Source organism: Tenacibaculum jejuense (assembly GCF_900198195.1).
In the GTDB taxonomy this organism is placed as follows: Bacteria; Bacteroidota; Bacteroidia; order Flavobacteriales; family Flavobacteriaceae; genus Polaribacter; species Polaribacter jejuensis.
This window is the reverse complement of sequence record NZ_LT899436.1, coordinates 57672-115342: the sequence shown is the minus strand read 5'-3', so window position 1 is coordinate 115342 and position 57671 is coordinate 57672. Positions and strand designations below refer to the sequence as shown.

The following is a 57671-nucleotide window of genomic DNA, read 5'->3' as shown; positions in this document are numbered from 1 at the left end:
TATTCGTAAGCAACTTGGTTATTTCCATCTTCTGCAATCTCTTCTAAACCACTAGATGCTTTTGCTTGCTCTCCTTGAACAAACCAAGGATCTTTAGTTGTACTAAATGCATATAAAACCGCTGGAGAAAATACTGTATACGAAGAAGACAAACGTAATGGAGCTCCTTGAGAACCTGTTGCGTTAAACCATTGGTATAATGGCATTGGATTACCTGCTTCTGCAATTTCTTTTAATCCATATCCTCTATCTGGTTGTCCAACTGTAAATAAAGGTGCGTTTTGTGCATGTAATACAGCTAAACCTGGCGTAAGTACAATTGGTGTACTTCCTGAAGCTCCTACTAAATTAGTTAATGTTAAAGTGAAATATCTTGTTGAACTATCGTATGCTAATTCTGTTCTTAAATAGGGTGTCACATCATTTTTCACCACACGAACTGTGTTATCATCATCTGGACTTCCAGTTGTTCCTCCGTTAGGTTCAGTTGCTATTGTAGCTGGATCTTCTTCTTCTGTTCCCGCATCCCATAAATAAATCTGATTACTAATATCTCCTGTCACAGCACTTCCGCTTGCATCAAAAAGATCTATTCCTGTCATTCTTGGAGCAAAAAACCAATCGTTTGTAGCAGCAGACATTGAAGCGAAACTCAATTTTGTTCCAGGTACTGCTTTAAATTTTACAGAATAACTTCCATTCACATCAGTTACTGGACCTGGGTTTGAAGCTCCTGTTGGTGTATTAAAAACGTGTGTTCCTAAATAATTAATCTTATTTGTAATTGTTACAGTAAATCTTGTTTTTGCAGCTTCAGCAGCATTTCCTCTACCAAAAGTTGGATTTACAGCTTCTTTCCAATCTGAAATCGCATCTCCTTCTCCATCGTAAGCTAAACTATAACTCTCTAATCTTACTTGAGGAACAAATTCACCTGCTGTCCAAATTCCTGCAGCAACTGCCACATTTTCTCTTGCACTACCTGAAGCTCCCCATTGAACAAAGTCTAAAATTGCATCTGGATTCGTAAATGCGTTTGAAGCATAAAAACCTAATCCTGCACTTTCACTTAACTGATCCCAGCTTACTACTAAAAACTCACTTGGATTTAACTGTGCAGATCCACTAACAACCGTAGCGTTCTTTACTTGTAAATACTGACCTGGTCCTAAACATAACCAATAATCACTAACGTCTACAGCTACATCTCCGTTGTTCCATAATTCGATTAATTTATCTTTTCCGTAATTAACTTCATTAATTACAACAGAACGAACATCATCTTGTGGTGGCATAACAATATTTTGTGCTCCAAAAGTTACTTCTGTAGTTTCTGCCCAATTCATAACTCCATTACCTTCTCCATCATAAACGATACTATTGTCTTCGCTTTTTACAACAGGAACAAAATCACCTGCTGTCCAAATTCCTGCAGAAGCAGCAATATTTTCTCTAGCAGAACCAGAATCACCATACTGAACGAAATCTATAATTGCATCTGGATTCGTAAATTCATTTGTTGAGTATAATCCTAATCCACCTTTTTCGTCTGGTAAATTGTAGCTTATTACTAAATATCCATCAGCTGGAATAGTTGTATTTCCTGATTCTGGAGTTAAATCTCCTATTTTTTGATACGCTCCAGGACCTAAACAAAGCCAATATTCACTAATATCTGCGGCTTCAGTTCCTCTATTATAAATTTCTATAAGGTCTTTACTTCCTTGATATTTAATTTCATTAAATACTACATCTTTGTTTGCTGTAGTCGGAGGATTTCCATTATCTGGTTGGCTAACTTCTTCGTCATCGTTACATGACACGACTAACAATAACATTGCTAGTATAAAATAATTAATTGTTTTCATGTTAAATAATACTTTTACTGGTTTACACCACAAAAGTATTTTAAGACACTGGTAGCAAAATCATTAAATAGAGTTAGAGGGAAATAAAATGGGTTAAAAAGGAAAAAAATCCTTTGAAAGGAACTAGAAAACTCAATAAAATGGGCGATTTATAAGTTTAGAAGAAAAAGAAACTTATTAAAAAACAATAACACAACCTATTTCTAGATTGTGTTATCTTAACTCTTAAATCTTGTTAGTCATTAAATAAAAACATTTGTCCCCCAACTTAGCTTTTAGCGACTATAGATTCAATGATGATACAAAGGTATATTAAAGTTATAGATGAAACTTTCAAAAATGTTACATCTAGTATAAATGGGCTAAAAAACCTTAATTCCTGCAATTTTCGAACTATAAGAGGATAATTATGTAACAATTTTAATCATAAAAAAAGTCTCAATATTAATGATATTGAGACTTTTGAGGTGTCGAGCGGATTCGAACCGCTGTAGATGGTGTTGCAGACCACTGCCTAGCCACTCGGCCACGACACCTTTTGTGAGAGTGCAAATTTAAACTTTTTCTTTTTAGTGGCAAGTATTTTTTAACTTTTACGCACTTCTGATAGCATAATTGTTACTTCTCCCACATTTCCGCCTATTGGTGGATTTATTTTTGACACACTAATTTCTGCTTCGTCTACTAAAGGTATTTCATCAAAAATTCGATCTAACATCCTCTGAGCCACCTGTTCTAATAATTTAGAACGTTTATTCATTTCTTCTTTGGCTATTTTATTTAAGTGTACATAATCGATCGTATCACTTAATTCATCCGTTTTTGCAGAAAGTGTTAAATTTCCCTTAACTTCTATATCAACTCTGTATTCTGACCCAATTTTTGCCTCTTCTTCTAAGCATCCGTGGTTTGTGAAGATCTTTATATTGGTTACTTTTATTACTCCCATTTATTTAATTTCAAATGTTTTTGTTGCTTTACCCATTTTTACCTTGTACTTTCCTTTAGGTAAATATGTTTTTCCGTTTTTTACTGTACTTAATACAGCTTCTTTATTTATTTTCTTATAATTTTTTAATCCTGCTTTACTAAAACTTACATCAAATTCAGCTTCATTAAACCCTTTTGAAGTTTTAACTTTAAACGAATTTACAACAACATCTCCACTATAAATTGTAAAAAATGCATCTTTATTCGTGTTTGAAAAATATGGAATTGTTACAGTCGGTGTGTAAGGCTGTAACCATTTACTCCATGAACTACCCCATATTCCACTTTTTCTGATATTATTTATACTAAATATTTTATCATTTATGTCTGAAATCGCTTCAGAATACTCTTGTAATGGTTTAATATTTGCCTTGTATAAACTTCTTCCGTGTGTACCTACTATCAAATGTTTTGCTTTAGGTTGAATTACCAAATCGTGTACAGCAACGTTAGGTAAGTTTTTGCTAAAAATTTCCCAAGATTTTCCTGAATCAAAAGAAATATATAAACCATTATCTGTTCCTAAGTATAATAAGTTCTCGTAGTCTGGATCTTCTTTTATTACATTTACTGGTGATGCTGGGATATTATTTGCAATGCTTTTCCAAGATTTTCCATAGTCATCAGAAACATAAACATAAGTTGTAAAATCATCCCAACGATATCCGTTTAATGTTACATATACTCGCTCTTTTTTATGTTTAGAAGCAATAACTCTACTTACCCATAAATCTTTAGGAAGCGTGCTAGAAATATTCTCCCAACTTCCTCCTCCATTTTTAGTAATTTGGACCAAACCATCATCTGAACCAACGTAAATTAATCCAAATTGAAATGGACTTTCACTAATTGTAGTTAGTGTTCCGTAAGCAACGTTTCCTTTTTTTCCACCTTGAGTTAAATCTCCAGAAATCGTTTCCCAATCGTCTCCTTGATTTAAAGAGCGGTGTAATTTGTTTCCTCCTAGATATAAAATATCTTGATTATGTTTAGATAATAATATTGGTGTTTGCCAATTAAAACGATATGGATTCTCACCTAAAGTATGTTTCGGTTGAATGTATTTTCTGCCTCCGTTTTCTCTATTTAATCGGAAATAATTTCCAAACTGAAATCCTGTGTATACAATATCTGGATTTCGGTCATCTACTTGAACTTGCATTCCGTCTCCACCCATAATTGATTCGTATGGATTTTTTCCTGATTGATGCCAAGCCTTGTTGATTTTAGCGTTATGATTAGCTACCCAAACACCGTTATCTTGTAATCCACCATAAACATTGTACGATTTCTGGTTATCTGCATAAATCGCATAAAACTGTCCAACTGGTGGTGTATTTAATTTTAACCAACTTTCACCATCGTCATAAGAGATATTTAAGCCTCCATCGTTTCCATCAATTAAATGACCTTGAATTTTTGAATTTACCCAAAGTGCTTGATGATCTGAATGTACATTTTCTCTCGTGATCGATACAAATGTTTTTCCTCCATCTTTTGACTTTAAAATTGGAACACCTAAAATATAAATCCCATTTTTATCTTGCGGATCTACTCTAATTTCACCAAAATAATACCCGTATGAAAAATAGATATCATCTAAATATCCTTCATGTGTTTTCTTCCATGATTTCCCACCATTTGTTGTTTTAAAAACTTCAGCTCCAATAACAGGTGTATCAAATAATAAAGAATTTGCATTCTCTAAATACTTCGCTAAATCAATCGGTTTAACAGATCCAGATCGCACCATTTGCTTTACATTGTCTGCTCTATATTTCTCTTGAAATCCGTTTGTCTTTAGATAACTGTTTAATTTTTTATCTGATAACTTTAAGAATTCATCTGTAGACATTTTCTTAAAATCTTCTTTTGCTAAAGCATTCGAATCACTTTTTTGTTTTCCATCCTTCTTTCTTCTAAATTGATTATCATGAAAAGCATACACCGTGTTTTCATCATAAACTGCCAAACCTATTCTTCCTACACCATTTCCATTTGGAAATCCATTGTTTTCAGAAATTTTACTCCAAGTATTACCGCCATCAGTAGACTTATAAATTGCAGAGTTTTTACCATCACCATCAAAATTCCAAGCTTTACGTTCTCTTTCCCAAGAAGCAGCATATAACGTATTAAAATTATTCGGTGCTTGCTGCACATCGATAATTCCTGTATCGTCATTCACAAATAAAGTTCTATTCCAAGTTTTTCCTCCGTCGGTGGTTTTATAAATCCCTCTTTCATTATTTGAAGAATACAAATGACCTAAAACTCCAACAACCACTTCATTTGGATTATTTGGATTAATTAATATTCTACCAATGTGATGTGAATCGTGTAAACCTACGTTTGACCATGTTTTACCTTTATCTGTAGATTTTAAAATTCCAATTCCAGCATAAGAAGAACGCGATGAATTATTTTCTCCCGTTCCTACCCAAATTGTTCCGTTTTTCCAATCCACAGCAATATCACCAATGTTTTGAGTTGGTGCATTATCTAAAACTGGTGTAAATGTATTTCCATTATTATTCGTATACCATAAACCTCCGGAAGCATATCCTACGTAAAATTCAACTGTATTGTCTGGGTTTACGTCTATGTCTACAACTCTACCACTCATTACAGTCGGACCAATATTTTCAAAAGGAATATTCTTTACTAATGAATTTTCAGTCATTATTGCTTTTTGTTGAAGTGCATCTTGAACAATACTAGCTTTTGTCGGATTTTGTTGTGAAAACACTGTCATTCCTACAAACAGGAATACGAAAAGGATTTGTTTCATTTGGTTTGGATTTATAAAGTAGTATCAAAAATAAAAAATACTTTCCATTTTAATTTTGATTAGATTTGTGTAAAAAGCATCTACATGAATATTTTTATTTTATCGGTTGGTCAAAATATATATTCTACAAAACGAATATATGACGAAGCTGTTAAACGTGGACATGATGTTAGTGTGATTAATCACAACAAATGTTCTATAAAACTTAGCGGTGGTAAAAGAGAAATTATTTATGAAGGAGAAAACATTATTGACGAGCCTGATGTAATTATTCCGAGAATTGGCGCCTCTGTAACTCGACATGGAGCTGCTATTGTTAAAGAATTTGAGATGAATGGTATTTACAGTACAGCAAGATCTTTAGGTATACTCAGAGCTCAAAATAAAGTAAGAACTCTTCAAATTATGAACAGAAAAGGAATTCCAATTCCTGATACTGTTTTTTCTGTAAATCCTGAAAACATCAAAGAACAAATAGAATTACTTGGTGGTGCACCAGTAATTATTAAAATGCAAGAAGGAACTCAAGGAATGGGTGTGATGTTAGCAGAAAGTAAAAAATCTGCAAAGTCTATTATTGATACTTTTTACAGAATGAATATGAGTATTTTGCTTCAAGAATTCATTAAAGAAAGTAATAGCGAAGATATTCGTGTATTTGTAGTTGGTGACAAAATTGTTTCTTCTATGAAAAGAAAAGGTTTAGATGATGATTTTAGATCGAATATTCATAGAGGCGGAACAGCTACAAAAGCTGATTTAACAAATCAAGAACGAATTATGGCGATAAAAGCGGCTGGTTACTTAGGTTTACCTATCGCTGGCGTAGATTTAATCCGTTCGAAACGCGGTCCATTATTGATAGAGGTAAATTCAACTCCTGGATTACAAGGAATTGAAGCCTATACAAAAGTTAATGTCGCTGAAGAAATTATAAAATATTTAGAGAAAAAATGTTCGACAAAGAATTCAAGAATGAGGAGATAGTTATTCGTGGAGAACGAATTTCTTTAGGAGAATCAAAGTTGATAAAAATCCCTGTAGATAGATTACCTACAGGAACTTTAATAGAAATTCCGGTATATATTTTTAACGGAAAGAAACCTGGTCCGACTATTTTATTACAAGGTGGATTGCATGGCGACGAGACCAACAGTATCGAATTGGTAAGGCGAATGTTAATTGACAAGTCGTATAAAATTCATAGAGGTTGTGTAATCGTTGTTCCATTATTGAACATATTTGGCTTTTTAGATTTTTCTAGAGAATTACACGGAAAAGATGTAAATAGAAGTTTTCCAGGTTCTACAAAAGGATCTTTAGCAAGTAGATTAGCATATTATCTTATGAAAGAGATTACTAAAAATGTTGATTTTGCTATCGATTATCATACTGGTGGAGCGCAACGTAGTAATTACGCGCAAATTCGATATACACCACAAGACGAAAGAGGAAAAGCTTTAGCTGATATTTTTAATGCTCCATTCAAATTTGGTTCTAAACTTATTCCTAAATCTTTCAGAAATGAATGTTTTAAACACGAAATTCCTGTAATAGTTTATGAAGGTGGCGAATCTTTACGATTGAATGAATTTGCAATTAACCAAGGAATTTATGGAACACTAAGAATTTTACGTCATTTTAATATGATTGATGAAGCTATAGAAATTCCTTTACAAAACGATGCTATAGAAATTATTAAAAAGAGTTGGTTACGTGCTCGAGCAGCTGGTATTTTTAATCCGAAAGTAAAAAATGGAGCATCCGTGAAAAAAGGTGAAATTGTGGGCTTTATTATGGATACATATGGTGAAACAAAATTCTCTGTAAAATCACCTAAAGATGGTTATATCATAGCCAAAAACAACTTTCCTGTTGTAAATCTTGGTGATCCTTTGTTCCATATAGGTTATGTATAAATTTTATATTGATATTTTTTTACTAATTAAAAACACCTGCAATACTTAGTATTTATGATACAGTAACTAAACTGAATAGAAAAAATCAATCTCTTTTATTTGTGTGAACAACTATAACCGTACCTTTACACCTTACTTAGAAATAAAAACTAATTTATTTCTTTATCTATATTTATGACATTTGAATCACTAGGGTTAAAGAAAGAGCTTTTAAAAGCAATTGAAGAAAAAGGATATGTAAACCCATCCCCAATACAAGAAAAAGCAATACCAGTAATTTTAAAAGGTAATGATGTACTAGCATCTGCACAAACAGGAACAGGAAAAACCGCTGGTTTTACATTACCAATATTGCAAATAATAACAGATACTAAAAATCCAAAATTTAGACCAATACGTGCACTAATACTAACTCCTACCAGAGAATTAGCTGCTCAGATTTACGATAATGTTCGAGATTATAGCAAACATCTTAATATTAAGTCGACTGTAATTTTTGGAGGTGTAAAACCTAAAAAACAAATTGCAACGATAAGAAACGGTATAGATGTACTAGTTGCCACACCAGGTAGGTTATTAGATTTACATGACCAAAAAGCATTATCACTAAAAAGAATTGACATTCTGATTCTAGACGAAGCAGATAGAATGTTAGATATGGGCTTTGTTAGAGATATTAAAAAAATTATAGCTCTACTTCCTGAAAAACGCCAAAACTTACTTTTTTCTGCTACTTTTTCTAAAGAAATAAAAGCCTTAGCTAAAGGGATTTTAACAGATCCTGTTCTAGTTGAAGCTGCTCCTGAGAATACAACTGCGGAAATGGTTAAGCAAAAGATATATCGTGTTCCAAAAAGTAGAAAAGCAGCCATGGTGACGCAATTAATTTCTGACGGTAATTGGAATCAAGTACTTATTTTTACACGAACTAAACACGGAGCAAATAGACTAGCTGAAAAACTACAAAAAAGAGATATTTCTTCTGCTGCAATCCATGGAAATAAAAGTCAAAGTGCAAGAGTAAAAGCTTTAAAAGGATTTAAAGAAAATACTGTTCGTGTTTTAGTAGCTACTGATATTGCTGCTCGAGGATTAGATATTCCTTTATTACCTCATGTGATTAACTATGAATTACCTAATATTCCTGAAGATTATGTGCATAGAATTGGTAGAACTGGTAGAGCTGGTGCAAGCGGAGAAGCTATATCTTTAGTTGCTGACGAAGAATTAGAGTATGTTAAAAACATTGAGAAATTATTAAAGCAAAAGCTAAAAATTGTTGAATTAGAAGGTTTTGATCTTACGCCAACCGAACAACCTCAACAGAAGAAAACTTCCAAAGAAAACAACAACAACTCAAAGCCAAGTAAAAAGAATCAAACAAGACGAAATTTTCGATCTAAAAAGAAATCTGAAAATAGTAAGGAAAGTAATTCCAATACTCCTCGAAAAAACAGAAGTAACTTTAAAAGAAAACCGAAAAATAATAACAGAAAAAAATCTTAAAAAACCTGTTTTTAAATTCGTTAATTATTGATCAAATAGTATTTTTAAACCAAAATGTTTAGCATCAGCATAATCAGAAAAATAGAATGAGTTTAAAAATCTATTTAAAAGAAATTATAAACGACGAATCACTTGATATTCATATCAATGAAATCGTAGATGCTTTCGAAGAAAAAACTCTTTCTAAAAACGAACTGTTTGTTAAAGAAGGAGCTATTTGTGATTATTTCTGTTTTATTGAAAGTGGAATTCTTCAACATTACATAACTATTGATGGTGAAGAAAAAACAACATATTTAGCCTTAAAAAATACTTGTACATCAGCTTTAAAAAGTTTTTTACATCAAAAACCTTCACGAAAAAACATCAAAACTTTAAGTGAAGTGAAGTTACAAGTGCTTTCTATTCAGCAATTCAATCAGCTTTTAAAAAACAATAAAGCTTTCTTTTTATTCTATTATAAACTAATTGAAAATCAAATATTTTTAATCGACGATTATAGAATCAATCTTCTGACACTTTCTCCAGAAGATCGTTATCAAAAATTATTAGCTAACGATCCTGAATTACTTAAAAATATTCCCCTACATTATTTAGCTTCCTTTTTAGGAATATCGAAAAGACACATGAGTAGAATTCGTAAAAAAGTAAAATAGCGCCATTTGGCTTTAGCATATCGTTTTTTCTTTGGTTATTTTTGGGAATATTAACGTATAAACACTAAATCTAAATGAAATATCTTCCTATAAATAAAGACCTATTTATAAAGAATAGAAAAAACTTTATGGCTCAAATGAAGCCAAACAGTTTAGCTGTTTTTAATTCTAATGATATTTATCCTGTAAGCGCAGATTCTACTTTACCTTTTGAACAACACAGAGATATTTTCTTTTTAAGTGGTGTAGACCAAGAAGAAAGTATTTTAATTGTTTATCCAGATTGTCCTAAAGAAAGCTTACGAGAAGTTTTATTCTTAAGGGAAACGAACGAACATATTGCTGTTTGGGAAGGTGAAAAGCTCAACAAAGAAAGAGCTTTTGAAACAAGCGGCGTTAAAACTGTTTTTTGGTTACAAGATTTAGAAAAAGTATTAGCCGAAATGATGGCGTATGCAGACACTGTTTATATTAACACCAACGAACACTACAGAGCTAAAATAGAAACTGAAACTCGTGAAGCTCGTTTTACAAAATGGTTATTAGCAAAATATCCAGCACACAGTGTTGCTAAGAGTAATCCTCTTTTACAACGTTTACGTTCTGTAAAAGATCAAATTGAAATCGATTTAATTCAGAAAGCATGTAATATTACTGAAAAAGGTTTCCGTAGAATTTTAGGTTTTGTAAAACCAGGTGTTTGGGAATATGAAATTGAAGCTGAGTTTGCTCATGAATTTTTAAGAAATCGTTCTAAAGGATTTGCTTACACTCCAATTATTGCTAGCGGAAGTAACGCAAATGTATTACACTACATTGAAAACAACCAACAATGTAAAGATGGTGATTTAATTCTTTTTGATGTTGCTGCAGAATATGCAAATTATGCGAGTGATATGAGTAGAACAATTCCTATTTCTGGTCGTTATACAGATCGTCAAAAAGATGTGTACAATGCTGTAAACAGAGTTAAAAATGAAGCTACAAAAATGTTAGTACCTGGAGCAATTTGGGCAGACTACCATGTTGAAGTTGGTAAATTAATGACTTCTGAATTATTAGGTTTAGGATTATTAGACAAAGCTGATGTTCAGAACGAAAATCCAGATTGGCCAGCTTATAAAAAATATTTCATGCATGGAACTTCTCATCATATGGGATTAGATACGCATGATTACGGTTTATTACACGAACCAATCCAAGCAAACATGGTATTTACTGTTGAACCAGGAATTTATCTTCCAGATGAAGGTTTCGGAATTCGTTTAGAAGATGACGTAGTTGTTCAAGAATCTGGAGAACCATTCAACTTAATGCGAAACATTCCAATCGAAGTAGAAGAAATCGAAGATTTAATGAATCAATAAAAAATAGTTGTCAAGTCGAGCGCAGTCGAGACTTTAAAACCCACATGTTACTTTACTAAAAACGTCTCGACTGTGCTCGAAGTGACATTTTCATTTTTTTTCATACTTTTACCAAAATTGCACACTGAAAATCAAATTGCTATATATTCATGTTACAACACGTAAACCTGAAAAATATCTTGTTTTTAGATATTGAAACGGTTCCTCAATATGAACATTGGAATGATGTTCCTGAGGAAACACAAGAATTGTACGGGTTAAAAACTCGTTACCAAAGAAAAGAAGAAATTACTGCTGAACAATTTTACCACAGAGCCGGTATTTGGGCCGAATTTGGTAGAATTATCTGTATTTCTGTCGGCTATTTTATCGAAAAGAATAAAAAATTACAGCTTCGTATTACTTCTTTCAAAAATGAAAGTGAGTATGCATTACTCAAAAACTTTAAAAATCTGCTTGATAATCATTTCAAACAAGAAAAACATATTCTCTGTGCACACAACGGAAAAGAATTTGACTTTCCATACATTGCCAGAAGAATGATTATTAACAATATTAAGCTTCCCAAAAAACTAAATTTAGTGGGTAAAAAACCTTGGGAAGTTCCGCATTTAGATACTTTAGAGTTATGGAAGTTTGGCGATTATAAACATTATACATCTTTAAAACTTTTAACACATATTCTTGGCGTTCCATCACCTAAAGAAGACATTGATGGTTCCGAAGTTTATCAGGTATATTATCAAGAAAATGATTTAAATCGAATTGTTCGTTATTGTGAAAATGACACTGTGGCTGTTGCACAACTCGTGTTACGTTTTTTGAATTTACCTATTTTAGAACATCAAAATATTATTAGTGTATAAATGAAAACTAAAGAACCTATACTTTTAATTTTAGATTTAGATGAAACCTTAATTCATGCTACAGAAAAGAAATTGGCTATTCCACATGATTTTAAATATGCTGATTATTTCGTGTATAAGCGTCCATTTTTAAATGAGTTTTTAGATTTCGTAAATCAACATTTCAAACTAGCTGTTTGGTCTTCTGCAGACGACAAATATGTGAATGATATAGTTGAAACTATTCGCCCTGAAACTATAAACTTCGAGTTTGTTTGGGCAAGAACTCGTTGTACGGTCCGAAGAGATTACGACTTAGATCGATATGTTCGCGAAAAAAGATTAAAGAAAATTAAAAAACAAGGTTTTACTTTAGAACGTGCTTTAATTGTTGATGATTCTCCTGAAAAAACCAAAGACAACTTTGGAAATGCGATTTATATCAATCCATTTGAAGGAAATTTAGCTGATGACGAACTAAAAAAACTAACTGAATTTCTTATAAAAATAAAAAATGTAGAAAATGTAAGAACATTTGAAAAAAGAGGCTGGAGGAATACAATTGACACGCAATAATTGCGCGATATTTTATTCTTTAAAAGTACTTTTTTCTATGTCTTTTCTGAAAATTGTTAAAATACATATTCAATCTTGTTAAATTAAAAACAACCGAGTTGCGTTAAAAAATTTTGTCTTTTATATTTGCTCTATTTCAAATAATCATTTCACTAAAAATTTAATCATGAATAAACTACCAGTTACCGTATTAAGTGGTTTTCTTGGGGCAGGAAAAACAACATTATTAAATCATATTTTACACAATAAAGAAGGATTAAAAGTAGCAGTAATTGTTAACGACATGAGTGAAGTTAACGTTGATGCTCAATTTATTGAAAACGAAAACACACTTTCTAGAACGGAAGAAAAACTCGTTGAAATGTCTAACGGTTGTATCTGTTGTACATTGCGAGAAGATTTAATGGTTGAAGTAGAAAAACTTGCCGCTCAAAAAAAATTCGACTACTTAATTATTGAAAGTACAGGTATTAGTGAGCCAATTCCTGTTGCTCAAACTTTTTCTTTCGAAAGTGAAGATGGCACAATCGATTTAAGCAGATTTAGTTACATCGATACTATGGTAACCGTGGTAGATGCCTTTAACTTTTTGAAAGATTTTTCTAGTTCTGATTATTTAGTAACTAGAGAACTTACTAATATTGACGGTGACGATAGAACTATTGTAAACCTTTTAACTGATCAAATAGAGTTTGCTAATATTATTTTGATCAATAAAACTGATTTAGTTTCAAAAGAAAGTTTAGAGGAACTAAAAGCCATTATTCATAGTTTAAATCCTGAAGCAAAAATCATAACAACTAGTCAATCAAAAGTAGACTTAAACGAGGTTATTAACACCAACTTATTCGATTATGAAAAAGCTGAAGCTTCTGCTGGTTGGATTAAAGAATTAGAAAACGAACATGTTCCTGAAACTGAAGAATACGGAATTGGTTCTTTTGTATTTAGAAGTACAAAACCATTTCATCCACAGCGTTTTCTAGAATATTTAAATTTGAAATTCCCACAAAATGTTATCCGAAGTAAAGGATTGTTTTGGTTGGCTTCAAGAAGAAATCAGGCTTTAATTTGGAGTTCTGCTGGAGGTTCTTGTAAAGCAGATAGTGCTGGCGTTTGGTGGGCAAGTATGCCATTTGCTGAAAGAATTAATTATGCTACTTTTACCGAAAATAGAGTTCAAATAGAAAAAAACTGGGATGCTGATTTTGGAGATAGAAAAACTGAACTTGTTTTTATTGGACAGAAATTACAAAAAGATGAAATGATTGCTGATTTACAAGATTGTTTACTTACAGATCAAGAGATCGAATTATGGAAAAATCAGTTATTTAATCAAGAAGATCAATGGCCAATACAATATCTTCAATAGATTTAAAGCTAAAACATGATTAAAACTGAAAATCTAACTTTTCAATATCAAAAAGAAAATAAATTATTTAGCTTTCCTGATATCAACTTAAAAGCTCAAGAAAACTTATTAATTCTTGGGAAATCTGGTATTGGAAAAACTACATTTTTACATTTGTTAGCAGGTTTATTACAACCAATACAAGGAAATGTAACCGTAGCAGAATCTAACATTAATAAACTATCTAACAACAAACTAGATCAGTTTAGAGGTAAAAACATTGGTCTTGTTTTTCAAAAAAAACATGCTATAACCTCTTTAAGTGTTTTAAAAAACATAAAAGCTCGTCTCTTTTTTAGTAAAACAAAAGTTAAAGACAGTGATATTGATACAATTCTAAATCAATTAGAAATAAAAACATTAAAGCACAGAAAAGTAAATGAGCTTAGTGAAGGTCAATTACAAAGATTAAGTATAGCTATGGCGGTTATTCATAAGCCAAAAATCATTTTAGCAGATGAACCTACATCTAGTTTAGATGATGACAGTTGTAAAATTGTTATCAAATTACTGAAAGAACAAGCAAAACAAGCTCAAGCAAACTTAATTGTAATTACACATGATGAAAGGATAAAACATCATTTTCAAAATCAAATTACGTTATCATGAATGTTTGGAAGATTAGTTTACAAAACATAAAGTCTAAACCTTTATATACATTTTTAAGTGTTTTTACTTTGGCTTTAAGTGTCGCATTACTATTGGGTATTCAACAATTAAAATCATCTTTTGAGCATCAAATAGAAAATAATTTAGCTGGTATAGATTTGGTTGTCGGAGCTAAAGGAAGTCCTTTACAATTGGTTTTAGCTTCTGTATTACATATTGATAATCCTACTGGAAATATATCATACAAGGAAGCCAAAAAAATTGGAAAAAATCCAATGATAAAAACAGCAGTTCCAATTTCTTACGGAGATAATTATAACGGATACAAAATCGTTGGTACAACTGATGAATTTTTTAAATTATATAACGCCGAATTAGAAAAAGGCACTACTACAAAAAAGAGTTTAGAAGTAGTTATTGGCGCTACAATTGCTGAAAAACTAAAACTTTCAATTGGTGATACTTTCTTAAGTTCACATGGTTTGGTTGAAAATGAAATTGATGTTCACGATGATAAATTTACCGTAGTAGGAATATTAAAACCTACATATCAAGTAATAGATCGATTAATTATAACGAATCTAGAAAGTATTTGGGATGTTCATGATCATGACGATCATGAAGAAGGTGAACATAACGACCATAAAAAACACACCAATTTTGTTGAAATTTCTGCATCCAATAATATAGAAAATCATGATGGTCATCATCATCATAATGAGGAAACACATGCTGATGAAAATCATGAGAAGCATACAAACTTTGTAGAAGTTTCTCATACAGATCACCAAGAAGAAGATCATGACGAACATCATGAAACTGAACACGAAGATCATAAACATGAATCTTCCGAAGAAGATAAAGAGATAACATCTTTATTAATTTCATTTAAAAATCCTGTTGCACTTTTAACAATGCCAAGAAAAATTAATGAGAGTACTAATATGCAGGCAGCTTTACCTAAATATGAACTTGATAAGCTTTATAATTACACAGGAATAGGTTTTAAAACCATTAACTGGATTGCTTATTTAATTTTAATCATTTCTGGGATGATTATTTTTGTAAGTCTTTACAAAATGGTAAAAGAAAGATCATTCGATTTAGCTCTTTTAAGAACTTATGGAGCTAGTAATTTTCAATTAGTTAAAATGATGATCTATGAAGGTTTTTTAGTTGTTATTTCTGCTTTTATTATTGGGGTGCTACTTGTGAAAATAGTCTTAAAATTTGTATTCAATCTCGATCAATCTGGTTATCAAGGTATTTTAAAAACATTATCTTTTGGTGATATTTTCTCAATAGGAATAGTTATTGTTAGTTTTGTACTTGTTGCAATTGGCTTATCTATATATCCTATTGTTACCATGAATGTTTCTAAAATTTTATCAAATGAGAAATAGTATTGTTTTATTTGCCTTTCTTTTTACCAGTATATTTTCATTCAGTCAACAAAAAGTAACTTGGGATGATTTATCAAAAGTGACTTTTACCGAAAAATACTACCCAAAGTATGATGATAACTTTTTACATCCTAAGTTTTCAGAATCTGTTAAAAATCTAGAAGGTAAAGTAATAACAATAACAGGCTACTTCTTAAGTTTAGATCCGAACGCAAAAATTTATATTTTATCTAAAGGTCCAATGTCTTCTTGCTTTTTTTGTGGTGTTGGCGGACCAGAAACAGCTGTAGAATTACAATTCGACACAAAACAGAAATATAAAACAGATACGATTGTAACTGTTACAGGAACATTAAGTTTAAATGATTCTGATGTAGAACATTTTAATTATATACTTAGTGATTGTACTGTTAAAATTGAAGAATAAATTTAATCAACTAAATAATATCAGCATGAAATTATTCTATGCGTTTTGTTTCTTACTCATGTTTACATCATGTAAACAAAATGAGCAACACCTAACAAAAATAACAGCTAAAAATATTGTACTTGATAGTACGATTCAAAATGCAAAGCAAATCAATGATGCTGTTTCTCCTTACAAAGAGAAACTTGTCAAAGAAATGCAACAAATTCTTAGCTATACTCCTAAAGACTTGGTAAAAAACGATGGAGAAATGCAAAGTTCTTTAGGAAATATAATGGCGGATCTTAGCATTGAATTAAGCAAACCTATGTACAAAGAAAAAACAGGAAAAAACATTGATTTTGCCATGTTAAACAATGGTGGAATTCGTTCTATTATTTCTGCTGGAAATATTACAAAAGAAGATGCTTTTAAATTAATGCCTTTTGAAAATGAACTTGTAGCTGTGGAGCTTTCAGGAGACAAGATTACAGCGCTAGTAGAGTATTTTATTGAAAATAAAAAAGCACACCCTTTGTCAAAAAACATAGCTTTAACCATTAAAGGAAATGATTATGATCTGAAAATAAATGGTGAAACATTCGATAAAAATAAAACATACACTGTAGTTACTTCAGATTATTTGCAAAGTGGAGGAGATAAAATGACTTTCTTTAAAAACCCTAAAAGATTAACCAAATTAGGGTATAAATTAAGAACTGCAATAATGGATTATTTTAAAAAGGTAGATACCATTCATGCTACTATTGATAACCGTGTAATTATTAAATAATGAAAAGAAGAAATTTTATTAAACAAGTAGGAGGAGCTTCTGCATTAGCTATGGTTGGCGGATTAACTTTACCTTCATTTACAGAAAAAAAGCAACGTCATATCACAATTTTACACACTAATGACACGCATAGTCATATAGAACCTTTTAAACCAAGTCATAGAAGACATGCTAATAAAGGTGGCGTAGCAAGAAGAGCAACATTAGTAGAACAAGTTCGAAAAGAAAATCCAAACACATTACTCTTAGATGCTGGAGACATTTTTCAAGGAACACCATACTTTAATTACTTTGGAGGTGAACTTGAATTCAAATTAATGAGTATGCTAAAATATGATGTGGCAACTTTGGGTAATCACGATTTCGACAATTCTATTGATGGGTTTTACAAACAATTACCTAATGCAAAATTTGATTTTGTTTGTGCTAATTATGATTTTAAAAATACCGTTTTAGATACTCATGTTAAACCTTATAAAATCATAATTAAAGACGGTATTAAGATTGGAATTTTCGGACTAGGAATTGAGTTAAATGGACTTGTTGATAAGCGTTTATACAAAGAAACATTATATCTAAATCCTACAGAAATTGCTCAAGACATTACCAATGAATTAAAAGAAAAACAAAAATGTGATTTAGTCATATGTTTATCGCATTTGGGTTATTATTACAAAAGAGAACCTAATAAAATATCTGATTTGAACTTAGCTAAAGCTACTAAAAACATAGATTTAATTATTGGTGGACACACACATACGTTTTTACCGAAACCTACAATTGTTAAGAATAGTGATGATAAAAATATGCTTATAAATCAGGTTGGAGCTTATGGTATTAATGTAGGAAGAGTAGATTTTTACTTCGATGAGAATAAAAATAAAACATCAAAAGGAACTACTATTCTGGTGTAAATCATATCGTTTTTTCTTTTAATGCAACACTGTTGCTTTTAGGATGTTTTTTTCTATCTTTGGAAATAATAGTTATAAACTATTTTAAGGTCAAATCATGAAAAAGGCATCTTCTGTATTTTTAATCGTTTTATTTATCATTTCTTGTAATAAAATAAAACCCGAAACAAGAACTATATCAAAAACTGATAAAGACTCTCTGTTGGTTGTTGCTGTTCCTAAAGCGGGTTGTCAAAATTGTCAAAAAGTTATTGAAGGTGGTTTAGTTGATCTTAAAGGTGTAAAACAAACTATATTGAACTTACATACCAAAGAAGTATCAATTGTTTACAATCCTGAAATTACAAATTCTAATACACTAGAAAATACAGTCAAACACTTGGCCCATAAAATACCTTGTAAATAATAATAGAATGAAACGAAAATTATACATCGGCTTTCTTCTTGTTGGGATTCTTTTTACTTTCTCTTCGTTTACACATGCTCTTAAAATAACCTCTTCACTTATCGAGTATAATGCCAATGAGAAAAAATTAAGAGTAGAATGTAAAGTCTTTATCGATGATTTTCTTAGGAGTTTAGGAAAAGTGATTAACGTTAATAATCTTAAAGAAAGAGATATATCTGATATTGAAAATTACTTTAAAGAGTTTTACGTAGTTGAAATAAACGGTAAAAGATTTCCTTTTAATTATGAAAGTTCACAAGTACATAAAGTATTTAATGTATTAACAATAAAATTTTCTAAGACTAATTTCAATGTAAAAAAGGGAGATCAACTAAAGTTAAAAAACACACTTCTTTTTAATGTGTTTGGTTTTGTTCAATCCAATAGAATGGAACTTAGATTTCCTCCTTACTTCAAATCACTTTACTTTGAAACCACGAAAATAGAAGATTCTTACGATCATACTTTCTAATATTTTATTACATGGACAATTTTCTTACTTTTTTTACTAATGGCTGGCATCATATTGTAGATATTAAAGCTTACGATCATTTACTTTTTGTCGTTACATTATGTGCTGCTTTTAAGCTAAAACAATGGAAACAGATACTAATAATTGTAACCGCTTTCACCATAGGTCATAGTTTAACTTTAATTATTAGTTCTTTAGATTATGTGCCAAGTAATCCTGAAATTGTCGAACTACTTATACCAATTACAATCATGTTTACAGCCATGAGTAATGTTATAAATTATAAGAAAGAAGGAAAATTTTCTAATAAAAATATCAAATACGCTATTGCATTAATATTTGGTTTGATACACGGGTTAGCTTTTGCATCTGGATTTAAGATAATGATGTTTAATAGTGATATTATTATTCCTCTTTTTGCTTTTAACCTTGGTATTGAAGTTGGTCAATTATTTATAGTCGCTATTTTTACTATAATTTTATTCTTATACAGTAGAATTTTAAATGGAGAACATTCAAAGTGGAACACTTTTATTTCAGGTGCTGGGTTTGGTATAGCTGCTACAATACTTATTGGAATGCTCACTTAAAAAAATAATTCATAGCATAAATTAAAAACAATAAAATTAACTTTTTGTTGTTTTTCTTTTTTGTAAGGTTTTCCTTTACAAAATTGCTTATAAATTATGATACTATGAAAAACCTAACTGTTATACTTTTGTTTTCTATGTTCTTTTTCAGTTGTCAGAAAAAGACCCCGTCTTTTAATATTAGTGATTATGTACAATTAAAAATTGAAAACTTTGAATACGAAGGAAAAAATCTTCAATTTGTTAATACAGAATTAGTTAAAACTGGTGACAGTATTAGTGCTAAAATTAACAGAACACCTAGAAGATATGAGTATTTACTGACTAACAAAATTTCAATAGATTCTGTCTCAAAAGTATTACCAGACAACACTAAAGCTAATGCAATTTTTGCAGCTCAATTGGAGAATAAAAAATTCAAAAGCTATTTTTATAAAACATTCTACAACAAAAACGAGAAGAAAACTTTCACTAAAAAAGAATTAATGAAAGTTGCTTCTAAATTCTTCTTGTCTGAAAAAAAGGGAAATATTTATAACACTAAAATTTGTGTTGGAATTAATGGTTTAAAAGATATTGAATTACAACACAAAGATTTCACTTTATTAGAAGCTATCGTTTATGAAGCCATTTTCGAACGTTTAATGAATGAAAACATAAAAGAGACTCCTGAGTTTATGAATAGTTTAGAAAAGCATCGTAGCGAAGCTATAAGATCGATAAATGCAACCACCAAAGATTCTCTACTTCATGTAAAAAATTTAGTATTTAATGCTATGGAAAAAGATAAAGCACTAGAAGAACATCTTTTAAATTACATAAAAGACAATCAACATAATTTAGCAATAGTTATTGAATAAATCTTCTCACACAAATTTGTTTGGATAGAAAATTAAATCAAGATTTTTCATGCTCAAATCTTAATCGACCATGATTAAAAATCAACCTTTTATGGCTTTTTAACTCAATTAAACACGTGTTTTTAAGAACTTTAAATATCATTAATAACCAAAACACGTATGGAAACTCAAACGCAAAAAACTGTAGTAGTTCCAATTGGAACACATGAACACGCCCCTGTAGTTGCTAAATTAAAGCAAATTCTTTCTGAAGATGTAAGAATGACCGCTGCTTTAGAAGCTTCTTTACTCGTTGCCTCAACTGAAGCTAAAGAAAAATTAAACTCAGATTTATATCATGCAATAGATAATGTTTTTCAAGGAAATGGATGGCCAACAACTGTTGAAGCTTATTTAGATTATTTAGATTTATATGTTCGTTTAGTTCCTAACGAAAGTAATGATCCAAACTATCCGAATGCTTGGAAAAGTAACGATCAAAAAAATGGATACAATCAGAAAGTATATGATTTATTGTGCCAATCTTATTGGTTAATTGATCAAAAAGTTCCTGGAACAGAATTAACAATGCAAAGCTTTGAAAAATTTGCAAATTGGTTGGTAGATTTTGCACAAGCTTGGGGTAATTTCTTAGATACAGAAGCTTCTTTAACTAAAGAAAGTTTACAATCGTTTAAATACGATACTATGTATAATTTCCCATTATATGCTAAAAACGAAAAAACTTGGAAAACATTCAACGAATTCTTTTATAGAGAGTTTAATGATGCAGATCCAGAAACAGGAATAAGTCCTTTACGTCCAATTACAGCTCCAAACGATAATACTGTAATTACATCACCTGCAGACTGTACTTACAAACAATTTTATCCAATCGATAACAACGGAAATGTTTTAGATGAGAAAGGTGTTGAAACCAAAGTTTCTTTAAAAGGAACTCATACTATTGGAACTGTTGATCAACTTTTAGAATTTAGTAAATATAGTGATGATTTTTATGGAGGAACATTCGTGCATTATTTCTTAAGTCCTTTCGATTATCACCGTTTTCACACACCTGTAAGTGGAGAAATCTTAGAAATTATTCCTGTACAAGGACAGGTATTTTTAAATGTTGAATTACAAGAAAACGGACAATGGGATGCTCCAGATGGTGCAGAAGATGGTTACGAATTTAACCAAGCCAGAGGTATTGTAATTATGGATGCAGGGCCAGAAGTTGGTAAAGTAGCTATTTTACCTATTGGAATGTGTCAAGTTTCTGGTGTAGATATGTACACAGAATTACAGGGGAAAACTGTTGTTAAAGGACAAGAATTTGGAAAATTCAGATTTGGTGGTTCAGATATTATTATGTTATTCCAAAAACCACCAGCAGATATTTATATGTATAAAAACGACCCCGGACATAACCCTATCCATTTTCAATACGGACAAGCTTCTGTATTGTTTAATAAATAATACTTACGTTTTACATGAATTGAAAAGAAGGTCTTTAGACCTTCTTTTTTGTTTTTTGTACTCTCAAAACCTTTTTTGATAGTGTTTTCAAGGGTTTTGTAAGTAACTAAATAAAGATTTCTACTGTCTTTTGCTAAAACAATTCAAACGATAGACATATGAAATCAATAGTTAAAAAATGGATATTAGGTATTTTTTCAATCATCTTACTCGTCGATTTTGGTTTATACTTTCACTTTCAATCAGAAATAAATCATGTTTTAGGTGCACACACTGAAATTGTAGACACTTCACAATTCAAAACTATTTCAGGAAAATTAGCTATAACAAATGTGAATATTCTCAGTACTAATTCAGAAGTTATGATTCCTAATCAAACGGTTTTAGTAGAAGACAAAAAAATCATTGCTATTCATTCAGATAGCATTCCTGTAGCTAACGAGTTTCATAAAATTAATGGAGACAACAAATACTTAATTCCTGGATTAATTGATTCTCATGTGCATTTAAAGAAAAGTAAAAACGACTTACTACTTTATATCGCCAATGGGATTACTCATTTGGGAGAAATGACAGGAATGAAAGAGCATTTTGAATATCAAAAAGAAATTGATAACGGAGCTATCGGACCAAATATTTATATCGCTTCACCCAAACTTAGTAGCCAAAAAGGCATGAAAGCTAACTTTAGAAGTTGGATGGAAAGACGTCATCAAAATTATACCACTCCCAAAGCAGCAAGAAAAGCGGTTCATTATTATAAAAACAAAGGTTATAAAGCCATTAAGTTAAGCTCCGATCTTAATAAAACGAATTATTATGCAGTTATAGATGAAGCTAAAAAAATAAACATTCCTGTTATTGGACATTTACCTATTCCTATTACTCTTGAGGAACTTTATACTTCTGGTCAATCACAATTATCACATGTAGAATCCATTACCTATGCTTCTATGTTAAGCTACGGACGAATTACTTCTAAAAATGCAGATGATTTTCTTAAACATTTAGAAGGAAAAGCAGATCATATTGCTGTAAAATTACAAGAGAATAATATTACAATATCCACTACAGTTTCTACAAATAAAAGTGTGGCTAAACAAGCTTTTCATTTAGCAGATTACCTTAAAACTATTGCTTTAGAATATCAAAATCCGGGTTGGGTTGAAGGTTCATCTATTTCGAAAGGATGGCTTCCTGGAAACAATTCATATGAATACTCTGGTGATCTTACAGAAAAACAAAAAACTGAAGTTAGCGCCTATCTAAAAACGTTTGCAAAAGCTCTAGATATCGTTACAAAAGCATTAGTACGAAATAATGTAATAATTACAGCCGGTACAGATGCAAATGGAGCAGCTGGAGCTGTTCCTGGTTTTTCATTACACGAAGAACTGCTTACACTTAGTGAAATTGGTTTAACAAATGCAGAAATATTAAAAGCTACAACTTCCGCAACGGCTGACTGGATGAATGAAACTACTGGAAAAATTGAAGTTAATTATCGCGCAGATTTAGTACTTCTAAATAAAAATCCGCTAGAAAATATAAGAAATTCACAAAGTATAGAAGCTGTAATTACCAATGGAAAATATCTAAATCGATTGGCATTAAACAACATTTTAAAAGCTGTGAAAAACGCTAACAATAGAAGTAGAAAAATAAAAATTGACAAGTATTTAAAATAGACATATGAGAACTAAAAAAATTATCAAAAGAACACTTTTAAGCATTCTTTTACTACTAATCGTATTTTTCGTTTATTTAGTAGTTCCAAGAGTTAGTAATCCAAATCCAAAATATCAAACAAGATTAACTTATGGAAAACCTCTTCCTCAAGAAATTCGAAATGTATTAACACCTAAAACAAAACCTTCAAGAACACGCTCTATAGTTATTCTGAAAAATGAAAAGATTATTTACGAATATGGTCATACAGATAAAATCATGAATACAGCATCTATTCGAAAATCCATTTTAGGCTTATTATATGGAATTGCAGTTGACAAAGGTTTGATTGATATTCATAAAACATTAAATGAGCTTAAAATCGATGAAATTGTCCCTCTAACAAAGCAAGAAAAAACAGCTACAATACAAGATCTTTTAATGTTTAAATCTGGTATATTTTTACCTTCACAAGGAGAACATGATTCACAAATAACAGATAGACCCAAAAGAGAAAGTCATGCTCCTGGAACTTATTTTTTCTCCAATAATTTCGATGCAAATGCTTTAGGAACCATTTTTACACAAGAAACCAAAATGTCTATTGGAAGTTTTATGGAAAAATATTTAGCAAAACCTATAGGTTTACAAGATTTTTCTGAAAACAATGTGATTGTTGGCGCTCCTTGGTTTTTACCCAAAAAACCATCAAAACATAAACAATATTATCTGTTTTTAAGCACAAGAGATTTAGCTAGAATTGGTGCAATGGTTGCTAATGAAGGTGTTTGGAACGGGAAACAAATTGTATCTGAAACATGGATTAGAAAAAGTATAACCTCACACAGTAACTTAAAAGAAAACCATATTAATTATGGTCGTTATGATGGATTTGGATATCAATGGTGGATTGATTCTAATACAGAAACAGTATGGTCTGATGGTTATGGAGAACGTTTCTTAATGATAAACCCAAAACAAAACTTAGTACTTACCGAACAAAATTTTACAGGTAATTCATTGTTATCAACTGGACTTTGGTTAAAAAACAGAAATATGGACTCTGGTATAAAAAACTTAATAAAAGCTCACGAAATGATTGTACAACAAAAGTAAAGTGCATGCATTTTCTAAAAAAATGAAATAATTTATTCTACGCAAAAAGAATGCGCAATAAACCTGTAATCTTGTACTGTAATTAAAAATCATCGATGATGAATACGATAAAAGATTTACATAAAACACTAATACAGAGAAAACGTCCAGAAGATGTAGCTCAAATGATTCAAGAGCTTTTAGGAGATCAATTATCTCCTGAAGAGAAAATCATTTTAAAAAAAGCATCTAAAGGTTCTCTTAAAAATGTATTCTTTGGTTATACATCTATGATGCAAGAATTTGCCACTGCTATTGGAGCAGAAAAACAAATTAAAAAAGCAATTGAAATTTTTGACTTAAATATCAAAAGAAAAATAGATTACAACGATATCGATCAAATTGAACTATTTATTAAAGACATATCTCCTTTGATTAATAAAGAATTTGGTGCAAATAATTTTCTTGGCGATCGTTTAAATAAACATCAGAGAAAAGAAAAAGGGCTAGATATAAGTAAAAGACGGTATAATAAAAAATGGAGACTTTTAAAGCGTTTAGAAAAGAAGTTACTTGCTTATAGCAAAGAGATTAAAAAAATTGAATTTCAAAAGATTGGTAAACACGGTTTATCACATACATTAAGTTTTGAAGAATTCAAAAAAGACATCAATACAGCATGTTTTATTGCTTACTATAATACACGTTGCAATTTACGTAGTGTATTTACAAATACTAGTCAAGAAAGATCATTCGATGAAATATCGAACATGCTATTAAACCGTTGTAAAGAAATTGATTCAGAAACTAATGTTTTCAACAGATTTAAAAAACAAGTAATAAGTAAAACTAAGAATCAAACTAATTGGTGGGCAATTTCTCATATCTATACAAGTAAAGAAGTTTTACAACATCTTTCAGACAAAGAAAAAGGAAAATTATTAGGTAAATGGACTTCTATTCTTCAAGAAATTGCTGAGTTTTTAGAAAAGATTTGGATAAAAAGTGATATAAATCGTGAAACTATGATTGTTAGTAGAGGAAACGACTCTACTACATGGAACAATACAGCTAATGCATGGAATAAAGCCAGAGACAATTGGATGAATATTATTTACGCCTTAGGAATGGATGATATTTTAAATGAAGTTTGCTTCGGAAAAGTACTACGTTTAATGGCTGCAGATGTTGCTGCGTGGCATTTTAGTTCCGGAGGAAATCTAGATCCAAACACAGAAGTTTGGAACAAAATTCCTTTACCTTGGGAAGTATTTCAAGGAAAAGAAAAATGTAATAAAGAATTAGTTGTTAAGTATTGTAAAAAAGCAGGATTAGATCCTAATAAATCTGGTTGGATTGCACCGAAAACACACAAAATTGTTAAGTTTAAACCTACTCCAGAATTAGTTCATGGTGTTGTCGTTTCTAATCCATATTTGGCAACAATGCTTAAAAAGCAAAAATATTTCTCAGGTAAAAAAGTACATTTTTTATCAAGATAAAAAATAAGGTAGGTTAGTTCAGTGGTAGAACGTTCGGCTCTCACCCGAATGGACGCAGGTTCAAGCCCTGCACCTATCTTTTCTGATATAGCTCAGTGGTAGAGCACCCGGCTCTTGGACCGGGTGGACGCAGGTTCGAGCCCTGCTATCAGATCTAATTAAAACCAATAAATACGAGATGTTTATTGGTTTTTTAGCTTCTTCTATTTTCACTGAAAACAGGGGGAAATATCTCAGCTTTAAAAAAGATCTTTGTTTGTTAAAATGTGATGAAAAATGATAATACAAGCAAACATTTTAAATACAGATTATAACAGAGATTGGATACATTTTATACAATGGTATCAAAATCTATTATTTAGTATACAAGAAGATACTATTTTAGATATTTGGGATACTAACTTCAAAAAAATAGCCTCAATAGAACTAGGTGGGCGATTTTACGAACCTAATTTTCAATTTGTAGATCAAAAATTAGTATTAATAGCCAAAAGAGGAAGTAGAATCGCAATTATAGATTTTGAGAATCTTGAAAATCCAACTGTAGTACTACAAAAAACAGAAAATGGATTTATAAAAGGAGCTTGTATTGCTCAACATAAATTATACACTCAAATATCAGAGACGCATAAAGATAAAATTCATTTCAATTTTCGAGTCTCAGATATTCCAACTTTAGAAAATCCAAATCCAGAAATTAACTATGTAATTCCTGTAACCGAAGACGATGTTTACAATGGTGCATTCTACAATCAGATTGTAAAAGACACAATATACTGGATTAATCAAAATTCAATTTTTGTTATGGATATTACAAATCCGGATGATCCACAAAAAATAGCAGCTAAAAAGATTGTAGATAATGGTATTGGATATCCTGTATTACTTACCGATAACCGAATGCTAGTTTTAGAAATTGGAGGCGATGCTTGGATTGCTGTAAATCATTTTGACATTTCTAATAACAATATCAAAAAAATATCAAAAGGAATATTAAAAAACCACTGTATTAGAGGTTGGGAATTAATAGACCAAACACTTTACATTATTCATTTAGATTTCAAAAGAATCAATAAAGAAAGGAAATACAAAACGTATATCAGTAGTATTGATGTAAGCGGAAATCCAACCATAAATTACACCAAGGAATTACCAATTATAGAAGTATATGGTGAAGATAGTTCAACTATTTATGGTTGCTATCGTACTGGTGAGAGTTTAATTCTAATTCAAGGGAATGGAGAAATCCATGAAGTTTCAATAAAAAATTAAGAGAGCATATGAAAGAACAATTAACAACAGCAATTATTAATGGTGATGTAAACTTTTTACAAGACTACTTTACTCAAGGAGGTAAACTCGATAAATTAAGACTAACAGCTCCTAATGGTTATGGAGTAAGCCCTGTTGAATTAGTAGCTACGTCTCACATTCATCATCAAGGTAATGCTCAAATAGTTTCTTTAATTGTTAAAAATTCTTCAGAAGATGTATTAGCTGAATCATTTATTCGCTTTTCTAGTGAAGATGATAATACAGCAGAAGTTAAAAGTCTTTTAGAAGCTGGAGTTCCAGTAGATATTATGCATCAAAATCGAACTGCACTTCAAAGAGCTACAGGAAATAGAAATTTAAAAATGGTACATCTATTACTTACTTATGGAGCAGATCCAAATAAAGAAGGTGAATACGGAACTGCTTTAAAAGAAGCTAAAAGTATTCGTTATGAACCTGCTTATCTTGGCATGATGGAATCTTTTTTAGAAGGGAATCCAAAATCTCCTTTCGACTTTGTAAATACAGACGCTATAAAATCACAACTTACAGATTGGTTAACTGCTATCCATAATTTTGGAAAATCCAATAAAGACCAAAAGTTTTATATCATAGCTATTGATGGAGGCAGACTATCTGCGAACTCTGAAGAAGCGTTTGAAGCTACTCTAAAAAAATATAGAGAAGATTTCACTGATTCCTATCGCGAGGAAAATGAAGTACAGAGATTAAAATTTAGTGCTGGTGATTTTTCATACCATAACATACATGAAATGAAAGAAACTACTCTTGACACTAATAATTTAGATTACTCATTCTTAGAACCTTTGCCTAATGACGCAAGAACTAAAAAAGAGTTACTTACCGAAGGACTGCTTTTAAATAAAGAATTATTTAAGAAAGAGTTGAATACTACAGACGATTTTAAAGTTCAAATATTTAATCATACTTATTAAAACAAACACAAAGACTATGAATACAAGCGAATTAATAGATAGATCTTTATTTTATTCCCTAAGAAAACAATGGGAAAAAGCATTAGATTTTGCAAAGCAAGCATTAGCTAAAGATCCAAAAAGTTTCTTGGCACATAAAAGATTAAGCTTATGTCTTTGGTATACTGATAAAAAAGAAGAAGCTATAGCTAGTATGCACAAATCGCTAGAGTTTTATCCAGAGTTTGCCAGCGCACATTATAATCTCGCTTGTTTTTATGCACAGCAAGAAGACAAGGATAAAATGTTGCATCACTTAAATCAAGCCATCGCTTTAGAAGAGTATACAGATTATCATCAAATGGCTAAAGATGATGGAGATTTTCGTGAATATAGAAAAGATGATGATTTTTTAGCTATTGTAAATGCTAATAACGAGAAAGAAAATCTTTTGATTGCTACTTTATCTGGAGAAGACTACGAAGCTATTTCCAATCTATTACTAAAAATAGAACGTGAAATTCCTGTAACAATAATAGAATGGGAAGATTATTACGGTGATGATGAGACAACGCTTCCTTATTTATTAGCATCCAAATGGGATAAAATTAGCCAAGAGGCTTTGTTGCATGTATTTAAAATCGTCACTCAAAACTTAGATGCTGAATATTTTACAGGACTTATACCTTTATGTCACGCAATAAAGAATCAAATTCCTGCCGACTACAATCACTTTATTATTGAAGCATGGAAAAATAAGTATAGCGATATGGATGCTAAACATCTAAGTAGTTTAGATAGAAATTTTTTAACCTTAATTGCTGAGCTTCCTGTAGAAATAATTGCGGATGTTATAGTATGGGCGTTGAATTCCCATGGAAAAGATGCTTTAGAAGATTATGAAGAACTTTGTGCCATCGCACTACAAGATTTACCTGAAAATCATGAGGTTCACGATACTCTAATCAATAGTATTGACACTCTAATGCATGACAATCAATATCAAGATGAAAACATAAGCGATAAAAAACAACGACTTGTTTTAAGTATAGCTCCTCCTCCATTAAAATATCCTGAAGGTATTGAGGATTTTAGAGATCAATTTCAATTTCAATTTAAACAAGACCATCCATATCACATCATTAATGGAGCAGCTGGATTAGCAAGACACTACGATTTTATTCATTTAGTAAAACCTAGATTAGCTGAAATAGCAAATCTTGCTAACTTAAATATATTGTCTCTTGAATTAAGGTTAGAGGCTATTTCCGAAGTTTTAGCCAAAATAGGAAGCAAAGAAGAGATTGCTTTATTGTCTCCTTGTTTACAAGATAAATCGTATCAACTTTTAAAAACTGTTGGTCAACTTTTTCATGAACATGAAATCGTAGCAGAAGAAGCTTCTGAAGCAGTCGATTATTTGATTGCAAGTACTCAAATTGAAGATATAGATGCCTACGAACTTCATGATATTATTGTTGCTTTGCGTTGGTTTAAAGACGAACGTATTACAGATATACTTTTAAACTTTTTAGATTACGAAAGAGAGCTTGTAGCAAGAGAGGCTTTAAAAGGTTTAGGAACACAAAAAGCAGAAAAGGCTATTCCTAAAATTATCAATCAGTTTAAAAGTGGGTATCCGCAGTGCGTTTCTGCTGCTGCACAAGCATTGAATGACATAGGAGGAATTGCACATTTAGAACTAGAAAAAAGAAGCAACTTTGATATCGTTTTGGCTAGAGCACAAAAAAGTCCGCGTTGGGCAACTAGAGCACTCTCCTACTTCCGTGTAGATGGAATGGATATTGATTTGGTAGCGCTTCTAAAAACAAACAAAGAAAATGAAGCTTACGCACACATTACCCAAGCGATTGCTAAACGAGGAACCCAAACTATATTTCCTGACTTACTTGCTATTGGTTTAGATACGTTTACTTCTAGAGATATTGGAGGAAGAAATTTCGTTTTAATGTTTAATACTATCATCAGAAATACATCGGATAATATTAATGAAGAAGTCATAAATCAATGTAAAGAAGTACTTGTAAATACAGATACAGAAGATATTACGGCATTCATAAACATTCTTGAAAGAGATCGAGATTATGCTCGTTTAAAATATCCTAATGAAGAGGAACAAACGATTATTGATGCCTTTACAAAACAATATGCTGAGACTTTAGAAAATAGTGATTTAATCAACGTTTTATTTACCGCTAAATATTATTCTTAATGAACTATTACGTACTATTCGCCGATTTAAGGGTTAAAGGATTAGCTACGGTTATGTCTGTTCCTAAAGGAATTGAGATAATGAATACCATGACTGGAGAAGAACAACCTAATTACAGTAAAAAAGAAATTCAACTAGAATTGTCTTTAGGTAGCGGTAGTTTTCGTGGTCACATGATGGGAGGAATTCTTCCATTATTCAGGGATGAACTATTAGATGCGTTTGATGAATTTGGGGTAGAAAATTATCAGTATCAACCCACAAAAATGTTAGATCCAGCAACGAATCAAATAGAATACGGCTATCATTTAACAAATATTATTGGATTAAAAGCTTGTGTTGAGGGGTATAATTGGAATGCAAAACCATGGGATAGACCTGCAAGAATTGAATATTTCCAAATTGACTCAACTAAAACAGATAATCTAGCTATATTCAGATTAAAAGAACAACCTAATTTAATCATTATCAATCAAAAATTAAGAGATTTTCTAATTGAAAAAGAAATGGTTGCAATACGAATGATTCCTACTGAAGAATTTAATTCCTTAATGTAAAAATACCATGAAGCATGATGAAACGACTGTTTATACCTTTAATTTTTATTTTTAGTCTCTCAAACTTTGCTCAAAAAAATAAAATGACTTTGAATAAAGATCAACTTATTATTCAAGCGAATACAATTTTGGCTACTAAATATCCAAACTTTCGTTTCAATGCTTCATTGTATGAAATTTCTGCATGGAGAAATTCTCTAAAGGTGGTTGTTTACTATAAACGAATCATCAAATTTGTTCCTCTTGGTAACAAAGAACAAGACTTAACATATGACTTTGAAGTAAATCTAACTTCTAAAAGTGTTGCTCCTTTTGACTTTTTTGGTGCAGAAAAATTATATCATCCAAACACAGAAGATCAAAAGAAAATTGATTTTGTGGTAAAAGCTTTCAATTTACCACACTCTGGATTTGACACTAAAATTGTAGAAAAACCAACTATGTATGCTATTTATTTAGATAATGAAGTAGCTTTTGGTCAATATTACATTGATAAAACTACTGGTAAAGAGTGTTTAGCATCTATTGAAGGAAGCTATGCACCAATACCAAATGATATAGAATTACTAGATAAAGATCCTTTAATTGAAATCAAAGAATAACAGTCTTTTTATAACTTAGAAACACTTTAAATTAGCTTTTATATTTTGTAATTTAGCTTAGCAATACTTCTAAATAAAAATTAAGTCTTAGATGAAAAGTAGTAGGCTAAAAAAAATATCTTCTTGGTATAAGAAGTTTAAAATTAGTAAATCACCTCAAATGAATTTAGTTTGGGGATTCTTTTTATACACTATTATTGGTTTTATTTTACTGTCTATCCCTATATTTCATAAAGAAGATATTCATATACTTGACCATCTTTTTATTTCAACTTCTGCAATTTCTACCACTGGTTTGGTAACTATAAATGTTTTTGAATCATATAATTTCTTTGGTCAGTTTATTATTATGGGACTAATACAAATTGGTGGTATTGGTTATATGACTCTTACAACGTATTACTTAATTTTTACGACAAAAAAAATAACACATTGGCATAGCAAAATAATTGGTACAGAATTTACATTACCTAAAACAATAAAAATTAAAGACTTTATTAAAAGTGTTATTGTATTTACATTTATAATGGAAATTATAGGTGCTATTCTTTTTTATTTTGCTTTTACAGCTAATGGTATGGGGAACTTAAAAGCCTTTTGGTTTTCTATTTTTCATAGCATCTCAACATTTTGTACAGCAGGATTTGCTTTATTTTCTAATGGTTTTGAAGGATTTCAAAACAATACTTTCATTAATATAATTGTGGCTATACTTGCAATAGCAGGTTCTTTAGGTTTTATTGTTATTACAGATGTTTGGTATCGTATTAAAGGAAAATCAAAAGAAATTTCATTTACTACTAAAGTTATTTTGTATGGCTTTATATTACTTCTTTTAGGTGGTACTACACTTATTTATTTTACAGAATCTTCTTCTACACTCGGATCAGAAAGTAGTTTTATGACAGCTTTCTTTCAAACCATGTCTGCAATGACTACAGTAGGATTTAATACCATACCTCTAAATAACTTATCCTTACCAATTCTATTATTAATCACTTTCTTAATGTATATAGGTGCTTCTCCTTCCGGAACAGCAGGAGGTATGAAAATCACAACATTAACTGCTATGATATCCATTCTAAAAAGTAGATTAGTAGGACAACAAAAAATTACATTTTTAAAAAGAATAATTCCTTTTGAACGAATTTATGTCGCAACCTCAACATTTATGTTATATACAAGCTTAATATTTTTGTTTTCCTTCTTACTTTCTTACACTGAAAATTTTCCTTTTGAAAGAATTTTATTTGAAGTAGCCTCAGCATTGGGTACAGTTGGTTTAAGTACAGGTATTACTGGAGATTTATCAAGTATTGGGAAAATATGTATCATCATTTTAATGTTTATTGGGCGTGTAGGTGTTTTAACTTTTGGATTTGCTTTATTACAGCAAAAAAACCAAGATATACAACATACAATAAAAGATGATTTAGCTGTTTAACACACTATCATTCTGATGGTAATTATTAAATTGATTATTTTTAACAAAAAACTAATGAAATAGACTTACTATCTTCTTAGATTTCATGTCTAATTGCTACTTAAAATCACAACATGACAAACATAAAACACGTCCGATTACTACTTCTAATTTTAAGAATTATTGCCGCAGGTGTAGCTATAGAGTTTAGTCAAAAAGAAATAACTTTCATTGGAGATAAAAAGTAAAACCTTTGTTTTTTACTAAAACATACTTTTTTCTTACCAAATTTTTACTGTATTCTCATCTTAACTTTGTATGGTAATTTAAAATAAAGGCTTACCTCAACAATTTTAAAATAAACGCTGTGAGTCTTTGGATACTTCAAAATATCCTAAAAACAAATTTAATAGTAAGAAAAAATGATAAATAACAATGCACTCGCACAAGCTCGTGCGCTCACTTTACCTTCACGTGAAGCTATGCTAAAACGTGATGCATCTGTTTCAGAATTTTGGAATAACAACAGGAAGTTACTTGAAGATGCTTGGGTAGCATGGGAAATCGAAAATAAAGATAATCTATTAGTCCCTGACGAAACATTACTTGACCCTAAATTAAGAAAAGCAATTAATGATGCTTGGAAAAACCCAGAAAAGGAAAATGCAGTTGCCGATTTATGGGAAGAAATTATTCCTGGAGTTTATACCGTTCAGTTTTTTGATGTTGAGCGTTTAGCAGAATTTCGTAATTATTTAGAAGCAGTTGTGAATTCACAAATTCCTGCGCGTCCTCCATACGGAATTCAATTAAATCGTTATGGAATTATGCTTGATCAGCGTTCAGAAGGTCATCTTGCTGCTGCTAATTTTCAAGCGTTTTATAATGAGATTATGGATCGTTATATGCGTCCGATTGCTCGTTTGTTATTAGGAACTTATGGATATGACAACCAAACATTTGGTTTTTCAATTCAATATAATCCTGATAAGGATAAAGATTTACATCCGCATACTGATGCTTCTGCTGCAACATTAAATATCAATATTAATTTACCAGAGGAAAAATTCACAGGTTCACAAGTAGATTTTCATGATAAATCTACAGGAAAAGTTGTACGTACAGTTTTCGAACCTGGTAAAGCCATAATTCATCGTGGTAATGTTCCACATGCTACACATCCAATCACAAGCGGACAACGTAATAATTTAGTGGTATGGTTGTATGGCGATCGTATGCAAATTCCAAGAGGAAATGCAAGTAGCTACGGTAATTTTGGAAATTCAGTATCAACTGATAATACACCAGAAAACATAACTGCTCAACAACGTTGGAGTTTACCAGAAACACCAAAAGATTCTTTTGCTCCTTTTTAAATAGAAAATTTAATACTACAAAAGCGGGTTAATTATTTAAAATTAATTGATACTCTTAAAAATCAAATACTTTTAATCCGCTTACTTTTACTGATTATTCTAATTAATACACAAATACAATAAAATTACATCAAAAAATACCCATTTTTAAGTATTGACTGTTATTCACAGCTATAATAGTTTTACATATTAAAACTTAATGATATGAGAAATCTATTGTACTTTATTTTAATTTGTTTAACTCTTTCTGCCTGTTCAAAAGACGACGACGGATCAGTAACTTTTAATTTCACTTATACTTTTAGTCCAAATTCAGCAGACGATTCAGAATCTATTTCTGCTGTTTTAGTTTACGATAAAGATGGAAATGATATTGGTGGATCTGAATTAGCTCTTCTCACAGGAATAAAATCTGGTGAAACTAAAAGTGTAGATGTAACAGTTGATCGCGGTGGAATTTTACAATTCTCTGGAGCAACAAAAGATGGTTTTAAGAGAGTTTTCACAGATACTGAAGTTACCGACGGTGCCAGTGTAAATTGGAATTCTGCTGAAAATGTTGCTCGTGTAAATTCTGATGCAGGAAGCGATGGTGATAGTGGAGATACAGACAATTGTAGTCCTTGGGTTGAAGAAACTGGAGCTTGTTTATCTGCAACTAGTAGCGGAGGAAATTCATTACCTGGTGTTCGTAAACGTTGGTGTAAAGAAGATTTAGGAAATGGTAGTTTTAAATATACTGTGATTTTTGAACCTATTAACGGAGGAATTGATGAAGGTTTTGCATTTTATCAACGTGTAAGAATTGTAACAGAATGGGAAACATTCGAATTAACTCCTGCTCAGTTTAATAATCAAGGTGGATTTACATCTTCTCACAATTCTAATGTAGATGCAGACTCTTTAACGTTTTTTATTGAGTGTGTACAATAATTTGATCTTTACCTATGAACATAATATTAAGTGTAAAACATTAAGTTTTGCACTTTTTTTATATTCGTTTTTAATATGAGTCGTCCTAAAATAGGTTTACAGTTTAAAAAAATATATTTAAAGTCAATTTAGATTCAGACTCTTTTGTTAATTTCGAAAGGCTAAAAACCGAATTTAAAGGATTAACGAGTTTCGTTATTAAAAAGTCACTCAAACCGATTTGGTACAAAATAAATGTAATTGAACAAGCAATAAATGAATATGTTGGAATTGAATTATTGAATAATGGAAAAAACTTGGTTGGACTTTATTATCAAATATCTAAAAAATGACCGAGATGAACAAAGCGGAGATACAACTTTAGTGGTATTTGACTTGAAATTTGAATGGTGTATTTTTATTTTACATTGAGTAAAGATAATTCGAATTTAATAATAGAACAATATTAAAAAACTGCACATAACAATGGCTATAAGTAATAGCTTTTTCTTGCCTTCAATATAAACTAAGGAAGTATTTAAATAAAATCTAATCGCAATGAATATATACAAATTAACATTCTTATTTTTTATTTCTAATTCATTATTTGCTTGTAAAATAAAAGACAACCTGTCTTACATAGAGTTTACAACCAATTCTACAATACTTGAAGAATTAGTGTTTTATATAAAAACTAAAGAAAAAAGTATATGGGTAGATGCTAATAATAATTTAACAAAAGACGAAAGTGAGGTTATAGAAATTAATGCCCCTGACAAAAGAACTGCAATTAGAGTCAAAGTAAAAGATAGAGTTTTTCGTGTTTATGGAAAAATATTTTTTTTAGCATGTCCTCGTTATATGGAATTGGAAAATTTAGATGTTTCGCATAATACAAATTTATCATATCTATATCTTGATTCACATGACCAATTGCGAAATTTAGATGTCTCGGAAAATACAGAATTAGAGTTTTTATATTGTTCGAGGAATGGTATACAAAATTTAGATGTTTCACATAATTTAAAATTAAAAACATTAATTTGTAGTTCTAATAACCTAGACAGCTTAAATATTTCAGAGAATATGGGTTTAATAAAATTAGAATGCAATAATAACTTTATCGATAATTTAGATGTTTCTAATAATATAAATATGAGACATTTAAATTGTAGTGAGACAGGTATAAGCAGTTTAGATCTAACTAAAAATAAGAATTTAGAGTATTTATATTGTGAAAATATAAATTTAACAAAGTTAGATGTTTCACTACTTAGTAAATTAAGCGTGTTAAGATGTGGAGGAAATAAATTGACTACTTTAGATGTATCAAAAAACACCAAGCTATTTGATTTAGAATGTTATGTAAACAAATTATCAAACTTAGATATTTCAAAAAACACATTAGTAAAACACTTAGATTGTGCATTTAATGAACTGACTTCTTTAGATTTGTCTAATAATAAAAATTTAGAAGAAATAGATTGTTCAAATAATCAATTAACTACTTTAGATGTATCGTTAAATACAAAATTAGAGGTTGAATTAAAATGTGCACATAATCAATTAGAAGAATTAGATCTCTCGCAAAACCCTAAAATTTCAGAATTGGATTGTTCATATAACAACTTAAAAAGCTTGGATGTATCAGTAATGGTAGATTTATTTACATCTAATTTTATTGGAAATAAAAACATGTCTTGTATAAAAATAAATAAAAAACAAAAAAAAGATTTGGAAAATGATGAAAACGACTGGATTAAAAATGATAAAGCATTTTATAGCCTGAATTGTAAATAATATCAAAAATAAATATTGACAGGTAACAAGTTGCTTATACAATTAGTATAATAATATTTATTCAAACTATGAAAAAAGGTTGTTTAATAATTTTTTTTACACTAACTATTCTTATAGTTTCTATTACAGGCTACATTATATTATTTCCTGAGAAACCTGCTTCAGAAAAAACAAAAAAAGAAATTCTTTTAGCTGAATTCAATCAAATCGAAGACACAGAAAAATTAAATAAAAAGATAGAAGTTCTTTTTTTTCTAGAAAAAAACAAACATATTATCCTAGATTCATTAAGGGATGTTCTCAATAGAAAAGAGACTTATTTTAATCTAGATACTTTTAGTAAAAGGGAACCTCGTTTACCAATAAAACTACTTAATGAGTTATCAAAGATTAGTTCTAATGACAGAATCGACTACCAATTAAGAATAACCGAAAATGAAAAATTCTCATTAACAAGTACAATTACGGACTACAAAAACTATCTGTACATAATTCGGGACTTTAGCAGAATAGATTCTTTAAACATTGACGACAAAATAGAGAAGTTGAGTAAAACAATATTAATTAAAGATAATGTTCAATATAAATTAACAATAAAAGATGCTTTTAATGATATTGACCCAAATAATTTTGCTCCCAATTAAACAAATAAAAGCATACAACAACGTGTATAGCTCGTTACTGCGGAATTCATTACAATTTTACTTTCTTTTGGTTACGGCGGAAAATCATAGCTGATTTCCCACAACGAGCCATACACAAGACCGTTGGTTTTAATGTAAAAAACAAACCTTACATTCAATAAACTGATTAAAGTATTGATGAGAAATTTCATTTTAATGAAAAGCAATACTCATTAATTGAAAATTAAATCTATAAATTATAATGAATCCTAAAATAAACCTATATTTCAGAATTTTAATATTAATATTTCCTTTTATTCCACTAATCTTAGCTGTAAATGAAAGAAAGGATTTAGAAAGTTTTGTCCCTCCTATATTTGAATTAACAGCATTGGGTTTATTTATTTTCTCAAATTTATATTTATTAATTGAGTTGTTTATAATGAAATCGAAAACATTAAATATAAAAATAAAGTATAATATTATTTTCATTTTATTGAGTAATATTGTTTTTATATTGATAGTCTATTTATTTGACTTGTGGAAATAAACCTTTTTTTGATATCTATGTAATTTACCCAAAAAATGCTTTCAATGGGATATTAAAATTTCAAATAAAAAGACTAAAATTTTGATTCTAATGAAGAAAGAAAATTATGAGTGATACAAATAGAAATTTCATAAAATTAAATCTTAGTAAATATTTAGTAACTCTCATATTCTTCATTTACTATATTACTTGTGTAGGACAAGAAGTATCCTTGAATAAAATAAAAGAGTTTATACCTAAACATGTATCAGAAACTAGTGTATATAAAGGTAATTTGAATTATGATGAATTTGAAGATATAGTATTACGATTTAAAATAGTAAATGAATCTGAGGAAAGAGAACATTTTCATCTATTACTGGGTCAAAAAAATGGAATGTATAAACTGAGCTCTAAAAATGATTTCTTCACCGAAGATAATGTAGATGGAACATCTTTCTATCGAGTCATAATAAAGAATGGATATTTTTCAATTGAATATACAGGAGGAGGTAACACTTCTGGAAGTTATAAGGCAATTACATTCAAATACTCTAAAGAGAAAGAAAATTGGCTTTTACATAAAGTAGTTTCTGTATTAGTTCATCGTTACTCAGATACAGAACCAATTGAAGATATAAATACACAAAAAGATTTTGGAAAAATTACTTTTAAAGATTATGGAATTGATAGCAATACCAAAGTAGAAATAGACTTTTATTTAACGGATAGAAAAGAGATAATTCTAGCTATTAAAAACAACTTATATGAACCAATTATTATAAATAGTTTTATTTTCGGTATTCCTTCACTTACATTAACAATTAAAGATAAAAATAATAATATAATCGGTATGCCACCTCCACCAATACTTCCTGAAAATTTAAAATTTCACGAAAAAATTATAAAAGGAAGGGGAAATTTAAAAATACCTATTGGAGCAATAAATGAAATAGTAAGCAAAGTACCAGAAGAAGATATAGAAATTCGTGCTACAGGATATTACAAAACTTTAGAAACATACGAATTAAATAAAATTATATCAGAATGGGTAATTATTGAAAAACATAATTTCGTATACAAACACGAAAAAAATAACTAAAACCAGCATCATTTAAAACCAACTTACTGATTGTCATTAAAAAAAAACAGGTTTTCTGTTCAGTTTGTATTTGAACCATGCAACTAAAACATACACAAAACCACCATAAACATTAAAAAACTATCATAAATGAAATATATATTAACTTTTTTATTTCTGTTAATTTCATTTTTTATAACTGCTCAAAGAGAAGTTAATAAAACAGATATTTTAAGGTTTAATAAAGAAATTGATGATGAAATTATTACACTGAAAGATTCTTTAGCTAACTCAAAAAATTATGTATCTCAAATTGATTTAGAGTTTAAACTTGATGTTTATAGAATTGAGAAGTTCGCCAGCAAAAAAATTAATGTTGATAATACAACAATGGGAATGACTAAAGCTATATTTGAATTAGAAAAAGAGTACGATAAATTATTAAATAAATATTATCAAATTCTTTTAAAAAAACTTAAGCCTGAGGATTACGAAAAACTTAAAATGTCTCAAAGAAACTGGATATCATTTAGAGATAGTGAAAGGGCTTTGATAGGAATTGTTTCTCAAGAAAAATATTCTGGAGGAGGAACTATTCAAAAAAATATTAGAGCAAGTCGAATATGTGAAATTACAAGAAAAAGAGTTTATGAAATTAAAGAACATATTGACCAGTTTTCTGAATAAAAAAACGTGATATAACAACGAATATAATAACAATGAACCACTTGATTGAAAACGGAAAAAGAAGAACAATATCAATATCTATTAGTATACTATTAATTTCATTACACACAATATATTTTTATCATTCTGTCAGACCTGAAATTGACTACGATAAATTAATTCAACAATTAATTAGATTAGGTTTAACTATCGGACTTTTAGCTATGGTTTATAAAGGTAAAAATTGGGCTAGAATTATATCAATTATATTGTTTTCCCTAGCAATTCTAGGAGCTATTATTGGATTCTTCTCTATTAACAGTTCTTTGATTAACAAGAGTCCTTTAATTGTAATGATTTTCGTTTACTCAATAGCTATTTATCACTTTACTTTTGCAGAAAGCTTTAAGGAATTTTTTAATTATCAAAATAACTATAAAAAAGACTAAAGTGGCTAAAAAACTATAATAACACGCCAAGCACAAGCAATAAACTCAAAAGATTAGATAAAAATACCATAGAGATTTGTACAACAAAATCAGTTATGTACTTAATCGCTATATCGTATTTGAACAGAATTAAAACACTAAATTTACCTAATTAATAATTTAGATTTTCCTTTGAATACTACTGCTAAATATAGTTTTAATCTACCACCAGAAACTGAAGTAATTCTTAGAAATCGCACAATCACAACATACTACGCTCAATTATACAAAAATGAGCCCAACTTATATAAATGGGCAGGAATGGCGGCTTTTGCTTCTTTTCATATTGGAACAAAATTAAAGTTATGGGACTGGGAAAATACTCCTTTAAAAACCTTCTCTAATGCTTGTAAAAAAAAGAATAGAACGATCGAAGATGACTTCCAAATCATCCGAATCATTAACAATAAAATCTTTACAGAAATTGGATCCATTCATTTGGCATTTAGCCAGCTGGAATTTGATATATTCAAAAATCAACTCATACAAACTAAAAAAAATGAAATTATCATTGAAGCTTTCAACAAGTTAAATGAAGCTAGAACTAGATTAAATGCTGGAGAAACAACAGAAGTTGTTGAGAAATTGATTTGGGAAGCCAATATAGAAATTTTATGGCATGAACAGCTGTTCGTAGTACAACCAATGTTCGACAAGCTTAGTAATACATTTTCAAATTTAATGTCTCTTATTGCAAGTTTTGATTATCATATTAATCACAAAAAAACAAGTTGGAAATTAGCATCAAGGTTTATAATATTTATGTTTACGAAAGGGTTAATTACGCTTTCTAAAAATTACTTTATACCTAACATTACCCATTTCGAACAACGATGGTCATGGATTTCAAAAGATATCTTAGCAAAATGGCAAGCTTTAGAAAGCAATCAGATCGCTATTCAGGAAGAAATAAGCTTTTTAACACAATTAGAAGATAGACAGCTTAAATTATATAAACTTAAAACGTAAATTGATCTTCAAAAATCATACGATATAACAGCCTGTTTAAAACTCGTCTACATTTCATTACACTTCTACTCTAAACTATAGTTGATAACAGTTGTGGAAGTTTGAAATAAATACCAAAAAAAGATGTAATTTTCATACACAAAACCTTAGAGTACATTCTCAAAATATAACAGAAAAAACACAAGAAAGATATTATGGGACTATCAAATGAATTGAATAGTTTTCTTGAGGAATACAAAGAATACGAAACAAACATATTGGAGCCAACAGCTAATGAAATTAACACCTGTTTAAGGAAAATGGAACAACCTGAATTTTGGAGCCATTATATGACTAGCAAGGGAATAGCAACACCATCGCCAATTAGACAAACTATGTTACGTATTAAAAACCCTGACAAGGTTGTTGAAAAAATATTTCGAAAGCCAGAGTTTTTCCCAGATAATTTATCATTTAAAAGTCTTAAAAACATGCACGATACTATTGGAGTTAGAATTATCGTGTATTTTACCTCTCAATTATCTTTAATTGATAAAGAACTTAGGAATTCAAGTTTCTTCGAAATCGATAATGAAACTCCTCCTGAAGCCTTTTTTGAACCAGAAAAACTCGCTAGATTAGGGTTATCACATATTGAAAATAAACATAAAGACAGTGGATATTCATCTATTCATTATATGGTTCGACTAAAGGATAGTAAGATTCCCTTTAATGAGCGTCCTGTGTTTGAAATACAAGTTAGAACACTTGCACAAGAATTATGGAGCGAATTAGAACATGTACTTTCATATAAACCTGAAACAAGACCTCATTTTTCTGCAAAACGCAGATTTCAAATACTAAGCAGAGAGATTTCGGTAGTTGACGAACATTTTAATTTATTGTATGAAGAACTCATACATAATCAAAAAAATAATGCTTACGATGTTTCAGATATTCTAACTTTCGAAAATACTCCAAAAGTTTTATCTGAAGTTGGTATTCAATGTGCACTAACTGATTTGAATCCAATTTTAAAAACACTGTTTAGTAGAGAAATAACAACAATTGAAGAGTTTTTTAAAATTGCAACACCTTTACGGTTAGTTACAATTAGGAATAATTATGTTTCTTTAACGGGGCACGCTCCAACTAGTATCGAAATGGTATCTACACTTTCCATTCTAAAAGATGTAACTTCTAAAGATGCAGAAATTGAACGGATAAAATCTCATATTCATTATTTAGGAACTGTGGAAGATTAAAAACAAGACTGTAGAAAGCATACAAACTAAATATAATCGGTGCTGAAACGATAGTTTACTCGAAACCGTGTTATTTAAATCTTCAACACAAAAAGCAAAGAAAAACACTTGAATTTAAAGATTTCCTACAGAAGAAATAAACAATGTCTTTAGATAAATTATATTTCACAAATAATACCTTTGACTTAAATAAACCTTGAATAAATAATGATTACTAGAAAAATAGTATTTGTAGTTTTTGCCTTAATTTCAAACTATTTGTTTTCTCAAGATAAGAGAGCTAGAGACTACGGAATTGAAATTGGTATTTTAAAACCTGGTAAATTAAACGCTATTACAGATGTTAAAGGAGTTAAAGTTGGACATACCACAATAATAAAAGGAGATCGAATTAGAACAGGAGTTACGGCCATACTTCCTCATTCGGGAAATATATTTCAATTAAAAGTTCCTGCTGCAATTTATTTAGGAAATGGCTTTGGCAAGTTAGCTGGATATAGCCAAGTAAAAGAATTAGGAAATATTGAAACTCCCATCATTTTAACAAATACATTAAGCGTTCCAGAAGCTTCAAATGCTTTAATAACTTACACTTTACAACAAAAAGGAAATGAAGATATACATTCCGTTAATTCAATTGTTGGTGAAACTAATGACGGATGGCTAAATGATATCAGAGGAAGACATGTAAAAGAAAAACACGTTTTAGATGCAATTCAAAATGCAAAAAGTGGAGCAATAAAAGAAGGTAATGTTGGTGCCGGAACTGGAACAGTTTGTTTTCAATACAAAGGAGGCATTGGAACATCTTCTCGAATTATACCTGAAAAGTTTGGAGCCTACACAGTTGGCGTATTGGTACAAACTAATTATGGAGGTGTTCTTCAAATAAATGGAGTTCCTATAGGAAAAGAACTAGATAATTATCCTAGAAATTACAAATATGATGTTGATGGTTCTTGTATGATAGTAGTAATGACAGATGCTCCTCTAAGTTCTAGAAATTTAGAACGACTAGCAAAAAGAGGTATGATGGGACTGGCAAGAACTGGAGGAATTGCATCAAACAGTAGTGGAGATTATGTTATAGCAGTATCTACAGCTAAAGATAATTTTATTCCTCACCATAAAAACTCTCCATTAATAGCAACTAAAGAATTAGAAAATGGAGCTATGACTCCACTATTTTTGGCTGTTATAGAGGCTACTGAAGAAGCTATTATCAACTCTTTATTTGCTGCCAAAACAATGACTGGTAGAAAAAATCATGAAAGGAAATCTATTCCTATAAATGATATAATTAAAATAATGAAAAAATACAACAGAATACATCCAACGAACTAATCATCTTTGTCTTTTGTAAAGAACATAACAGTAACTAAAATGCATTACTTACTTTATGTTCGCTCCAAAAATGTCTACATATTTTCTAACTGATTTTTTATTTACTAACTTTAGTAACTAACAACATTCCTATTAAAATCAAACTATAATCTTCTATAACAGTAGTAGAAAGGATTTTTTAACCTATGAAAATAAACGATTTTAAACTCGAGCGTTACTTTGCCCAACACGAGTTTACGGCAAAGTACTTACTATCTAGCTCTGATTGCGACGGCTATGAATTGAATTATATACTAGAAAATGCTTCTAAAGAAGAACTAAAACTATGGGAAAATTTAAAATTAGGATATACTGAAAGTGAAGGCAATCCACTTTTACGAGAAGCTATACTTCAACATTATAATTTAAATTCTATAGAAAATGTTGTCGTGGCAACACCTGGTGAATTAAATTTCATCAGTATGAATGTTTTATTAAATGCAACAGATCATGCTATTACAGTTTCACCATGTTACCAATCGTTATCAGAAGTGGTGAAATCTATTCATTGTGAACTTTCATTTTGGAAACCTAATTCTGAAGATTGGACTTTCAACACGGAAGATTTAGAACAACTCATTCAGAGAAACACCAAACTGATTATTCTAAATTTCCCGCATAATCCTACAGGAAGTTATTTAACCAAACATCAACTAAACGAAATAGTTGCTATTGCTAGAAAGCACGATATCTATATCTTTTCAGATGAAATGTATCATAAATTGATTCATGAAGATACGGAAGAATTACAACCTATTTGTGATCTTTACGAAAAAGGGATTAGTCTTTGGGGCACATCAAAAACTTTTGGTTTAGCTGGTTTACGAACAGGTTGGCTAGTAAGTCAAGACAAATCTTTCTTACAGAAAGTTGTAGCGTTTAAAGATTACCTAAGTATTTGTAATAGTGCGCCTAGTGAAATTTTATCCATAATGGCTTTAAATAATATCAATGCATTCTTAGAACCAAATCTTAAAAAAATCAATAGTAACATTGCTGTTTTTAGTGAGTTTGTTGATCAGCAAAATGTAATCACAAACTTCGTTCCGCCAAAAGCAGGTTCAACATCTTTTGTTCAGCTTAATATTGATAATTCTGCTTTAGAATTTAGTAATACACTAGTAAAAGAAACTGGAATTATGACTGTTCCTTCGGAAATGTTTGAATACGAAGGTAAATACATAAGAATAGGATTTGGAAGAGCTAATTTCCCTGAAATTATAGCGGTTTTAGATCATTATTTGAAAAAAATTAGAAATGGAAGCAACTGAAATTTTTAAACAAATAGAAAATGTACTTCATAAAGATAATCTGGATGTTATTTTTGCTGTAACTGACACTAGTGTTTCTGATAAGCAAGAAGAAGGAATAGTTCCTTATTTAAACATATATGGATGCTCTATTATGAATGATCATAATTTTGATTTAGCATATAAGAAAGCTATTCAACACGATGATTTAGGATATCTTGTTGAAATATTAAGATATCGTTTCAGAAGTGATTTCCATATAAAATAATAGACAAGTCTACTTTATTATTATTCGGTTATATAATTAAAAATAGATTTCTTCACTTCTCAATTCAGCTAGAAGTGACACATGAATCCAAAACTCAAAAAATAAAATTGTTAAGTAAAAATAACATAGAAAAACTTAAAGCAAAAGGGCTTCATCTCACTTGTAATCATAAAAGATGTTTCATTATTAAAAAACCAGGAATTCTAGGAAATTCAATTCCAAATTATTCTACGATTCCCGCTATAATATTGGATAGTGAGGGTAAAACTAAATCAGAAATTTCATCTGATTGTCCAACTCTAATGCTCTGGTTTTTAAAAAATCAATATCAATTGGTTTGTTCAAATTGGGTTCCAGGTCCAGGACCTGGAGATTTTAGCCTTGATTTTGAAAATGAAGAAGCTGTTGTTGATTTTATTGAGTCTTATTATTTTGGAGACAATACATACTTTAAAGAACTGTTAGAATACGAATTGAATAAAAGATAAATAACGTTAATTGTCAAACCGAACAGAATCAATTATTTTTTCTCCAATACATCCGATAGTACCAACAAAGTATGCGTATCACCAAACGGCATTAATTGATCGATTAATTGTTGTAAATGCAACTGGTTTTTGAGCATTGCTTTTACATGTACGTTCTGATTTCCAGTAATTCTGTGTGCTTTTTTAATTTCTGGAATCGTTGGAATTGCATCTAAAAACGAACGAAGTTTTCCGTGAAATACTTTTACCAAAATAAACACTTCTAAGTCATAACCCAACTGAGAATGATCAATTTCAATCGTGTATTTTTTAATTAAACCTACATCTTCCATTTTTAAAATACGTTCTCTTGCCGCAGATGCAGAAAGATTAATTAAACGGCCTATTTCCGCAAAAGAAAGTCGTGCATCTTTTTCTAAAGCTTTTAAAATTTGCGTATCTATATCATCAATCATAAGTAAATATTTAAAATTACACATCATTCTGAAGTAAATTTACAAAAATACAAACGATTACATTTTCACAACTCTCCTAAAAATTAGAAATTTGTAAAAAAAGAAGATGAGCATTGTAATCTGTTTTAACAATAAAGATCCGAAACCTTGGCAAGAAACTTTACAAACCAAGTTACCAGATACTACTATTGAGATTTATCCGAATGTAACTGATCCAAAAGCTGTTACTTTCGCTTTGTGTTGGAAACCTGAACCAAATATTTTAGCACAATTTCCAAATGTAAAAGTCGTACAATCTGTCGGAGCTTCAGTAGAACACATAATTCAAAGTCAGGATTTAGCTTCAGATTACGTCGTAACAAGAATTGTAGATAATAGATTATCTGAAGATATGTTCGAGTTTATTTTAACAGGTATTTTATCTCATTTAAAACGTTTTGCTGAATATCAGAAAACTCAAAAAGAAAAGCAATGGCAACAAAAACCGTATAAAACAATTCAAAATACTAGCATTGGAATTTTAGGTTTAGGAAAAATCGGAACTCATGTTGCTACAAAATTAGCGCAAATTGGATTTAAAGTAAAAGCTTGGTCGAGATCAGAAAAAACATTAGTAAATGTATCTTGTTTTCATGGAAATGACGGTTTGACTGACGTACTACAAAACACAGATATTTTAATTAATATTCTACCATTAACCTCTGCAACAGAAAATATTTTAAACCTTGAAAATCTTTCACAACTTAACAAAAACGGATATTTAATTAATGTCGGGCGCGGAGAACATTTAGTGGAAAACGATTTACTTAGGTTATTAAATAATCAACATTTATCAGGTGCTTTACTCGATGTTTTTCGAACTGAACCTTTACCAATAGATCACCCATTTTGGGAACACAAGAATATTATCATAACACCACATATTGCTGCTATCACCAATATTGAAACAGCTTCGGATATTGTGGTGTCCAATTATAAAAACTTGTTAAACGAAAAAGAACTTATTAATGTAGTTTCAATACAAAAAGGATATTAATTATGAACAGATTTCATTTTGCATTTAAAGTTAAAGACATTCAAAGTACACATGAATTTTACCATGAAATTTTAAACTGTACTATCGGAAGACAAACTGAACATTGGATTGACTTCGATTTTTTCGGACATCAATTATCTGCTCATATTTCTAATAATATTCCGGAATTGGATTACTGTGGAAAAGTGGATAATATAAAAGTTCCAATTCCTCATTTTGGTTGTATTGTAAAAGATCATGAGTTTGAATTCATTAAAAATGCATTACAATCTCACAATATTGAATTTATTATACCACCACAAACACGTTACAAAGGAACTCGTGGAGAACAAAAAACTATGTTTGTTTTAGATTTTAGTAACAATCCGATCGAATTTAAAAGTTTTAAGAACGAAGAAGAGATATTTTAAACGATTTTAAATTGACTAGAATAGTATAGACAAAAATTATTCGGATACACTAAGTAAACTTTCAGTAAAAAATATATATTTACCGTCCATTGATTCAGCTTTGTACATCACATAGCTAAAACAAAAATTATGAAAAAATTATTGCTATCTGTACTTACATTAGGACTTGTAAGTTGTAAAAAAGAAAACTTAAAAGTTGTTAATATTACCAACTTTCAATCCACAGAAGGATTCGTTGATGTTCCGCTTTCTATTGTTAATCGTGAAGAACTGGACTCTTATTTTGAATATACTGCTCGTGCAATTTTAAACAAAGAAAAGGTAGGAGTTACCATTCGCCTTAAAAAAGACATTCCCCCTGGCTTTGTGAATGGAGAACCAAAAAATATGTTTTTAAAGGAAGGAATTCAATTTATTTCTAGAGGGAAAGAAAGTGACGTCTTACTGCAATTTTTATCTGATAAGTATGACCTTAAAAACACAGATCTTGTTTTAAAGGACACACAAACTTTTACTTGCGCTAATTTAAACCAAGACTCACCAAATTATGTAAACAATAAAAGTAGGTTTAAAATTTTCTTAGAAGGTGAACAAGACTATGCAGAACTATTTGTGAATTTTGATTTCGAAAAAAATAGAATTTATCTTAATGAAAAAGATCACGAGTATCGTGAGCCACTTATCAAATTACTGAAAAAGTAATGTTGCAAATGACAAAACAGATAAAAGACACTTTGATTCTCAACAATATTCTAAAGTTCATTTAAAAAAACTTCTACACTTTTACCCTTCCATTTTCATAGATAATTCGAACCAACGCTCTTCTTTGGTTTCTAAATCTTCTATGATTTGTTGAAGTTCTACAGATTTGTCGTTAATATCTTCTGAAGCTACTTCTCCGTTGGCAAATTGAGCTTCGATTTGCTCTTTTTTCTTTTGTAGTTTTTCAATATCAATCTCTAAAACACCGAACTCACGCTTCTCATTGTAACTCAACTTTCCTTTTTGAGGCGTTTTTTCGCGTTTTACAGCTTCTTTCTTTTCTGTTTTAGGTTCTGGGGTCTTAGAATCTTCATAAGCTCTAAAATCAGAGTAATTTCCAGGGAAATTCTCCACTACTCCATTTCCTCTAAAAACAAATAGAGAATCTACAATTTTATCCATAAAATAACGATCGTGAGAAACTACCATTAAATTTCCAGGATAATCTAACAAGAAGTTTTCTAAAACGTTTAGTGTAACTACATCCAAATCGTTTGTTGGCTCATCGAGAATTAAGAAATTCGGATTCTGAATTAACACTGCACATAAATACAATCGCTTCTGCTCTCCTCCACTTAACTTTTCTACAAAATCGTACTGTTTTTTTCTGTCGAATAAAAATCGTTCTAGTAATTGCGCTGCAGAAATTCTTCTTCCTTTCGTTAACGGAATTTCTTCTCCGAATTCTTTAATCACTTCAATGACCTTCTGCCCTTCTTTAATATTGATTCCTTTTTGGGTGTAATATCCAAACTTTACCGTTTCTCCAACTACAATTTTTCCTCCATCTAATGGTAATTGTTTCGTTAAGATATTTAAGAACGATGATTTTCCTGTTCCATTTTTTCCAATAATTCCAATACGTTCTCCTTTTTTAAACACATACTCAAAACCATCTAGAATTACTTTTTCATCAAAAGATTTTTTTAGCTTATGTAATTCTACAATTTTGCTTCCCAAACGTTCCATATTAATTTCTAACTGAACTTCATGTTCTTTTCTGCGTTGGTGTGCTTTTTGCTTAATTTCGAAGAAATCATCAATTCGAGATTTAGATTTTGTCGTTCTTGCTTTAGGTTGACGACGCATCCAATCTAATTCTTTCTTATATAAACTTTTCGCCTTACTAAGGTTTGTCGCTTCTAAAGCTTTTCGCTCTTCTTTATTCTGAAGATAATATGAATAATTTCCTTTGTATTTGTAAAGCTGTCCGTTATCTAATTCTATAATCTCATTACACACACGTTCTAAGAAATAGCGATCGTGTGTTACCATAAATAAGGTAATTTTTTCTCTAGAAAAGAATGCTTCTAACCATTCAATCATTTCTAAATCTAAATGGTTGGTTGGCTCATCTAAGATTAATAAATCTGGTTTATTAATTAAGATAATTGCTAAAGCTAAACGTTTACGTTGTCCTCCAGAAAGTGAACCTACTTTTTGTTGCAGATTATCTAACTTTAGTTTCGATAAGATTTGCTTATACTGTGTTTCAAAATCCCACGCATTGTGTTGATCCATTAAATCAAATGCTTTTTGATACGCTTCGGCATCATCTGGATTTTGTAACGCTGCTTCATACTGCTGAATAATTGGAAGAATTTTATTTTCTGTAGCGAAAATTGTTTCTTCTATTGTTTGATTTGCATCAAAATTATGTTCTTGAGATAAGTATGCTATATGAATTCCTTTTCTACTGATAACCTGACCTGAATCTGGCGTATCTTTTCCTGCAACAATGTTTAAAATTGATGTTTTACCGCTTCCGTTTTTAGCTACAAAAGCTATTTTCTGATCTTTATTAATTCCAAAAGATAAATCTTCAAACAAAACGCGCTCTCCATAAGCTTTGGAAATATTTTCTACAGTAAGGTAATTCATGAATTTCTAAATAAAAGACAAATGTAATGATTTCAGTAGCGATAAAAACAAAGAGGTCGTTTAAAAAACGACCTCTTTTACTTCAAAAAATAGATAACAATTATCTAATAATAAATCGTTCTTTAGTTCCTGTAAATTTGTTATTTAGATTCAAAATATATACTCCAGGAGTTAATGTATTTGTATTAATGATACGATTACTTAAATTTCCTTTCTTTACTATTTGACCTAGCATATTAATTACTTGGTAATTTACCTTTGATAAATCTGAATTATCAGGAGTTATTATTTCTAGCTTACTTCCTTTAGATACTGGATTTGGAGCTAACTTTAATGTTGTTAATATATTTTCATCTTGATCTCCTAATACATCGATTCTTGCTCCAAACTCTACCACTGTTCTAGATGAAGAGCAAGAAGTTTCATAAATCTTTACATTAGAAAATGTAGAATTGTTTCCAGAACCAGCATCGTTATCATTAATAAACACTAAACGATCCATACTTCCTGTGTATGAATCTCCAACTGGAATTATATATGTAGTTGTTCCGCTAGTATAATTATCAAAGTTAGTTATACCATAATTTTGTGTTCCATGAACTTTAAAATATCTACTTGATGTTAATGAATTATCATCTTCAAAACCTATTCCATGAATCTCTCCTTGTGAAGTACTACTAAAATCAAATTCAATGACAGTATTTGGAGTTACAGTATAATTTAGATCAATATATTTCCAAGTATTGTTTGTTAAAGTTAATGAGTTTCCACTTCCTCCAACAGAAGCATTACCTGCTGAATCTTGGTTAGAAAATGAATTCAGTGTAAAATCATTAAAGTTTAGTGAAGCACATCCAGGATCCGGATTTCCACCACCAGTTCCGGTTGTTAATGTTAAATTATCAATAGCTATGTCACTAGACCAACTCGTTCCTGTAGTTCCTACAAAACGTAGTTTTAATTCTGTCTGATTTAGATATGTGTTTAAGTCTACTGACACGTTATTCCATTGATTACCTTGATTTCCTGTTTGTGTCCATAAGCTAGTCCATGAAGTTCCATCAATAGAAGCTTCTAAAGTTAATGAACCTACACTTGTACCAAACATGTGATTACTAAAAGAGAAATTAGCAGAAGATAATCCACTAAGATCAAAACAAGGACTTTGTAAAATTGCAGAAGCATTAGAACCTATTTGACCTGTACTTCCATTTGTAGACGCTTCTAAAAACATGTAAAAACTTCCATCTGCTCCAGCGCTAGGTCCTGTTCCATTAGAAGGAGTACCGTTTGCATCTCTTACCCAGTTCCCATCATCACCAGTAACTTGTGTCCAGCCGTCGTTAGATTCAAAACTCTCTCCGTACGGAAAAGAATTTATTGTAGAGGAACATGTTACTGGATCTGGACCTCCACCACCAGAGCCAAATTTATCTGATAAAGCTAAACTTCTTCTAGCTCCTCCTGATTCTAAAACAGCTCTCATTCTATTTTTTTGACCTTGTGTAAATAGATTCATACATGCATCATCTGAATAATCCATATAGTTTTCAACCATATCTAAACTACCACAAGTTGTTTTGTTTCCTGGACATCCAGAAGTTGGTGAATCTGAATTTGGTGTATCTGAAACGAAATCATCAACTCCACATCCTCCGTCACCCCAAATATGACGTAAATTTAAAAAGTGACCTACTTCGTGAGTAGTTGTTCTTCCTTTATCAAAAGGCGCTGATAAGAAAAATCCAGAACCTTTATCTGAACTCCCAAAAAATTGAGTACCCATTACAACTCCATCGGTAGATGCATTTCCTCCAGGAAACTGAGCGTAACCAAGTAGTCCTCCTCCTAGGTTACCTACCCACATATTTAAATACTCTGAAGTATTCCATGGATCTTTTCCTCCTCTAGAAGATCTTTTAATATTATCGTTACTGCTCCACGATGTTACTGATGTAGATGTTCTAGTAATTCCATTAGTTGGATTTCCGTTAGGATCTATAGTAGCTAATTTAAATTCTACTTGAATGTCTGCCGCTTGAGACCATTTGTTATTGGCATCTGAATTTGTTCTTCTGAAATCTTCGTTTAATACTTCTATTTGAGACAATACTTGGGCATCACTAATATTTTGTTGTGCTGTATTGTAAACTACATGAACTACTACTGGAATTGTAATGATTTGTCCGTCTACTTTATACAATCCTTTTGAAATTAAATCGAGTTTGTTTTGAGTAAACTTTTCGATATTATTCATTCGTTCTTTCAATTGAGGATCTTGAGATTGCCTATACTCTAGATTTTCCATAGTATGGCAAGTTCTTCCTTGTTGCGCAAATAGTATTCCAGCAACAAAAAGAAACAAAAAAGTAATTTTTTTCATTGTTTTTAAAGGGTTTAATGGTTTAAAAATGTAATCAAGTTTGTGAAGTGATGGAAGTTACTTGATCACAAATGTTTTGTATATCAAAAATAACACTTTTATAAATAAAAAAAACATATAACGTTAATTTATTACGCAAATAACACTAAAAAAGTTAAAAAAAAGAAAAAACAAACAAAAACTAAGCCCAAGTTTATACTTGGGCTTAGTTAACAATATAGGGGATTATTCATGCTTTATTCTTTTACCAAATTGGTAACAAAATGATTTTCGACCATCATTAACCTCTAAAACATAAATGTCTTAATTCAATTTAGATACATTTACTTAATTCTGTTGTATTTGTAATTTCATGTGATATTAAACTTTCAACTCTACTATTTATTGTTTCTAAAATAATTCCACATTGAATTACACACTTACAATCTTTGATAAACTGTTAGTGTCTATTAAATATTCCAATACAACTGACTCAGATTTTTATATGTTCCGTTTTTATTTCAAAAAAAACTTAATTCATTATCGAATTCGAAAACTTATGATGTGTTTTTTAAGAAAAGGGAAACCGAAAATATATTTTCAACCTAAAATAAACAAACAATAACTCTATTATTTAAATATTTTATAACAATTCTTAAAGTATGTTAAGAAATTTCATGAAAAACGAAAGCCTAAGCGTTTGCTTAGGCTTTCTAACAAATAATTAAAAAAGGGGATTATCTCTTAACTATTTTGGTTTGAAATTTTTTCTGTCCATCGTATACCTCTAGAATATAAACTCCAAAATTGAGTTTAGAAACATCGAGTTTAAAGCTATTTAAGTTATTTCGCTGAACAATTTGTCCCATATTATTTACTATGGTGTATGATACCATTTGGTTTCGCTTGTGATCTTGTATTTTGATATCTAAAATATCTGTTGCTGGATTTGGACTAGCTGTAACATTAAACTCTTCTTCATTTCCAAGGATATTAGCATTTGAAATGTCAGCTTCTTTCAAGTTTTGAGCATTATCTAAGTCAACTATATTTAGAGTGTAATCTTCTACTTCTCCTTCAGAAAAGGATTCGCATGCTAAAGCTTTAGTATTATACTTCATAGCTACTCGCATTCTGGTTTTTCCAAGTAGTGCATTAGTTGGAATATCAATAATTCCATATAAATCGCTCTCATCTGATGAAGAACCTTCAAGTACTCTTTCTTCGTCGTCAAAAGAACCATCTTGATTAAAATCGATCCAAACTGTCCAAAATTCAGTATAGCTAAAGTTCAAAAAACCGGAGCTTACAACGATTGGAGTTTGACTCCCTTTTATTACATTAGCTGTTAAAGCTGTATAATCTCCATATCCTTTGTCGTTAGAACTTTCATTGGAAATTTCACCAATTTCAACTTTGTCTATCCATTCATAAGCAACACTTTCTCCTCTAGATTGACAGTATGATATTGCTTCTCCTATTGTAGTTACTGAAATATTAGAGAAATCAGATTCATTACCTGAACAATCTACTGTTCTTACAGATAATTTGTATTCTGTTGCTAAATCAAGATTGGGAATTTCAATACTAGCTGTTGTGATGTAATCAAAAAATTTATCGTCAATAAAAACATCATAACCTTCTACATTAACATCATCTATCGCGTTATCCCAACTCAAAGTAATTGCTGTTTCTTTAATTTCTGAAGCATGTAAATTTTCTGGAGCTGTAGGTTCATGGGTATCATGATCTGCAGCTAGTATTTTTAATGTATAGTCCTCTACTTCACCATATTCAAAAACTTCGCATTCTTTTGGAATACCATCATACTTTACAGCTATTCGCATTCTTGTATCACCTTCTAAGGCGTGATGCGGTATTATAAAACTTCCTTTAACAAAAGGATCAGTAACCATACTCTGAATAAATACTGTTTCACCTTCGTCATCAAAATCATTATCCTGATTGTAATCTACAAAAATTGAATAACCTGTTTCATAATTAATACCTCCAGTCCAAACAGGTGTAAGTTCAAAATTCACAGCATGTGTTTTAAGTACTTTTGTAGACTGAGAAACAAAACTAGAATATCCATTACCTCCATCAGAAGTATTATTGATGTTGCCTAAAGTTACAGTCCCTAAATATAACTCTTGCACATTAGTAGCTTTAGATTCACAATATGGATCTTTAATTAGTGTGTTAAATTTTACACATGAACTGTATAAAGATTCACCAGACTCACTTGTACTTCTTACTTTAACTTCATATTCAGAATCATCAGATAATTCATTTAAAACAATAGAAGTTCCTAATACAGAAGTTTGGTTCCAAGTTTCAGAACCTAAAATTCTATATCTAATATCATAAGAAACACCTTCAATTTCATCCCAAGAAATATGAGCTTCACATGTTTGTACATCAGAAACTACAATTCCTTCAGGCGTTGTAAGATCGTTAACAATCGAGTCAAATTTATTAGATGTAGCTAGCTCATGTCTGAATCCTCCTTCCATTAATATTGCATGCATTCTAGCGCTTTGTCCAGATGTGAAAATACTCATACAAGTATCATCTGAATAATCCATAAAATTCTCAATCATGTCTTCAGATCCACAAGAAACTGTTCCATGTTGGCAGCCATAATTTGGTCCATTAGATTCGGGTGTATCACTAACTAAATCGTCAGTACCACAACCTCTACTATTACCCCAAATGTGGCGTAAATTTAAAAAATGACCTATTTCGTGCGTAGTTGTTCTTCCTTTATCAAAAGGTGCACTTAAATAGAAGTTTGATCCTTTGTCTGAAGATCCAAAATACTTCGGATTAATTACCACGCCATCTGTTGAAGGTTTTCCTCCTGGATATTGCGCGTATCCTAATATTCCATTTCCAATGTTACAAACCCATATGTTTAAATACTCAGCGGTATTCCATGGATCTACTCCACCAGATTTTGAATCTTTCATTTGATCTTGGGCTCCCCAAGATTCTTTTGTTGTTGATTTTCTTGTAATTCCTTTAGTAGAATTACCATTCGGATCGACTGAAGCCAAGCGAAACTGAATCTTAGTGTCAGCAGCCTGCGGCCATTTGTCCGTAACGTAGGGATTCGTTTTTCGAAAATCTTCGTTCAATACATCAATTTGAGATTGAACTTGATCATCACTAATATTTTCTAAGTCGTTACTGTAGATAATATGTACTACAACTGGAATAGTGATAAGCTTTTGTTCCATTCTACTGTGGAGCTTTTCCAATTGCTGTATTCTCATTTGAGTAAAATTCTCAATTCGATCCAAGTTATCTTGAATCGCGGGGGTCTTTGTTTTTCTGTACTCAAAGTTTTCGTCTGAGTGACATTTTCTTCTTTCTTGCGGAAAGCATGTTAAAGAAAGAAGCATCAGCAGTGTTAAGAACGTATTCTTCATGTCCTCTTGTGTTTGGGGGTTACACATCGATTAGCAATCTAATCCTTGAGGAAGGGGGATACCAATAAAGATACTCATAGGTTAGCTAGAGTTTCAATTTAAAGATAGCGATCTTTTTCAATAAATACCACTGAAAACTGAAAAACAGGGGTTTATCCTGTTTTTTTGTTGTACTAAATAAAAAAAAGCTCAAACAAAAGTTTGAGCTTTATGATTGGTTGTAAATAATTGAAGGGTTTATCTTTTAACCAATTTAGTTTTTAATTTTTTAGGTCCGTAAGTAACTTCTAAAATATACATACCTGAATTTAAGCTAGAAATATTAATTCTTCCATTAGTTAAATCACCATTCTGAACAGTTTGACCAATTGTATTAACTATCTTATAAGAACTTAAAGTTCCTTCTTTAGAAGTTAAATTAACCTGTACAAAACTAGTTGCAGGGTTCGGGTATGCAGCCACATTAATAGCTTCTTCATTACCTAACGCATCAGCATCACTAAATGTTGTAAATAAATTAGAACTTGTTGTAGAAGCTGTAATATTTATTGTGTAATCTTCAACTTCACCATCAGCAAAGTTCTCACATGCCGTTTGAGCAGCATTATACTTCATTGATACTCTCATTCTAGTTTGTCCTAAAACAGCGTTTGAAGGTACATCTACAGTAGCAGATAAATTATTTGCACTTGAGGAAGATCCTGAAACTACTTTTTCACTGTCTTCAAATGTTCCGTTTCTGTTGAAATCAATCCATACAGCCCAGAACTCTGTGTATGCCTGACCAGAGAATCCTGCACTTACAATCATACTATTAGAACTTCCTCTTGCTAATGTTCCAACTTGAGAAGTAAAGTCTGAATAACCACTTCCTGCTCCTGTTGCATTTGCAATTCCTCCTAATTCTACGTTATCAATCCATTCGAATTGTGTTCTATTACCACTAGATGCACAATAAGATACTGGTGCTGGTGTATCACTTTGAGTTGTAAATGTTACTGAACCAGCAGCAGATTGATTTCCTGCAGCGTCTCCAGCTCTTACAGAAATTGTGTATGAAGTATCAGCTGTTAATCCTG

Annotated in this window: 51 protein-coding genes and 3 tRNA genes (2 of these 54 cut by a window edge); 45 read left to right on the top strand and 9 right to left on the bottom strand. The window is 30.5% G+C overall.

Features of this window, described 5'->3' with window-relative positions:
• The 4 genes from AQ1685_RS00505 to AQ1685_RS00490 all read right to left on the bottom strand — a co-directional run.
• Positions 1–1868, bottom strand: the 5' portion of a protein-coding gene (locus AQ1685_RS00505) for a spondin domain-containing protein (protein WP_095068780.1). It extends 472 nt beyond the left edge of the window; 1868 of the gene's 2340 nt are visible here — the first part of the coding sequence; it begins with the start codon at positions 1866–1868; its stop codon lies beyond the left edge, outside the window.
• A gap of 465 nt (positions 1869–2333) precedes the next feature.
• Positions 2334–2404: transfer RNA gene (locus AQ1685_RS00500), tRNA-Cys, on the bottom strand.
• 50 nt (positions 2405–2454) lie between these two features.
• A complete protein-coding gene (gene folB, locus AQ1685_RS00495) occupies positions 2455–2817 on the bottom strand; it encodes a dihydroneopterin aldolase (protein WP_095068779.1) in 363 nt (120 codons plus the stop codon).
• Positions 2818–5649 carry a sialidase family protein gene (locus AQ1685_RS00490; RefSeq protein ID WP_173862336.1) on the bottom strand — a complete coding sequence of 944 codons (2832 nt, stop codon included), beginning with the start codon at positions 5647–5649 and terminating at the stop codon, positions 2818–2820. It lies immediately after the preceding gene.
• Positions 5650–5733: 84 nt separating this feature from the next.
• On the opposite strand from AQ1685_RS00490, the gene AQ1685_RS00485 reads away from it, so the two are divergent.
• The 42 genes from AQ1685_RS00485 to AQ1685_RS00275 all read left to right on the top strand — a co-directional run bounded on the left by AQ1685_RS00485 (position 5734) and on the right by AQ1685_RS00275 (position 46252).
• Positions 5734–6636, top strand: coding sequence for a RimK family alpha-L-glutamate ligase (locus AQ1685_RS00485; RefSeq protein WP_095068777.1), 903 nt, complete (start codon positions 5734–5736; stop codon positions 6634–6636).
• Positions 6603–7568: a succinylglutamate desuccinylase/aspartoacylase family protein gene (locus AQ1685_RS00480; protein ID WP_095068776.1), complete on the top strand. Its 966-nt coding sequence runs from the start codon at positions 6603–6605 to the stop codon at positions 7566–7568. The genes AQ1685_RS00485 and AQ1685_RS00480 overlap by 34 nt, the downstream gene beginning before the upstream one ends.
• A 174-nt stretch (positions 7569–7742) precedes the next feature.
• Positions 7743–9074 carry a DEAD/DEAH box helicase gene (locus tag AQ1685_RS00475; RefSeq protein ID WP_095068775.1) on the top strand — a complete coding sequence of 444 codons (1332 nt, stop codon included), beginning with the start codon at positions 7743–7745 and terminating at the stop codon, positions 9072–9074.
• Positions 9075–9160: 86 nt separating this feature from the next.
• Entirely contained in the window at positions 9161–9730 is a 570-nt protein-coding gene (locus AQ1685_RS00470; protein ID WP_095068774.1) for a Crp/Fnr family transcriptional regulator, read from the top strand.
• 74 nt (positions 9731–9804) lie between these two features.
• Positions 9805–11097, top strand: coding sequence for an aminopeptidase P family protein (locus tag AQ1685_RS00465; RefSeq protein WP_095068773.1), 1293 nt, complete (start codon positions 9805–9807; stop codon positions 11095–11097).
• A gap of 149 nt (positions 11098–11246) precedes the next feature.
• The gene (locus tag AQ1685_RS00460) at positions 11247–11963 is read left to right on the top strand and encodes a 3'-5' exonuclease (protein WP_095068772.1); all 717 of its coding nucleotides are present in this window, start codon (positions 11247–11249) and stop codon (positions 11961–11963) included.
• A complete protein-coding gene (locus tag AQ1685_RS00455; RefSeq protein WP_095068771.1) occupies positions 11964–12518 on the top strand; it encodes an NIF family HAD-type phosphatase in 555 nt (184 codons plus the stop codon).
• A gap of 166 nt (positions 12519–12684) precedes the next feature.
• Positions 12685–13890, top strand: coding sequence for a GTP-binding protein (locus AQ1685_RS00450; protein ID WP_095068770.1), 1206 nt, complete (start codon positions 12685–12687; stop codon positions 13888–13890).
• Between the two features lie 15 nt (positions 13891–13905).
• Positions 13906–14538, top strand: coding sequence for an ABC transporter ATP-binding protein (locus tag AQ1685_RS00445; protein WP_095068769.1), 633 nt, complete (start codon positions 13906–13908; stop codon positions 14536–14538).
• Positions 14535–15941 (top strand): ABC transporter permease, encoded by a 1407-nt coding sequence (locus AQ1685_RS20455; RefSeq protein WP_231970227.1) that lies wholly within the window; start codon positions 14535–14537, stop codon positions 15939–15941. Before AQ1685_RS00445 ends, AQ1685_RS20455 begins: the two co-directional genes overlap by 4 nt.
• Positions 15931–16368, top strand: a complete 438-nt coding sequence (locus AQ1685_RS00430) for a hypothetical protein (RefSeq protein WP_095074971.1) — start codon at positions 15931–15933, stop codon at positions 16366–16368. The genes AQ1685_RS20455 and AQ1685_RS00430 overlap by 11 nt, the downstream gene beginning before the upstream one ends.
• A 25-nt stretch (positions 16369–16393) precedes the next feature.
• Complete coding sequence (locus tag AQ1685_RS00425) at positions 16394–17140, top strand: 5'-nucleotidase C-terminal domain-containing protein (protein WP_095068768.1); 747 nt, start codon at positions 16394–16396, stop codon at positions 17138–17140.
• Positions 17140–18054 carry a bifunctional metallophosphatase/5'-nucleotidase gene (locus AQ1685_RS00420; protein ID WP_095068767.1) on the top strand — a complete coding sequence of 305 codons (915 nt, stop codon included), beginning with the start codon at positions 17140–17142 and terminating at the stop codon, positions 18052–18054. The genes AQ1685_RS00425 and AQ1685_RS00420 overlap by 1 nt, the downstream gene beginning before the upstream one ends.
• Before the next feature lie 97 nt (positions 18055–18151).
• Positions 18152–18460 carry a cation transporter gene (locus AQ1685_RS00415; protein ID WP_095068766.1) on the top strand — a complete coding sequence of 103 codons (309 nt, stop codon included), beginning with the start codon at positions 18152–18154 and terminating at the stop codon, positions 18458–18460.
• A gap of 7 nt (positions 18461–18467) precedes the next feature.
• Positions 18468–18974, top strand: coding sequence for a DUF6702 family protein (locus AQ1685_RS00410; protein ID WP_095068765.1), 507 nt, complete (start codon positions 18468–18470; stop codon positions 18972–18974).
• Positions 18975–18985: 11 nt separating this feature from the next.
• The gene (locus tag AQ1685_RS00405) at positions 18986–19564 is read left to right on the top strand and encodes a HupE/UreJ family protein (RefSeq protein WP_095068764.1); all 579 of its coding nucleotides are present in this window, start codon (positions 18986–18988) and stop codon (positions 19562–19564) included.
• Positions 19565–19668: 104 nt separating this feature from the next.
• The gene (locus AQ1685_RS00400; protein WP_157730033.1) at positions 19669–20424 is read left to right on the top strand and encodes a hypothetical protein; all 756 of its coding nucleotides are present in this window, start codon (positions 19669–19671) and stop codon (positions 20422–20424) included.
• 159 nt (positions 20425–20583) lie between these two features.
• A complete protein-coding gene (locus AQ1685_RS00395; protein WP_095068762.1) occupies positions 20584–21885 on the top strand; it encodes a phosphatidylserine decarboxylase in 1302 nt (433 codons plus the stop codon).
• 158 nt (positions 21886–22043) lie between these two features.
• On the top strand, positions 22044–23573 hold the full coding sequence (locus AQ1685_RS00390; protein WP_095068761.1) for an amidohydrolase family protein: 1530 nt from the start codon (positions 22044–22046) through the stop codon (positions 23571–23573).
• A gap of 4 nt (positions 23574–23577) precedes the next feature.
• On the top strand, positions 23578–24669 hold the full coding sequence (locus AQ1685_RS00385; RefSeq protein ID WP_095068760.1) for a serine hydrolase domain-containing protein: 1092 nt from the start codon (positions 23578–23580) through the stop codon (positions 24667–24669).
• Between the two features lie 98 nt (positions 24670–24767).
• Positions 24768–26150 (top strand): hypothetical protein, encoded by a 1383-nt coding sequence (locus AQ1685_RS00380; RefSeq protein ID WP_095068759.1) that lies wholly within the window; start codon positions 24768–24770, stop codon positions 26148–26150.
• Between the two features lie 7 nt (positions 26151–26157).
• Positions 26158–26229, top strand: a tRNA-Glu gene (locus AQ1685_RS00375).
• 2 nt (positions 26230–26231) lie between these two features.
• Positions 26232–26304: transfer RNA gene (locus tag AQ1685_RS00370), tRNA-Lys, on the top strand.
• A 122-nt stretch (positions 26305–26426) separates the two neighbouring features.
• Positions 26427–27422, top strand: a complete 996-nt coding sequence (locus AQ1685_RS00365; RefSeq protein WP_095068758.1) for an LVIVD repeat-containing protein — start codon at positions 26427–26429, stop codon at positions 27420–27422.
• An 8-nt stretch (positions 27423–27430) separates the two neighbouring features.
• On the top strand, positions 27431–28381 hold the full coding sequence (locus tag AQ1685_RS00360) for an ankyrin repeat domain-containing protein (RefSeq protein ID WP_095068757.1): 951 nt from the start codon (positions 27431–27433) through the stop codon (positions 28379–28381).
• 16 nt (positions 28382–28397) lie between these two features.
• Positions 28398–30593, top strand: coding sequence for a TPR end-of-group domain-containing protein (locus AQ1685_RS00355; protein ID WP_095068756.1), 2196 nt, complete (start codon positions 28398–28400; stop codon positions 30591–30593).
• A complete protein-coding gene (locus tag AQ1685_RS00350; protein ID WP_095068755.1) occupies positions 30593–31150 on the top strand; it encodes a hypothetical protein in 558 nt (185 codons plus the stop codon). The genes AQ1685_RS00355 and AQ1685_RS00350 overlap by 1 nt, the downstream gene beginning before the upstream one ends.
• 83 nt (positions 31151–31233) lie before the next feature.
• Positions 31234–31752 carry a hypothetical protein gene (locus AQ1685_RS00345; RefSeq protein ID WP_095068754.1) on the top strand — a complete coding sequence of 173 codons (519 nt, stop codon included), beginning with the start codon at positions 31234–31236 and terminating at the stop codon, positions 31750–31752.
• Between the two features lie 91 nt (positions 31753–31843).
• Positions 31844–33196 (top strand): TrkH family potassium uptake protein, encoded by a 1353-nt coding sequence (locus AQ1685_RS00340; protein WP_095068753.1) that lies wholly within the window; start codon positions 31844–31846, stop codon positions 33194–33196.
• A 401-nt stretch (positions 33197–33597) separates the two neighbouring features.
• Positions 33598–34551 (top strand): 2OG-Fe(II) oxygenase, encoded by a 954-nt coding sequence (locus AQ1685_RS00335; protein ID WP_095068752.1) that lies wholly within the window; start codon positions 33598–33600, stop codon positions 34549–34551.
• Positions 34552–34755: 204 nt separating this feature from the next.
• Positions 34756–35484 (top strand): hypothetical protein, encoded by a 729-nt coding sequence (locus AQ1685_RS00330; RefSeq protein ID WP_095068751.1) that lies wholly within the window; start codon positions 34756–34758, stop codon positions 35482–35484.
• 537 nt (positions 35485–36021) lie between these two features.
• Positions 36022–37263 (top strand): leucine-rich repeat domain-containing protein, encoded by a 1242-nt coding sequence (locus tag AQ1685_RS00325; protein ID WP_095068750.1) that lies wholly within the window; start codon positions 36022–36024, stop codon positions 37261–37263.
• Positions 37264–37331: 68 nt separating this feature from the next.
• Entirely contained in the window at positions 37332–37907 is a 576-nt protein-coding gene (locus AQ1685_RS00320) for a hypothetical protein (protein WP_095068749.1), read from the top strand.
• Between the two features lie 635 nt (positions 37908–38542).
• Entirely contained in the window at positions 38543–39517 is a 975-nt protein-coding gene (locus AQ1685_RS00315) for a hypothetical protein (protein WP_095068747.1), read from the top strand.
• A 129-nt stretch (positions 39518–39646) separates the two neighbouring features.
• Complete coding sequence (locus AQ1685_RS00310; RefSeq protein WP_095068746.1) at positions 39647–40183, top strand: lysozyme inhibitor LprI family protein; 537 nt, start codon at positions 39647–39649, stop codon at positions 40181–40183.
• 32 nt (positions 40184–40215) lie between these two features.
• Positions 40216–40611: a hypothetical protein gene (locus AQ1685_RS00305; protein ID WP_095068745.1), complete on the top strand. Its 396-nt coding sequence runs from the start codon at positions 40216–40218 to the stop codon at positions 40609–40611.
• Positions 40612–40782: 171 nt separating this feature from the next.
• Positions 40783–41619, top strand: a complete 837-nt coding sequence (locus AQ1685_RS00300; protein ID WP_095068744.1) for a DUF2515 family protein — start codon at positions 40783–40785, stop codon at positions 41617–41619.
• A 194-nt stretch (positions 41620–41813) separates the two neighbouring features.
• Positions 41814–42863 carry a GTP pyrophosphokinase gene (locus AQ1685_RS00295; RefSeq protein ID WP_095068743.1) on the top strand — a complete coding sequence of 350 codons (1050 nt, stop codon included), beginning with the start codon at positions 41814–41816 and terminating at the stop codon, positions 42861–42863.
• A 207-nt stretch (positions 42864–43070) separates the two neighbouring features.
• On the top strand, positions 43071–44207 hold the full coding sequence (locus tag AQ1685_RS00290) for a DmpA family aminopeptidase (protein ID WP_095068742.1): 1137 nt from the start codon (positions 43071–43073) through the stop codon (positions 44205–44207).
• A gap of 185 nt (positions 44208–44392) precedes the next feature.
• Positions 44393–45517: an aminotransferase class I/II-fold pyridoxal phosphate-dependent enzyme gene (locus tag AQ1685_RS00285; protein WP_095068741.1), complete on the top strand. Its 1125-nt coding sequence runs from the start codon at positions 44393–44395 to the stop codon at positions 45515–45517.
• The gene (locus AQ1685_RS00280; RefSeq protein ID WP_095068740.1) at positions 45504–45764 is read left to right on the top strand and encodes a hypothetical protein; all 261 of its coding nucleotides are present in this window, start codon (positions 45504–45506) and stop codon (positions 45762–45764) included. Before AQ1685_RS00285 ends, AQ1685_RS00280 begins: the two co-directional genes overlap by 14 nt.
• 107 nt (positions 45765–45871) lie before the next feature.
• On the top strand, positions 45872–46252 hold the full coding sequence (locus AQ1685_RS00275) for a hypothetical protein (RefSeq protein ID WP_157730032.1): 381 nt from the start codon (positions 45872–45874) through the stop codon (positions 46250–46252).
• 32 nt (positions 46253–46284) lie between these two features.
• Here AQ1685_RS00275 and AQ1685_RS00270 read toward each other — a convergent pair whose 3' ends face one another.
• Positions 46285–46707, bottom strand: coding sequence for an Lrp/AsnC family transcriptional regulator (locus tag AQ1685_RS00270; protein WP_095074969.1), 423 nt, complete (start codon positions 46705–46707; stop codon positions 46285–46287).
• 106 nt (positions 46708–46813) lie between these two features.
• Between AQ1685_RS00270 and AQ1685_RS00265 the strand changes: the two genes are divergently transcribed.
• From AQ1685_RS00265 to AQ1685_RS00255, 3 genes are all read left to right on the top strand, one after another.
• Positions 46814–47743, top strand: a complete 930-nt coding sequence (locus AQ1685_RS00265; RefSeq protein WP_095068738.1) for a 2-hydroxyacid dehydrogenase — start codon at positions 46814–46816, stop codon at positions 47741–47743.
• A 2-nt stretch (positions 47744–47745) separates the two neighbouring features.
• Positions 47746–48153: a VOC family protein gene (locus AQ1685_RS00260; protein ID WP_095068737.1), complete on the top strand. Its 408-nt coding sequence runs from the start codon at positions 47746–47748 to the stop codon at positions 48151–48153.
• A gap of 129 nt (positions 48154–48282) precedes the next feature.
• Positions 48283–48855: a hypothetical protein gene (locus AQ1685_RS00255; RefSeq protein ID WP_095068736.1), complete on the top strand. Its 573-nt coding sequence runs from the start codon at positions 48283–48285 to the stop codon at positions 48853–48855.
• Between the two features lie 81 nt (positions 48856–48936).
• On the opposite strand, the gene AQ1685_RS00250 is transcribed toward AQ1685_RS00255, so the two are convergent.
• From AQ1685_RS00250 to AQ1685_RS00235, 4 genes are all read right to left on the bottom strand, one after another.
• Positions 48937–50796, bottom strand: a complete 1860-nt coding sequence (locus AQ1685_RS00250) for an ABC-F family ATP-binding cassette domain-containing protein (RefSeq protein ID WP_095068735.1) — start codon at positions 50794–50796, stop codon at positions 48937–48939.
• A gap of 100 nt (positions 50797–50896) precedes the next feature.
• Entirely contained in the window at positions 50897–53179 is a 2283-nt protein-coding gene (locus AQ1685_RS00245; protein ID WP_095068734.1) for a M43 family zinc metalloprotease, read from the bottom strand.
• A 716-nt stretch (positions 53180–53895) separates the two neighbouring features.
• Entirely contained in the window at positions 53896–56400 is a 2505-nt protein-coding gene (locus AQ1685_RS00240; protein ID WP_231970226.1) for a GEVED domain-containing protein, read from the bottom strand.
• A 429-nt stretch (positions 56401–56829) separates the two neighbouring features.
• Positions 56830–57671: the 3' end of a S8 family serine peptidase gene (locus AQ1685_RS00235; protein ID WP_095068732.1), read on the bottom strand. It continues 2626 nt past the right edge of the window; 842 of the gene's 3468 nt are visible here — the last part of the coding sequence; the start codon falls outside the window, past its right edge — the gene reads right to left on this strand; the stop codon is at positions 56830–56832.

What these genes read in the sequence shown, in the direction of transcription:
- folB (WP_095068779.1), bottom strand. Translation starts at nt 2,817, where the DNA reads ATGGGAGTAATAAAAGTAACCAATATAAAGATCTTCACAAACCACGGA.
- AQ1685_RS00490 (WP_173862336.1), bottom strand. Translation starts at nt 5,649, where the DNA reads ATGAAACAAATCCTTTTCGTATTCCTGTTTGTAGGAATGACAGTGTTT.
- AQ1685_RS00485 (WP_095068777.1), top strand. Translation starts at nt 5,734, where the DNA reads ATGAATATTTTTATTTTATCGGTTGGTCAAAATATATATTCTACAAAA.
- AQ1685_RS00480 (WP_095068776.1), top strand. Translation starts at nt 6,603, where the DNA reads ATGTTCGACAAAGAATTCAAGAATGAGGAGATAGTTATTCGTGGAGAA.
- AQ1685_RS00475 (WP_095068775.1), top strand. Translation starts at nt 7,743, where the DNA reads ATGACATTTGAATCACTAGGGTTAAAGAAAGAGCTTTTAAAAGCAATT.
- AQ1685_RS00470 (WP_095068774.1), top strand. Translation starts at nt 9,161, where the DNA reads ATGAGTTTAAAAATCTATTTAAAAGAAATTATAAACGACGAATCACTT.
- AQ1685_RS00465 (WP_095068773.1), top strand. Translation starts at nt 9,805, where the DNA reads ATGAAATATCTTCCTATAAATAAAGACCTATTTATAAAGAATAGAAAA.
- AQ1685_RS00460 (WP_095068772.1), top strand. Translation starts at nt 11,247, where the DNA reads ATGTTACAACACGTAAACCTGAAAAATATCTTGTTTTTAGATATTGAA.
- AQ1685_RS00455 (WP_095068771.1), top strand. Translation starts at nt 11,964, where the DNA reads ATGAAAACTAAAGAACCTATACTTTTAATTTTAGATTTAGATGAAACC.
- AQ1685_RS00450 (WP_095068770.1), top strand. Translation starts at nt 12,685, where the DNA reads ATGAATAAACTACCAGTTACCGTATTAAGTGGTTTTCTTGGGGCAGGA.
- AQ1685_RS00445 (WP_095068769.1), top strand. Translation starts at nt 13,906, where the DNA reads ATGATTAAAACTGAAAATCTAACTTTTCAATATCAAAAAGAAAATAAA.
- AQ1685_RS20455 (WP_231970227.1), top strand. Translation starts at nt 14,535, where the DNA reads ATGAATGTTTGGAAGATTAGTTTACAAAACATAAAGTCTAAACCTTTA.
- AQ1685_RS00430 (WP_095074971.1), top strand. Translation starts at nt 15,931, where the DNA reads ATGAGAAATAGTATTGTTTTATTTGCCTTTCTTTTTACCAGTATATTT.
- AQ1685_RS00425 (WP_095068768.1), top strand. Translation starts at nt 16,394, where the DNA reads ATGAAATTATTCTATGCGTTTTGTTTCTTACTCATGTTTACATCATGT.
- AQ1685_RS00420 (WP_095068767.1), top strand. Translation starts at nt 17,140, where the DNA reads ATGAAAAGAAGAAATTTTATTAAACAAGTAGGAGGAGCTTCTGCATTA.
- AQ1685_RS00415 (WP_095068766.1), top strand. Translation starts at nt 18,152, where the DNA reads ATGAAAAAGGCATCTTCTGTATTTTTAATCGTTTTATTTATCATTTCT.
- AQ1685_RS00410 (WP_095068765.1), top strand. Translation starts at nt 18,468, where the DNA reads ATGAAACGAAAATTATACATCGGCTTTCTTCTTGTTGGGATTCTTTTT.
- AQ1685_RS00405 (WP_095068764.1), top strand. Translation starts at nt 18,986, where the DNA reads ATGGACAATTTTCTTACTTTTTTTACTAATGGCTGGCATCATATTGTA.
- AQ1685_RS00400 (WP_157730033.1), top strand. Translation starts at nt 19,669, where the DNA reads ATGAAAAACCTAACTGTTATACTTTTGTTTTCTATGTTCTTTTTCAGT.
- AQ1685_RS00395 (WP_095068762.1), top strand. Translation starts at nt 20,584, where the DNA reads ATGGAAACTCAAACGCAAAAAACTGTAGTAGTTCCAATTGGAACACAT.
- AQ1685_RS00390 (WP_095068761.1), top strand. Translation starts at nt 22,044, where the DNA reads ATGAAATCAATAGTTAAAAAATGGATATTAGGTATTTTTTCAATCATC.
- AQ1685_RS00385 (WP_095068760.1), top strand. Translation starts at nt 23,578, where the DNA reads ATGAGAACTAAAAAAATTATCAAAAGAACACTTTTAAGCATTCTTTTA.
- AQ1685_RS00380 (WP_095068759.1), top strand. Translation starts at nt 24,768, where the DNA reads ATGAATACGATAAAAGATTTACATAAAACACTAATACAGAGAAAACGT.
- AQ1685_RS00365 (WP_095068758.1), top strand. Translation starts at nt 26,427, where the DNA reads ATGATAATACAAGCAAACATTTTAAATACAGATTATAACAGAGATTGG.
- AQ1685_RS00360 (WP_095068757.1), top strand. Translation starts at nt 27,431, where the DNA reads ATGAAAGAACAATTAACAACAGCAATTATTAATGGTGATGTAAACTTT.
- AQ1685_RS00355 (WP_095068756.1), top strand. Translation starts at nt 28,398, where the DNA reads ATGAATACAAGCGAATTAATAGATAGATCTTTATTTTATTCCCTAAGA.
- AQ1685_RS00350 (WP_095068755.1), top strand. Translation starts at nt 30,593, where the DNA reads ATGAACTATTACGTACTATTCGCCGATTTAAGGGTTAAAGGATTAGCT.
- AQ1685_RS00345 (WP_095068754.1), top strand. Translation starts at nt 31,234, where the DNA reads ATGACTTTGAATAAAGATCAACTTATTATTCAAGCGAATACAATTTTG.
- AQ1685_RS00340 (WP_095068753.1), top strand. Translation starts at nt 31,844, where the DNA reads ATGAAAAGTAGTAGGCTAAAAAAAATATCTTCTTGGTATAAGAAGTTT.
- AQ1685_RS00335 (WP_095068752.1), top strand. Translation starts at nt 33,598, where the DNA reads ATGATAAATAACAATGCACTCGCACAAGCTCGTGCGCTCACTTTACCT.
- AQ1685_RS00330 (WP_095068751.1), top strand. Translation starts at nt 34,756, where the DNA reads ATGAGAAATCTATTGTACTTTATTTTAATTTGTTTAACTCTTTCTGCC.
- AQ1685_RS00325 (WP_095068750.1), top strand. Translation starts at nt 36,022, where the DNA reads ATGAATATATACAAATTAACATTCTTATTTTTTATTTCTAATTCATTA.
- AQ1685_RS00320 (WP_095068749.1), top strand. Translation starts at nt 37,332, where the DNA reads ATGAAAAAAGGTTGTTTAATAATTTTTTTTACACTAACTATTCTTATA.
- AQ1685_RS00315 (WP_095068747.1), top strand. Translation starts at nt 38,543, where the DNA reads ATGAGTGATACAAATAGAAATTTCATAAAATTAAATCTTAGTAAATAT.
- AQ1685_RS00310 (WP_095068746.1), top strand. Translation starts at nt 39,647, where the DNA reads ATGAAATATATATTAACTTTTTTATTTCTGTTAATTTCATTTTTTATA.
- AQ1685_RS00305 (WP_095068745.1), top strand. Translation starts at nt 40,216, where the DNA reads ATGAACCACTTGATTGAAAACGGAAAAAGAAGAACAATATCAATATCT.
- AQ1685_RS00295 (WP_095068743.1), top strand. Translation starts at nt 41,814, where the DNA reads ATGGGACTATCAAATGAATTGAATAGTTTTCTTGAGGAATACAAAGAA.
- AQ1685_RS00290 (WP_095068742.1), top strand. Translation starts at nt 43,071, where the DNA reads ATGATTACTAGAAAAATAGTATTTGTAGTTTTTGCCTTAATTTCAAAC.
- AQ1685_RS00285 (WP_095068741.1), top strand. Translation starts at nt 44,393, where the DNA reads ATGAAAATAAACGATTTTAAACTCGAGCGTTACTTTGCCCAACACGAG.
- AQ1685_RS00280 (WP_095068740.1), top strand. Translation starts at nt 45,504, where the DNA reads ATGGAAGCAACTGAAATTTTTAAACAAATAGAAAATGTACTTCATAAA.
- AQ1685_RS00270 (WP_095074969.1), bottom strand. Translation starts at nt 46,707, where the DNA reads ATGATTGATGATATAGATACGCAAATTTTAAAAGCTTTAGAAAAAGAT.
- AQ1685_RS00265 (WP_095068738.1), top strand. Translation starts at nt 46,814, where the DNA reads ATGAGCATTGTAATCTGTTTTAACAATAAAGATCCGAAACCTTGGCAA.
- AQ1685_RS00260 (WP_095068737.1), top strand. Translation starts at nt 47,746, where the DNA reads ATGAACAGATTTCATTTTGCATTTAAAGTTAAAGACATTCAAAGTACA.
- AQ1685_RS00255 (WP_095068736.1), top strand. Translation starts at nt 48,283, where the DNA reads ATGAAAAAATTATTGCTATCTGTACTTACATTAGGACTTGTAAGTTGT.
- AQ1685_RS00250 (WP_095068735.1), bottom strand. Translation starts at nt 50,796, where the DNA reads ATGAATTACCTTACTGTAGAAAATATTTCCAAAGCTTATGGAGAGCGC.
- AQ1685_RS00245 (WP_095068734.1), bottom strand. Translation starts at nt 53,179, where the DNA reads ATGAAAAAAATTACTTTTTTGTTTCTTTTTGTTGCTGGAATACTATTT.
- AQ1685_RS00240 (WP_231970226.1), bottom strand. Translation starts at nt 56,400, where the DNA reads ATGGAACAAAAGCTTATCACTATTCCAGTTGTAGTACATATTATCTAC.